The organism is Streptomyces sp. NPDC000878 (assembly GCF_053599695.1).
This window is the reverse complement of sequence record NZ_JBSFMT010000054.1, coordinates 1-56874: the sequence shown is the minus strand read 5'-3', so window position 1 is coordinate 56874 and position 56874 is coordinate 1. Positions and strand designations below refer to the sequence as shown.

Annotated in this window: 48 protein-coding genes and 1 pseudogene (1 of these 49 only partly in view); 22 read left to right on the top strand and 27 right to left on the bottom strand. The window is 71.7% G+C overall.

The window, feature by feature from the left end; all coding sequences use genetic code 11:
• Nucleotides 1-1078 carry the 3' portion of a DUF4032 domain-containing protein gene (locus ACWDR4_RS35035; protein ID WP_450414417.1) on the top strand. Its footprint begins 176 nt before the window's first position, so the window shows 1078 of its 1254 coding nt (coding positions 177-1254); its start codon lies beyond the left edge, outside the window; its stop codon occupies nucleotides 1076-1078.
• 1 nt (nucleotide 1079) lies between these two features.
• Here ACWDR4_RS35035 and ACWDR4_RS35030 read toward each other — a convergent pair whose 3' ends face one another.
• Nucleotides 1080-1952 carry a universal stress protein gene (locus tag ACWDR4_RS35030; protein ID WP_450414415.1) on the bottom strand — a complete coding sequence of 291 codons (873 nt, stop codon included), beginning with the start codon at nucleotides 1950-1952 and terminating at the stop codon, nucleotides 1080-1082.
• A 69-nt stretch (nucleotides 1953-2021) separates the two neighbouring features.
• Between ACWDR4_RS35030 and ACWDR4_RS35025 the strand changes: the two genes are divergently transcribed.
• The 5 genes from ACWDR4_RS35025 (at nucleotide 2022) to ACWDR4_RS35005 (ending at nucleotide 9062) form a co-directional block, all read left to right on the top strand.
• Nucleotides 2022-2375, top strand: coding sequence for a VOC family protein (locus tag ACWDR4_RS35025; protein WP_450414414.1), 354 nt, complete (start codon nucleotides 2022-2024; stop codon nucleotides 2373-2375).
• Between the two features lie 99 nt (nucleotides 2376-2474).
• Nucleotides 2475-4151 (top strand): FAD-dependent oxidoreductase, encoded by a 1677-nt coding sequence (locus ACWDR4_RS35020; protein ID WP_450414412.1) that lies wholly within the window; start codon nucleotides 2475-2477, stop codon nucleotides 4149-4151.
• The gene (locus ACWDR4_RS35015) at nucleotides 4148-5638 is read left to right on the top strand and encodes an ATP-binding protein (protein ID WP_450414411.1); all 1491 of its coding nucleotides are present in this window, start codon (nucleotides 4148-4150) and stop codon (nucleotides 5636-5638) included. Before ACWDR4_RS35020 ends, ACWDR4_RS35015 begins: the two co-directional genes overlap by 4 nt.
• The gene (locus ACWDR4_RS35010; protein ID WP_450414410.1) at nucleotides 5635-5985 is read left to right on the top strand and encodes a UBP-type zinc finger domain-containing protein; all 351 of its coding nucleotides are present in this window, start codon (nucleotides 5635-5637) and stop codon (nucleotides 5983-5985) included. The genes ACWDR4_RS35015 and ACWDR4_RS35010 overlap by 4 nt, the downstream gene beginning before the upstream one ends.
• A gap of 119 nt (nucleotides 5986-6104) precedes the next feature.
• The gene (locus tag ACWDR4_RS35005) at nucleotides 6105-9062 is read left to right on the top strand and encodes a helix-turn-helix transcriptional regulator (protein WP_450414408.1); all 2958 of its coding nucleotides are present in this window, start codon (nucleotides 6105-6107) and stop codon (nucleotides 9060-9062) included.
• A 7-nt stretch (nucleotides 9063-9069) separates the two neighbouring features.
• On the opposite strand, the gene ACWDR4_RS35000 is transcribed toward ACWDR4_RS35005, so the two are convergent.
• A complete protein-coding gene (locus tag ACWDR4_RS35000; RefSeq protein WP_450414406.1) occupies nucleotides 9070-10260 on the bottom strand; it encodes an ROK family protein in 1191 nt (396 codons plus the stop codon).
• Nucleotides 10261-10408: 148 nt separating this feature from the next.
• On the opposite strand from ACWDR4_RS35000, the gene ACWDR4_RS34995 reads away from it, so the two are divergent.
• Nucleotides 10409-12538, top strand: coding sequence for an alpha-galactosidase (locus ACWDR4_RS34995; protein ID WP_450414404.1), 2130 nt, complete (start codon nucleotides 10409-10411; stop codon nucleotides 12536-12538).
• 112 nt (nucleotides 12539-12650) lie between these two features.
• Nucleotides 12651-14153: a CAP domain-containing protein gene (locus tag ACWDR4_RS34990; RefSeq protein ID WP_450414402.1), complete on the top strand. Its 1503-nt coding sequence runs from the start codon at nucleotides 12651-12653 to the stop codon at nucleotides 14151-14153.
• Between the two features lie 67 nt (nucleotides 14154-14220).
• On the opposite strand, the gene ACWDR4_RS34985 is transcribed toward ACWDR4_RS34990, so the two are convergent.
• Entirely contained in the window at nucleotides 14221-15036 is an 816-nt protein-coding gene (locus ACWDR4_RS34985; RefSeq protein ID WP_450414401.1) for an SAM-dependent methyltransferase, read from the bottom strand.
• A gap of 180 nt (nucleotides 15037-15216) precedes the next feature.
• On the opposite strand from ACWDR4_RS34985, the gene ACWDR4_RS34980 reads away from it, so the two are divergent.
• The 3 genes from ACWDR4_RS34980 (at nucleotide 15217) to ACWDR4_RS34970 (ending at nucleotide 19193) form a co-directional block, all read left to right on the top strand.
• Complete coding sequence (locus ACWDR4_RS34980) at nucleotides 15217-15894, top strand: AIM24 family protein (protein ID WP_450414400.1); 678 nt, start codon at nucleotides 15217-15219, stop codon at nucleotides 15892-15894.
• Nucleotides 15895-16213: 319 nt separating this feature from the next.
• Nucleotides 16214-17881, top strand: coding sequence for a serine/threonine-protein kinase (locus tag ACWDR4_RS34975; protein WP_450414438.1), 1668 nt, complete (start codon nucleotides 16214-16216; stop codon nucleotides 17879-17881).
• Between the two features lie 169 nt (nucleotides 17882-18050).
• The gene (locus ACWDR4_RS34970; protein WP_450414399.1) at nucleotides 18051-19193 is read left to right on the top strand and encodes a hypothetical protein; all 1143 of its coding nucleotides are present in this window, start codon (nucleotides 18051-18053) and stop codon (nucleotides 19191-19193) included.
• A gap of 81 nt (nucleotides 19194-19274) precedes the next feature.
• Here ACWDR4_RS34970 and ACWDR4_RS34965 read toward each other — a convergent pair whose 3' ends face one another.
• Nucleotides 19275-19775, bottom strand: coding sequence for a DUF6328 family protein (locus ACWDR4_RS34965; RefSeq protein WP_450414397.1), 501 nt, complete (start codon nucleotides 19773-19775; stop codon nucleotides 19275-19277).
• 152 nt (nucleotides 19776-19927) lie between these two features.
• Here ACWDR4_RS34965 and ACWDR4_RS34960 point away from each other — a divergent pair, with 152 nt between their 5' ends.
• Entirely contained in the window at nucleotides 19928-20275 is a 348-nt protein-coding gene (locus tag ACWDR4_RS34960) for a hypothetical protein (RefSeq protein ID WP_450414395.1), read from the top strand.
• A 37-nt stretch (nucleotides 20276-20312) separates the two neighbouring features.
• On the opposite strand, the gene ACWDR4_RS34955 is transcribed toward ACWDR4_RS34960, so the two are convergent.
• The gene (locus tag ACWDR4_RS34955) at nucleotides 20313-21296 is read right to left on the bottom strand and encodes an aldo/keto reductase (RefSeq protein WP_450414393.1); all 984 of its coding nucleotides are present in this window, start codon (nucleotides 21294-21296) and stop codon (nucleotides 20313-20315) included.
• Between the two features lie 146 nt (nucleotides 21297-21442).
• On the opposite strand from ACWDR4_RS34955, the gene ACWDR4_RS34950 reads away from it, so the two are divergent.
• Nucleotides 21443-23164, top strand: a complete 1722-nt coding sequence (locus ACWDR4_RS34950; RefSeq protein WP_450414392.1) for a cholesterol oxidase substrate-binding domain-containing protein — start codon at nucleotides 21443-21445, stop codon at nucleotides 23162-23164.
• A gap of 6 nt (nucleotides 23165-23170) precedes the next feature.
• Here ACWDR4_RS34950 and ACWDR4_RS34945 read toward each other — a convergent pair whose 3' ends face one another.
• The 5 genes from ACWDR4_RS34945 to ACWDR4_RS34925 form a co-directional block, all read right to left on the bottom strand.
• Nucleotides 23171-23800 (bottom strand): TetR/AcrR family transcriptional regulator, encoded by a 630-nt coding sequence (locus tag ACWDR4_RS34945; protein ID WP_450414391.1) that lies wholly within the window; start codon nucleotides 23798-23800, stop codon nucleotides 23171-23173.
• Complete coding sequence (locus ACWDR4_RS34940; protein ID WP_450414389.1) at nucleotides 23797-25284, bottom strand: MFS transporter; 1488 nt, start codon at nucleotides 25282-25284, stop codon at nucleotides 23797-23799. The genes ACWDR4_RS34945 and ACWDR4_RS34940 overlap by 4 nt, the downstream gene beginning before the upstream one ends.
• A 106-nt stretch (nucleotides 25285-25390) precedes the next feature.
• Complete coding sequence (locus ACWDR4_RS34935) at nucleotides 25391-26632, bottom strand: FAD-dependent monooxygenase (RefSeq protein WP_450414388.1); 1242 nt, start codon at nucleotides 26630-26632, stop codon at nucleotides 25391-25393.
• A gap of 145 nt (nucleotides 26633-26777) precedes the next feature.
• On the bottom strand, nucleotides 26778-27470 hold the full coding sequence (locus ACWDR4_RS34930) for a ribonuclease H family protein (protein ID WP_450414387.1): 693 nt from the start codon (nucleotides 27468-27470) through the stop codon (nucleotides 26778-26780).
• Nucleotides 27471-27515: 45 nt separating this feature from the next.
• Nucleotides 27516-28316, bottom strand: coding sequence for a VOC family protein (locus ACWDR4_RS34925; RefSeq protein WP_450414386.1), 801 nt, complete (start codon nucleotides 28314-28316; stop codon nucleotides 27516-27518).
• A gap of 236 nt (nucleotides 28317-28552) precedes the next feature.
• Here ACWDR4_RS34925 and ACWDR4_RS34920 point away from each other — a divergent pair, with 236 nt between their 5' ends.
• Together ACWDR4_RS34920 and ACWDR4_RS34915 are read left to right on the top strand one after the other, a co-directional pair.
• Nucleotides 28553-28942: a hypothetical protein gene (locus ACWDR4_RS34920; protein ID WP_450414384.1), complete on the top strand. Its 390-nt coding sequence runs from the start codon at nucleotides 28553-28555 to the stop codon at nucleotides 28940-28942.
• Between the two features lie 55 nt (nucleotides 28943-28997).
• Nucleotides 28998-29633: a DUF3105 domain-containing protein gene (locus tag ACWDR4_RS34915; protein WP_450414383.1), complete on the top strand. Its 636-nt coding sequence runs from the start codon at nucleotides 28998-29000 to the stop codon at nucleotides 29631-29633.
• 60 nt (nucleotides 29634-29693) lie between these two features.
• Here ACWDR4_RS34915 and ACWDR4_RS34910 read toward each other — a convergent pair whose 3' ends face one another.
• From ACWDR4_RS34910 to ACWDR4_RS34885, 6 genes are read right to left on the bottom strand one after another with little or no spacing between them, the layout of a single operon-like run.
• Nucleotides 29694-30398: a TetR/AcrR family transcriptional regulator gene (locus tag ACWDR4_RS34910; protein WP_450414382.1), complete on the bottom strand. Its 705-nt coding sequence runs from the start codon at nucleotides 30396-30398 to the stop codon at nucleotides 29694-29696.
• Nucleotides 30365-32383, bottom strand: coding sequence for a CocE/NonD family hydrolase (locus ACWDR4_RS34905; protein ID WP_450414381.1), 2019 nt, complete (start codon nucleotides 32381-32383; stop codon nucleotides 30365-30367). Before ACWDR4_RS34905 ends, ACWDR4_RS34910 begins: the two co-directional genes overlap by 34 nt.
• Nucleotides 32380-34134 (bottom strand): dipeptide ABC transporter ATP-binding protein, encoded by a 1755-nt coding sequence (locus tag ACWDR4_RS34900; protein WP_450414380.1) that lies wholly within the window; start codon nucleotides 34132-34134, stop codon nucleotides 32380-32382. Before ACWDR4_RS34900 ends, ACWDR4_RS34905 begins: the two co-directional genes overlap by 4 nt.
• Nucleotides 34134-35000, bottom strand: coding sequence for an ABC transporter permease (locus ACWDR4_RS34895; protein WP_450414378.1), 867 nt, complete (start codon nucleotides 34998-35000; stop codon nucleotides 34134-34136). Before ACWDR4_RS34895 ends, ACWDR4_RS34900 begins: the two co-directional genes overlap by 1 nt.
• Complete coding sequence (locus tag ACWDR4_RS34890) at nucleotides 34997-35953, bottom strand: ABC transporter permease (protein WP_450414437.1); 957 nt, start codon at nucleotides 35951-35953, stop codon at nucleotides 34997-34999. The genes ACWDR4_RS34895 and ACWDR4_RS34890 overlap by 4 nt, the downstream gene beginning before the upstream one ends.
• A gap of 2 nt (nucleotides 35954-35955) precedes the next feature.
• The gene (locus ACWDR4_RS34885; protein ID WP_450414376.1) at nucleotides 35956-37542 is read right to left on the bottom strand and encodes an ABC transporter substrate-binding protein; all 1587 of its coding nucleotides are present in this window, start codon (nucleotides 37540-37542) and stop codon (nucleotides 35956-35958) included.
• Nucleotides 37543-37996: 454 nt separating this feature from the next.
• Between ACWDR4_RS34885 and ACWDR4_RS34880 the strand changes: the two genes are divergently transcribed.
• Together ACWDR4_RS34880 and ACWDR4_RS34875 are read left to right on the top strand one after the other, a co-directional pair.
• A complete protein-coding gene (locus ACWDR4_RS34880; protein WP_450414374.1) occupies nucleotides 37997-38887 on the top strand; it encodes an aminoglycoside phosphotransferase family protein in 891 nt (296 codons plus the stop codon).
• Nucleotides 38888-38988: 101 nt separating this feature from the next.
• Nucleotides 38989-40758, top strand: a complete 1770-nt coding sequence (locus ACWDR4_RS34875; RefSeq protein WP_450414372.1) for an ABC transporter ATP-binding protein — start codon at nucleotides 38989-38991, stop codon at nucleotides 40756-40758.
• A gap of 52 nt (nucleotides 40759-40810) precedes the next feature.
• On the opposite strand, the gene ACWDR4_RS34870 is transcribed toward ACWDR4_RS34875, so the two are convergent.
• From ACWDR4_RS34870 to ACWDR4_RS34835, 8 genes and pseudogenes are all read right to left on the bottom strand, one after another.
• The gene (locus ACWDR4_RS34870) at nucleotides 40811-41290 is read right to left on the bottom strand and encodes a VOC family protein (protein WP_450414371.1); all 480 of its coding nucleotides are present in this window, start codon (nucleotides 41288-41290) and stop codon (nucleotides 40811-40813) included.
• 94 nt (nucleotides 41291-41384) lie between these two features.
• A complete protein-coding gene (locus ACWDR4_RS34865) occupies nucleotides 41385-41996 on the bottom strand; it encodes a DinB family protein (RefSeq protein WP_450414370.1) in 612 nt (203 codons plus the stop codon).
• 59 nt (nucleotides 41997-42055) lie between these two features.
• A complete protein-coding gene (locus tag ACWDR4_RS34860; RefSeq protein ID WP_450414369.1) occupies nucleotides 42056-42442 on the bottom strand; it encodes a VOC family protein in 387 nt (128 codons plus the stop codon).
• A gap of 102 nt (nucleotides 42443-42544) precedes the next feature.
• Nucleotides 42545-42679: pseudogene (locus ACWDR4_RS34855) on the bottom strand (ABC transporter ATP-binding protein); the annotation flags it as partial.
• A gap of 59 nt (nucleotides 42680-42738) precedes the next feature.
• Nucleotides 42739-45216: a SpoIIE family protein phosphatase gene (locus ACWDR4_RS34850; RefSeq protein WP_450414367.1), complete on the bottom strand. Its 2478-nt coding sequence runs from the start codon at nucleotides 45214-45216 to the stop codon at nucleotides 42739-42741.
• A 387-nt stretch (nucleotides 45217-45603) separates the two neighbouring features.
• The gene (locus ACWDR4_RS34845) at nucleotides 45604-45768 is read right to left on the bottom strand and encodes a hypothetical protein (RefSeq protein WP_450414365.1); all 165 of its coding nucleotides are present in this window, start codon (nucleotides 45766-45768) and stop codon (nucleotides 45604-45606) included.
• 77 nt (nucleotides 45769-45845) lie between these two features.
• Nucleotides 45846-46622 carry an ABC transporter ATP-binding protein gene (locus tag ACWDR4_RS34840; RefSeq protein ID WP_450414364.1) on the bottom strand — a complete coding sequence of 259 codons (777 nt, stop codon included), beginning with the start codon at nucleotides 46620-46622 and terminating at the stop codon, nucleotides 45846-45848.
• Nucleotides 46619-47590, bottom strand: coding sequence for a FecCD family ABC transporter permease (locus ACWDR4_RS34835; RefSeq protein ID WP_450414362.1), 972 nt, complete (start codon nucleotides 47588-47590; stop codon nucleotides 46619-46621). The genes ACWDR4_RS34840 and ACWDR4_RS34835 overlap by 4 nt, the downstream gene beginning before the upstream one ends.
• A 124-nt stretch (nucleotides 47591-47714) precedes the next feature.
• Here ACWDR4_RS34835 and ACWDR4_RS34830 point away from each other — a divergent pair, with 124 nt between their 5' ends.
• From ACWDR4_RS34830 to meaB, 3 genes are read left to right on the top strand one after another with little or no spacing between them, the layout of a single operon-like run.
• Nucleotides 47715-49523 carry a methylmalonyl-CoA mutase family protein gene (locus ACWDR4_RS34830; RefSeq protein ID WP_450414360.1) on the top strand — a complete coding sequence of 603 codons (1809 nt, stop codon included), beginning with the start codon at nucleotides 47715-47717 and terminating at the stop codon, nucleotides 49521-49523.
• Complete coding sequence (gene scpA / locus ACWDR4_RS34825) at nucleotides 49523-51697, top strand: methylmalonyl-CoA mutase (RefSeq protein ID WP_450414359.1); 2175 nt, start codon at nucleotides 49523-49525, stop codon at nucleotides 51695-51697. The genes ACWDR4_RS34830 and scpA overlap by 1 nt, the downstream gene beginning before the upstream one ends.
• Complete coding sequence (meaB, locus tag ACWDR4_RS34820; protein WP_450414357.1) at nucleotides 51694-52677, top strand: methylmalonyl Co-A mutase-associated GTPase MeaB; 984 nt, start codon at nucleotides 51694-51696, stop codon at nucleotides 52675-52677. The genes scpA and meaB overlap by 4 nt, the downstream gene beginning before the upstream one ends.
• A 159-nt stretch (nucleotides 52678-52836) precedes the next feature.
• Here the strand turns inward: meaB and ACWDR4_RS34815 are convergent, their stop codons facing one another.
• The 3 genes from ACWDR4_RS34815 to ACWDR4_RS34805 form a co-directional block, all read right to left on the bottom strand.
• Nucleotides 52837-53769, bottom strand: a complete 933-nt coding sequence (locus tag ACWDR4_RS34815; protein ID WP_450414355.1) for a M56 family metallopeptidase — start codon at nucleotides 53767-53769, stop codon at nucleotides 52837-52839.
• A 5-nt stretch (nucleotides 53770-53774) separates the two neighbouring features.
• Nucleotides 53775-54188, bottom strand: a complete 414-nt coding sequence (locus ACWDR4_RS34810; protein WP_450414353.1) for a BlaI/MecI/CopY family transcriptional regulator — start codon at nucleotides 54186-54188, stop codon at nucleotides 53775-53777.
• Nucleotides 54189-54313: 125 nt separating this feature from the next.
• Nucleotides 54314-55129 (bottom strand): sulfotransferase family protein, encoded by an 816-nt coding sequence (locus tag ACWDR4_RS34805; protein ID WP_450414351.1) that lies wholly within the window; start codon nucleotides 55127-55129, stop codon nucleotides 54314-54316.
• 188 nt (nucleotides 55130-55317) lie between these two features.
• On the opposite strand from ACWDR4_RS34805, the gene ACWDR4_RS34800 reads away from it, so the two are divergent.
• Both ACWDR4_RS34800 and ACWDR4_RS34795 read left to right on the top strand, forming a co-directional pair.
• Nucleotides 55318-55980 carry a hypothetical protein gene (locus ACWDR4_RS34800; RefSeq protein ID WP_450414350.1) on the top strand — a complete coding sequence of 221 codons (663 nt, stop codon included), beginning with the start codon at nucleotides 55318-55320 and terminating at the stop codon, nucleotides 55978-55980.
• A gap of 78 nt (nucleotides 55981-56058) precedes the next feature.
• Nucleotides 56059-56781 carry a DUF1775 domain-containing protein gene (locus ACWDR4_RS34795; RefSeq protein WP_450414349.1) on the top strand — a complete coding sequence of 241 codons (723 nt, stop codon included), beginning with the start codon at nucleotides 56059-56061 and terminating at the stop codon, nucleotides 56779-56781.
• The last annotated feature ends 93 nt before the right edge of the window (nucleotides 56782-56874 follow it).

The following is a 56874-nucleotide window of genomic DNA, read 5'->3' as shown; positions in this document are numbered from 1 at the left end:
GCTGGCGGAGCGCCCGGCCCTGCGCGAGTACGAGCTGCTGGTGGACCTGGACCGGCTCGGCATCCCGTCCGTGGACCCCTTGGGCGTGGTCACCGGGCGCACCGACGAGGAGGGCGACGCCCTGGAGCCGGTGCTGATCACCCGGCACCTCGGCGGCTCGATGCCGTACCGCTCGATGTTCGAGACGACGATGCGCCCGGCCACCATGCACCGGCTGATGGACGCGCTGGCGGTCCTGCTGGTCCGCCTCCACCTCGCCGGGTTCGCCTGGGGCGACTGCTCCCTCTCCAACACCCTCTTCCGGCGCGACGCGGGTGCCTACGCCGCCTACCTGGTCGACGCCGAGACGGGCGATCTGCACCCGCAGCTCAGCGACGGGCAGCGCGAGTACGACCTCGACCTCGCCCGCGTCAACATCAGTGGTGAGCTGCTGGACCTGGAGGCGTCCGGGGCGCTGCACCCCTCCGTGGACCCGATCGAGTTCGGCATGGAGATCTGCGCCCGCTACCAGCGGCTGTGGCAGGAGCTGACCCGCACCTCTGTCTATCCGGCGGGCAAGTACCACTACATCGAGCGCCGCATCCGGCGCCTCAACGAACTCGGCTTCGACGTGGCCGAGATGCAGATCCAGCACTCCTCGAACGGCGACACGGTCACCTTCGTACCGAAGGTCGTCGACGCCGGCCACCACCAGCGGCAGCTGCTGCGGCTGACCGGGCTCGACACCGAGGAGAACCAGGCGCGGCGGCTCCTCAGCGACCTGGAGAGCTGGATGGCCACCCAGGACGACTACGAGCCGGGCGACCCCCTCGGCGCCAGCCCCGAGGTGCTCGCGCACCGCTGGGTGCGGGAGGTGTTCCGGCCGACGGTCCGCGAGGTACCGCGCGAGCTGCGCGGGAACGTGGACCCGGCCGAGATCTACCACCAGCTCCTGGAACACCGCTGGTACCTGTCCGAGCGGGCGCAGCACGACATCGGGCTGGACGAGGCGGTCAAGGACTACATCGCGAACATCCTGCCCAAGGCCCGCCAGGCGCTGCCCCTGCCGACGGACGAGGACGCGGCGCCGCCCGTCTGAGTCACTCGTGCGGGACGACGGCCACCGGGCAGTGCGCGTGGTGCAGTACACCGTGGGCGACCGAGCCGATCCGCGCGCCCACGGCCGAGCGGTGGGCGCGCCGTCCGACGACCAGGAGCTGCGCCCGCGAGGCCACCGACAGCAGCACCTCCCCCGCGCTGCCCATCTCCACGTGCGGGGTGACGGGCACATCGGGGAAGCGCTCGCGCCAGGGTTCCAGCGCGGCGGTGAGCGCGTTCTTCTCGTACGGTTCCATGCCGCCGGCCTCGTCGAGGAGCTTCAGCGAACCCGGGCTGTACGCGAACAGCGGCGGCAGGCTCCACGCGCGTACGGCACGGACCGAGGCGCCGCGAGCCGCCGCGGCCTCGAACGCGAACCGCAGGGCCGGTGCGCTCTCCTCCGGGTCACCGTGCTGCCCGACGACGACCTCGCGCCCGCCGGCCTCGTCGGAGGCGCGGTCCTCCGCCCGTACGAGGACCACGGGCCGCGTGGACTCGGCGATCACGTGCTGCCCGACGGAGCCGAGCAGGAACCCGACGACGGCTCCGTGTCCCCGGGAGCCGAGCGCCAGCAGCTCGGCCTCAGCGGCGGCCTCGGCAAGGGTGTGCGCCGTGCTGCCCTCGATCACGTCGACGGTCACGTCCAGCTCGGGATGCCGTTCGGCGACGGTCCGGGCGGCCTCGTCCACCCCCTCCCGCACCCACTCGTCGTGTGTCTCCCGGGAAGCGGCCCCGAACGCCTGGTCCGGCACCAGCTCCCAGGCGTGCAGCACGCGCAGTGCGAGGTTCCGGCGTACGGCCTCGCGGGCCGCCCAGGCCAGCGCCGCGTGACTCTCGGGCGTACCGTCCACCCCTGCCGTGATCGGGCGCGTCATACGGTTCCCTCCGTGTCGCAGTCAGTCGTGATCATGCGTATCGGGCCCAGTCTTCACTACCGTGTGCCCATGACTTTGGAATGGGAACAAGTGATCGTGGACGCGGCGGACCCCGGCGCGCTGGGGCGCTGGTGGGCCGAGGCGCTCGGCTGGGTGGTCGTCGACGACTCCCCCGAGGAGTACGAGATCCGGCCGACGCCGGACCGGCTGCCCGGGCTGCTCTTCGTACGGGTCCCGGAGGCGAAGTCCGTCAAGAACCGGCTGCACCTCGACTTCCGGCCCGACGACCGGCAGGCCGAGGTCGACCGGCTGCTGGCCCTCGGAGCTCGCCACGCGGACATCGGCCAGGGAGAGCAGCCCTGGACCACTCTCCAGGACCCGGAGGGCAACGAGTTCTGCGTGCTCTCCGAGCGACAGCGCTGACCGGAGCGAAGCGGGGCCATCGAACATACGATGGGGCGGAGGCGGCGCGCCGCACGGTGACGCCGCCCGCTCAATCCGATCACTCGGGGTGGGAGACGTATGGCACAGGCCGCGGATGCAGCGCGGACCGTCATCATGACCGTGGACGACGACCCCGGGGTGTCCCGGGCCGTCGCCCGTGACCTGCGGCGGCGCTACGGCGAGTCGTACCGGATCGTGCGTGCGGAGTCCGGCGAGTCCGCGCTGGACGCGCTGCGGGAGCTGAAGCTGCGCGGTGACCTGGTGGCGGTGATCCTGGCCGACTACCGGATGCCGCAGATGAACGGCATCGAGTTCCTCGAACAGGCCCTGGACGTCTATCCGGGCGCCCGGCGCGTGCTGCTCACCGCGTACGCGGACACCAACGCGGCGATCGACGCGATCAACGTCGTCGACCTCGACCACTACCTGCTCAAGCCCTGGGATCCGCCGGAGGAGAAGCTCTATCCGGTGCTCGACGATCTCCTGGAGGCGTGGCGGTGCAGTGACTTCCGGCCGGTGCCGAGCACCAAGGTGGTCGGTCACCGGTGGTCGGCGCGGTCGTCGGACGTACGGGAGTTCCTGGCCCGCAACCAGGTGCCGTACCGCTGGTACTCGACCGAGGAGCCCGAGGGGCAGCGGCTGCTGGCGGCCTGTGGCGAGGACGGGCAGCGACTGCCGGTCGTGATCACGGCCGACGGTACGGCGCTCGTGGAGCCGGAGGTGCCTGAGCTGGCCGCGCAGGTGGGCCTTGCGACGACGCCCACGGCCGACTTCTACGACCTGGTCGTCATCGGCGGCGGTCCTGCCGGTCTTGGCGCGGCCGTGTACGGGGCCTCGGAGGGGCTGCGGACGGTGCTGGTGGAACGGTCGGCGACCGGTGGGCAGGCCGGGCAGAGTTCGCGGATCGAGAACTATCTGGGGTTCCCGGACGGGGTCTCCGGCGCCCAGCTCACCGACCGGGCGCGGCGGCAGGCCACGAAGTTCGGTGCCGAGATCCTCTCCGCGCGCGAGGTGACCGGACTTGAGGTGAGCGGCGCGGCTCGGCTCGTGCGGTTCTCGGACGGGTCCGCGATCGCCGCGCACAGCGTGATCCTGGCGACCGGTGTGTCGTACCGGCAGCTGGAGGCGCCGGGCGCCACCGATCTGTCGGGCTGCGGGGTGTTCTACGGGTCGGCGCTGACCGAGGCCGCCTCCTGCCAGGGCCACGACGTGTACATCGTCGGCGGCGCCAACTCGGCGGGGCAGGCGGCGATGTACCTGTCCAGGGGCGCCAAGTCGGTGACCCTGCTGGTGCGCGGGGCGGACCTCACCGCGTCGATGTCGTACTACCTGATCCAGCAGATCGCCGAGGCGCCGAACATCTCGGTGCGGGCCGCCACGGTCGTCGAGGCCGCGCACGGCGGCGACCACCTGGAGCAGCTGACGTTGCGCGACACGGCGAGCGGGCAGACCGAACTGGTCGACGCTCAGTGGCTGTTCGTGTTCATCGGCGCGGCCCCGCTGACCGGCTGGCTGGACGGCACGGTGCTGCGCGACGAGCGCGGCTTCATCCTGGCGGGCCCCGACCTGACCGCCGACGGGCGGCCACCGGCGGACTGGGAGCTGGACCGGCCGCCGTACCACCTGGAGACCAACATCCCCGGCGTGTTCGTCGCGGGGGACGCGCGCGCGGAGTCCGCCAAACGGGTCGCGTCCGCCGTCGGAGAGGGAGCCATGGCCGTGATGCTCGTACACCGGTATCTGGAGCAGTCGTGAGCGGCCGGTTGATGCCGTGCAGCCCGGCGGAGATCGGCGCGCTGTTCCTGTTCGAGAAGCTGACCGCCGAGCAGCTCGGCAGGCTGTGCGGCGAGGGCCGGGTCGAACTGTTCGACCCCGGGCCGGTGTTCGCCGAGGGCGACCCGGCCACCTGCTTCTACGTGATGATCGAGGGCACGGTCGTCCTGTCACGCCGGGTGGGCGGCGACGACGTCGAAGTGAGCCGTACGTCCCAGTCCGGGGTGTACGCGGGGGCCGTGCAGGCGTACCTCGGGGACCGGAAGCCTCAGGTGTACCGGAACTCTGTGCGGGTGTCGGAACCGACCCGGTTCTTCGTGCTGCCCGCCGATTCGTTCGCGGACATCATGCACGAGTGGTTTCCGATGGCGGTCCATCTCCTGGAGGGGCTGTTCCTCGGTTCGCAGAGCGCGCAGCAGGCCATCGGGCAGCGTGAACGGCTGCTGGCGCTGGGCTCGTTGTCCGCGGGTCTCACCCATGAACTCAACAACCCGGCCGCCGCGGCCGTACGGGCAACCTCGTCGCTGCGGGACCGGGTCGCGCACATGCGGCACAAGCTCGGGATCATCGCCTCGGGCCCGTACAAGGGCGACTCCCTGAAGGGCCTGGTCGCCATCCAGGAGCGGACGGCCGAGCGGGTCGCCAAGGCGCAGGCGCTGAGCCCGCTCGAAGCGTCCGACCGGGAGGACGAACTCGCCGACTGGCTCGACGACCACGGTGTCCAGGGCGGCTGGCAGATCGCGCCGACCTTCGTCCAGGGCGGTCTCGACGTCGACTGGCTGGAGCAGGTCGCGGCGGCCGTGGACGAGGAGATGCTCCCGAACGCCGTCGGGTGGCTCAACTACACGGTCGAGACCGAGCTGTTGATGTCCGAGATCGAGGACTCCACGACGCGCATCTCCCACCTCGTGGACGCCGCCAAGCAGTACTCCCAGCTGGACCGTGCCCCCTACCAGGTGGCCGACGTGCACGAACTCCTCGACAGCACCCTGCTGATGCTGTCCGGCAAGTTCGGTTCGCTCGTCAAGGTCGTGAAGGAGTACGACCGTTCGGTGCCGAGGATCCCGGCCTACCCCGCCGAGCTGAACCAGGTGTGGACGAACCTGATCGACAACGCGGTCTGCGCGATCAAGGGCGAGGGCGACGGGGAAGGGACGTTGACCGTACGGACGGCGCTGGTGCACGACCGGGTGCTGGTGGAGTTCCGCGACACGGGCCCGGGAGTACCGGCGGAGATCCGCGGCCGGATCTTCGACCCGTTCTTCACCACCAAGCCGGTGGGCGAGGGCACGGGGCTGGGGCTCGACATCTCCTGGCGGATCGTCGTCAACAAGCACCACGGCGACCTGAAGGTCGAGTCCGTCCCCGGCGACACCCGCTTCCAGGTGCTGCTGCCCCTCACCGCTGTCGACCCCGACAACGACACCGACACCCCCGGGGACTCCGCCCCGGCCGAGGAGCCGTCATGACCAAGGACACCGGAATCGACCCCAGCGTCCCGCCCAGCGGGGCCGGATGCGTCGAGTGCGACGCCGTCGGCGGCTGGTGGTTCCATCTGCGGCGCTGCGCCCAGTGCGGTCAGATCGGCTGCTGCGACGACTCCCCCGCCAAGCACGCCACGGGCCACTTCCGCGAGACCGGCCATCCGGTGATCGCCAGTTACGAGCCGGGCGAGCACTGGTTCTGGAACTTCGAGACGAGCGAGCTGTACGAGTCCGGCCCGGCCCTGGCTCCCCCGGCCAGCCACCCGGCCGACCAACCCGCCCCGGGACCGGCGGGGCGCGTACCGGCGAACTGGGCGGAGACGCTCCGCTGAGGCCCCTCTTTTGGCTCGTTCGCCTGCGGGGCGCCTAAGCCGGTGTCGAGACCTCGGTGGGCCCACGCCCTCTGCCTGTGTGGGCAGGGTGTGTCAGTGGTCCGTGCCAGGATTGATCCGTGCCGCAGAACCTGTTTAATACCCCGCTCATCGGCCGGGACGACGAGCTGAGCCGTCTCTCCGGCGTCCTGGACCGTGCCCGGGTCCGTGAGGCCCGGGCCGTGCTCATCGCCGGGGATGCCGGGGTGGGGAAGACGCGGATGCTCGCGGAGGTCGCCGGACGGGCCTCGGACCGGGGGATGACCGTGCTCACGGGGCACTGTGTCGATCTCGGTGATGTCGGTCTGCCGTATCTGCCGTTCACCGAGGTTCTGGGGGTGCTGGCCGCCGACGAGCGGTTCGCGGGGGCGTTCGACGCGCATCCCGTGGTCGGGCGGCTGCTCGGTGGCGGGGCGGAGGAGGGGGTGCGGGACGCCGGTGGGCGGCTGCGGCTGTTCGAGGGCATGGCGGGGCTGCTCGCCGATGTCACCGAGGTCGCTCCGCTGCTGCTCGTCCTGGAGGATCTGCACTGGGCCGACCAGTCGTCCCGGGATCTGCTGCGGTTCCTGCTCAGCCGGGGCGTGCTCCAGGGGCCCACGGGCGGGGCAGCGGGTCATCGGCTCGCGGTGTTCGCGTCGTACCGCGCGGACGATCTCCACCGTCGGCATCCGCTGCGCCCGCTGCTTGCGGAGCTGGTGCGGCTGCCCGCCGTGGAGCGGCTGGAGCTGCGGCCGATGGGCGACGCCGAGGTGGCCCGGCTGGTGCGTGCCCTGGGCGAGGGGCCGCTGCCCGACACGACCGTGCGGCGGATCGTCGAGCGTGCCGAGGGCAACGCCTTCTACGCGGAGGAGCTGCTCGCGGCCACCGACGCGGAGTCGGGCGGCGTACCGAGCGGCCTCGCCGACGTCCTTCTCATCCGCTTCGAGCAGCTGTCCGACACCGCCCAGCAGGTGCTGCGTACGGCCGCCGTCGCCGGGCGGCGTGTCGAGCACGATCTGCTGAGCAGCGCCGTCCAACTGCCGGAGGACGAGCTGGAGATGGCGCTGCGCGAGGCGGTGGGGCGGCAGCTTCTCGTCCCCGGTGAGGGCGACACGTACTCCTTCCGGCACGCGCTCGCCCGCGAGGCGGTCTACGCGGATCTGCTGCCGGGCGAGCGGTCCCGGCTGCACGGGGCGTTCGCGCGGCTGCTGGCCGGGCGTGGCCGGCTTGCCGAGAGTGCGGCGGAGCGCGCCCATCACTACCGGGAGAGTCACGACCTGGCCGAGGCGCTCATGGCGTCGCTGGAGGCCGCCGAGCACGCCGACTGTGTGGGCGCGCCCGCGGAAGAGCTGCGGCATCTGGAGGCCGCCCTCGACATGTGGCCGGCGGTGGAGGCGAGTGCGCGCCCCACGGGTGAGGGCCTGGACACGGTGACGCTGATGCTGCGGGCGTCCGCCGCGGCTGCGCACGCCGGGGAGTCGCACCGCGCGGTGTCGCTCACCCGGGCCGCGCTCGCCGGGGTCGGCCAGGACACGGACGCCGAACTCGCGGCCCGCGTCCGCTACACGCTCGCCGACAACCTCATGAACGTCGACCATCTGGCGGCGGCGTTCACGTACAGCAGCGAGGCGCTGGCCATGATCCCGGCCGATCCTCCGTCGCGGACGTGGGTGTGGGCGGCGGCCACCCATGTCATGGCGGCACGGCAGATGGGCGACAACGACACCGCGCTGCGGGTGGCCCGGCAGGCCCTCTCGGTCGCCGAGGAGCTTCAGGTCCTGGACGCGCAGGCCGATCTCCTGATCTCCCTGGCGGCTCTCGAAGCCGGGGGCCGTCGTACGCCCCAGGGTCGTGAGCGGCTCCACCAGGCCCGTGAACTGGCCCGGCGGGCGGGCAGTTCCCCGGTGGAGATGCGCGCGCTGTTCCATCTCGCGATCGGCTGCTACGAGTCCGGGCTGCTGGAGGAGTGCCTGCCGTGGCTCTCCGAGGGCCTGGACCGGGCCCGCCGCGCCGGTCTCCTCTCCTCGCCCTATCCCCGGGAGATGCGTTACCTGCAGTCCTTGGTGCTGTACACGCTGGGCCGTTGGGACGAGTGCGTCCGCGCGGCGACGGCCGACACGGAGGTGCTTCCCGTGGCTGCCGGTTATGTGGCGGGGCCTTCGCTGTACGTGGCACTGGCACGCGGTGACCTGGGTGCCGTCGACCGTGCGCGGGCTCTCCTCGACGGCCCGTTCGACTGGATGGCCACGCTGGTCGCGGGCATCGTGCTCACGGACGCCGCGGCCCAGGCGGGGGACCCGGAGACGGCGGTGGAGCGTGTGCACAGCACGGTGAAGGCGCTCACCGACGACGCCGGGGCACGTCCGGAGGTGGCGGTCCGGCTCGCCGCCCTCGCCCTGGCCGCCGTCGCCGACACGGCCGTACGGCTGCGCGGGTCCGGCGACGAGACGGGGACGCTCCGCTGGACGGACACGGCGACCGAACTGCTGGAGCTGGCCCGTTCCCAGGCCACGAAGGGCCGGGACGGCACCCCACAGGGCCCGGAAGGGCTGGCCTGGCTGGCCCGTGCCGAGGCGGAGTGGACACGGGCGACGGCCGGTCCCGGAGTCGAGGCGTGGGAGCGGGCGGTCACCGCGTTCGGCTACGGCGAGATCTACGAACAGACGCGCTGCAGAAGGCGGTTCGCCGAGGCCCTGCTGGCGGACGGCCGCCGCGAGGAGGCTGCCGCACAGGCCCGGACGGCACGCGAGACGGCGGTACGGCTGGGTGCCGCGCCCCTGCTCCAGGACCTGGACGCCCTGATCCGGCGCAGCGGGCCCGCCGGCCCCTCCCCCGCCGGGGGTTCCCGCGTCGCCTCGACGTCTCTCACCGCCCGTGAGCAGGAGGTCCTGCGACTGCTCGCCCTCGGCCGCAGCAACCGTCGGATCGGCGAGGACCTGTTCATCAGCGGCAAGACGGCCAGCGTCCACGTCTCCAACATCCTGGCCAAGCTGGGCGTCGCGAGCCGGGGGGAGGCGGTGGCGGTCGCCTATCGGGAGGGGCTGATCCCGAAGTCCTGATCTGCTGCTACTGATCCGCCCTGATGAAGGACCGGATCGCCGTCGCCGCCGCCCCGCGTGCCCACTCCTCGAAGGGCAGCGGCCGGGTCAGCAGATCGCAGCGGGCGGCGGAGCCGAAGGCGGCGGCGGTGAACGCGTCACGGATCTGCTCGGCGAACAGGTCGTACGCGGCCAGCCCCTCGCCGGAGATGATCACCCGCTCGGGGCCGAGCAGATTGGCCACGGTGGCGATGCCCCGCCCGATCGCCTCACCCGCCCGCGCGTACACCTCCCGCACCCCGGGGTGGCCGGCGTGGGCCAGGGCGACCGCCTCGGCGCTGTCGGTGATCGAGGTGCCCGTGACCTCCCGGACCCGGGCGACGATCTCCGCGTCCCCCGCGAACGCCTGAAGGCAGCCACGGTTGCCGCAGTGGCAGGGCGGGCCCGCCGGATCGATGGTCAGGTGGCCGATCTCGCCGGCCACCGCGTGCGCCCCCGCGACCACCCGCCCATGGACCACGAGCCCGCAGCCGATGCCCGCGCCGACGGTCACCACGGCGAAGTCGGACAGCCCCACACCGGCGCCGAACCACTGCTCTGCGACGGTGAGCGCACGCACGTCGTTGTCGACCGTGACGGGCAACCCCGTGGTCATGGCGGCGAGTTCGGCCAGCGGCACGTCACGCCACTCCAGGAACGGCGAGTAGCGTACGGCCCCTTCCGCGCGGTCTACCTCTCCGGCGACGGCGATGCCACAGCCCAGCACCGGCACCCCGAAGCCGTCCGCCTCGGTGAGCAGCTCCCGTACCAGCTCGGCGACCGAGGCCAGCACCGCCTTGGGCGCACGGGCGGGCAGCGGGAGGTTCCGGGCGACGCGGATCCGGCAGCACAGGTCGGTGAGCACGCCGAAGATCTCGTCGCCGGTGATCTTGATGCCGATGAACAGCGCCCGCCCGCCGTCGACACGCACGAGACTCGCGGGCCGCCCCACGGCAGGCCGCACCTCGTCGTCCACGTCCTCGACCAGATAGCCGGCCTCGATCAGCGGGCGGACCGCCTTCGTGACGGCGGCGGCGGACAGTCCCGCGCGCCGGCCAGCGTCGGCGCGGGTGAGCGGGCCGTGGGACAGGACCGTGGTGAAGATCTGCGAGGCGGCCGGCGTATGGGCCGGGAACACCTCGGCACCGAAGTTCGAGCGTGTCGAGGACGTCGAGGGCATGGCCGGAACCTAGGTCGCTTATTTTCCGCTGTCAATGAAAGAAGCATGGATGGAATGAAGTACCTCTGTGACCGCCCCTAGACTTACGAAAGACCGAAACCAGCACCCCATTGACACATGATCGATGGTCACGCGAACGTGAGGCACCATGCCGCTGATCTCCCACGACCCGGACACCGGGGTCTGGCTGCTGACCACCCCGCGCACGTCGTACGCGCTGCGGATCGACGAGACCGGCGCGCCCTGTCATCTCGCGTGGGGGCCGCGGCTGACCTTGTCGGAGGCCGGGACGCTCGCCACCCCGGGCGTGGAGACGGTGAGCAGTTTCGAGGGGCGGCCCCCGGTGGGCGAGGAACTCCCCGTCGACAGCGGCACCCGCTACGGCCCGCCCTCGCTCCAGGTCCGGTACGCGGACTCCTCCCGTGGCTTCGAGTGGGTGCCGACCGGCCACCAGCTCCTTGAACCGGCGTCCGGGGCGAGCGAGTTGGTGCTGGAGTTCCGGGACCGCCTCTACCCCCTGCACGTCGCACTGCACTACGCGGTCCGCGCCGACACCGACGTCATCGAGCGCCGGACCTTGATCCGCAACGCCGGTGACGAACACATCGACCTGCTGCGTGCCGACTCCGCCGCCTGGACGCTGCCGCCACTCCCCGACTACCGGCTCAGCCATGTCACCGGCCAGTGGTCGGCCGAGAGCCAACTGCGGCGCGACGCCCTGCCGTTCGGCGAGACGGTGCTGACCAGCCGACGCGGTATCACCAGCCATCACGCCAATCCGTGGGTGATGCTCGACTCGGGCGCGGCGACCGAGGAGCACGGCCGGGTGTGGAGCGCGGCCCTTGCCTGGAGCGGGAGTTGGCGTATCACGGCCCAGCGGACCCCCGACGGGCTGGCCGGGTTCACCGGAGGCGTCGGCCACGAGGGGACTTCAGTACCCCTCGCGCCGGGCGAGGAGTTCGCCACGCCGGTGTTCGCGGGACTGTGCACGGACGGCGGGTTCGGGGCGGCGAGCCGTGCCTGGCACTCGTACACGACGACCCATGTGCTGCCCCGGGCGCGGGAGTTGGCGCCTGTGCTCTACAACTCGTGGGAGGCCACCGGCTTCGACGTCGACGAGGCGAGCCAGAAGGCGCTGGCCGAGCGGGCCGCCGTACTCGGGGTGGAGCTGTATGTCGTAGACGACGGCTGGTTCGGGGCGCGGCGCAGTGACCGGGCGGGCCTCGGCGACTGGACGCCGACTCCGGAGCGCTTCCCCGAGGGGCTCGGTCCGCTGGCCGACGCCGTGCACGGGCTCGGGATGCGGTTCGGGATCTGGGTGGAGCCGGAGATGGTCAATCCGGACAGCGCGCTGTACCGCGAGCACCCCGACTGGGTGCTGCATGTGCCAGGACGGGCCCGTACCGAGATGCGCAACCAGCTCGTCCTGAACTTCGCGCGGGACGATGTCGCCGAGTGGGCGTACGGCTGGCTGACCCGGCTGGTCGGGGACCACGGGGTCGACTTCCTCAAGTGGGACATGAACCGGGCGTTCGGCGAGTCGGGCTGGCCGGAGCAGCGGGACGGCAACGACCGGCTGTGGACGCGGTACGTGGCGAATCTGTACGGCGTCATCGACCGGTTGCGCGCCGACCATCCCGGGCTGCGCGTGGAGACGTGCAGTGGCGGTGGCGGCCGGATCGACCTCGGCATCCTCTCCCGTACGGATCAGGCGTGGACGTCCGACAACACGGACGCGGTGGACCGGCTGGTGATCCAGCACGGGTTCGGGCAGGTGTATCCGGCGCGTGCCATGTCGGCGTGGGTGACCGACGTGCCCAATCAGCTCACGGCGCGTTCGGTGCCGCTGCGGTTCCGTTTCCACGCGGCGATGTGCGGGCTGCTCGGCATCGGCGGTGATCTGACGCGCTGGTCCGAGGAGGAGCTGGCGGAGGGCGCGGCGCTGGTGGCCGAGTACAAGAAGGTGCGGCATGTGGTGCAGCACGGGGAGCTGTACCGGCTGTCGGGGCCGCTCGGGGAGGAGCCGACGGTGGTCCAGTACGTCGGTGAGGACGGGGCGGAGGCTCTGGTGCTGGGCTTCCGGTACGGGCCTCGGCACGGTCTTCCCCGGATTCCGGTGCGGTTGCGGGGCCTCACGCCCGGCGCCCGGTACCGGGACGCGCGCACGGGTGCCGTGCACCCTGCGAACGTGCTGAGCGAGTACGGGATGCGGCTCGACCTCGCGCCCGGCGACTGGTCCAGTACGGCTGTGCATCTGGTGCGCGTCGAGGAGTCGTAACCGGTCCCTTCCCCGGTCGGCCGGTGCCTGTCGGGGAACTGCGGCGCCCTGGCCGGGCGTTATAGGGGCAACGCCCCCATGGGGCACGAACGACGACCCCAAGGCAGGCGCGATGAGCGAGTTGGTCCCCGGGGGCAACACGCCCCTGCCGGGCGGCACCCTCACGCTCCGGGTGCCGGGCCCGTTCGATGTGAGCGCGCTGGTGACGGACGACGGGGGCAAGGTCGGCGGCGACGCCGACTTCGTGTTCTACAACCAGCCGACGGCACCGGGAGCCAGGCTGCACGGCGACACCCTCACCGTCGACCCGGCGGGCCTGCGCCCCGGCGCGACGCGAGTGACGGTGGTCGTCAGCGCCGCCGACCCCGGTACGGCGCTGGGCGGGCTGCCCGCGCCCACGCTCCAGGTCACCGGCCCCGGTGGCCGCCCGCTGGCCCGGTTCACGCCGGCGCGCCCGCAGCGGGAGACGGTACTGCTGCTCGCGGAGCTGTACCGGCGGGGCACGGGCTGGAAGCTGCGCGCGCTGGGCCAGGGGTACGCGGACGGGCTGGCGGGCCTGGCCCGGGACTTCGGGGTGGACGTCGCGGACGACGGCCCCTCGACTGGGCCCGCCTCACCGTTCCCGGCGGCTGGTGTGCCCCCGCGTACACCGTCCCGCTGGTCGGACGCGGCCTCCCGGCTGTCGGGCGCCGCCTCGCGCCTGTCGGAGGCGGCGGCTTCGCGCCGGTCCCGGTCGACGGGCACGCCGTCCCCGGTCGCAGTGCCTGCCGCCGGTGCGGGGTCGGGGTCGGGGTCGGGGTCCCCGGTCGGCCCGCCCCGAACACCGGGCTCGCTCTCCCCCGCCGACGGCTTCCTCGCCCTCGTCAACTCCGCCCGTGCCGCCGCCGGTTCCCCGCCCGTCTCCCTCGACACGCGGCTCGCCGCCGCCGCTCAGGCGCACGCGGCCGACATGGCCTCGGCCGGCCGTCTCGGCACCGAGAGCCGGGACGGCACGTCCGTCCACCAGCGGGTCAGCGCCGCCGGGTACACGTATCTGACCGTCGGCGAGCACCTGGTCTCCGGGCCGCGTACGCCCGAGGAGTTCGTCGACTACTGCCTGCGCACGGACCGGGCCCGCCGGACCCTGCACGACCCGGCGTTCACCCAGGTCGGCCTGGCGTACGTCACCGGATCCCGTACGGGTGACACGTACTGGACCGCTCTCTGGGCCCGGCCCCTCATGCCCGGAGACCTGGTCCGGACGGCCACCGAGGTCACCGACCTCACCAACCGGGAACGGGCCCGGGCGGGGCTGCCGCCGCTGGCCACCGACGCTCTGCTCACCCGCGCCGCGCAGGCGCACAGCACGGACATGGTGGTCCGCGCGTTCTACTCGCACACCGGGCCCGACGGCAGCCAGCCATGGGACCGGGCCGCCACTGCGGGGTCCACGCGGCGCACGATCGGCGAGAACATCGCGTGCGGGCAGCGCTCCCCCGCCGAGGTCGTGGAGGGGTGGATGAACAGCCCCGGACACCGTGCCAACATCCTGAAGCGGGAGTTCACGCACATAGGCATCGGTTTCGCGGGTGGCGGCAAGGCGGGCACGTACTGGACCCAGCTCTTCGGCGCCTGAAGGCCTGGCCCGCCGCAAAGCCTGTCCGAAGGCCCTCCTGAAGGCCTTCTCGGTGGTCCCCGCCTGCCTACGGCTTGCGCGCGACGCCGCCCACGGCGATCACGTCCCCCACCCCGGGTGCCGTGCCGGGATCGGGGCGCCAGTCGGTGATGGGGACGACACCGGGGGCCAGCAGCTCCAGGCCGTCGAAGAAGCCTGCGAGTTGCTGCGGGCTCCTCAGGTAGTAGGGCACGGCCCCGCTCTCGTTGTAGAGCCGGGTGGCCTCGACGTTGGCCTTGTTGGTGTCCACGCTGTCGTTGAAGGCGAAGTAGCTGCCCGGCGGCAGAGCGTCCATCAGCGCACGGACGATGGCCCGACCCTCGTCGTAGTCGGCGATGTGCCCACTGACCTGCATCAGTGTGAGCGCCACCGGCCGGCTGAGGTCCAGGATGCGTGCCGCTTCCCGGAGTACGGCCTCGGGGTCGTGCAGATCGGCGTCGATGTAGCCGGTCACGCCCTCGGGCGCGCTGGTGAGGAGGGCCGCGGCGTGGGTCAGGACGAGGGGGTCGTTGTCCACGTAGACGATGCGGGCGTCGGGGGCGACCCGCTGGGCGATCTCGTGGGTGTTGTCCGCCGTGGGCAGGCCCGTGCCGATGTCGAGGAACTGCCGGATGCCGGCCTCGCCGGCCAGATGGCGCACGGCGCGGCCGAGGAAGGCGCGGGAGTCACTGGCGAGGTCGGTGATGCCGGGGAAGATCTCGCGGAAGGCGTCGCCCGCCTCGTGGTCGACCGGGTAGTTGTCCTTGCCGCCGAGCCAGTAGTTCCAGATCCGGGCGGAGTGCGGCACCGTCGTGTCGATCTTCTCCGGCGTCTGTGTGCCGAGGGCGGACGAGTCCTGCGTCACCGGGCAACCTCCTTGTGGGGAAACGTAGTTGGCCCTGCCCTACAACGTAGCGTCACCGCCCTGCCGACAAGGGGTCGTCCGATGCGCAAGGGGGCGCTTCCGGCCGCGCCACTCCCTCGGTTTCTCCCCGTTCCGCGCGTTCTCCTGGCGGAACGGCCCCCTGCGGGACACGATGCCCGCATGAAGGGTGACCTCTTTTCCAGTCAGTACATGGTGCAGCCGGCCACAGCGCCCGGTATGACCGTCGAGAACGCCAAGTCCATCAAGTACGCGGTGAACGGGGAGATGTTGGCCCGCCAGGGCGCGATGATCGCCTTCCGCGGCAACCTCCAGTTCGAGCGCAAGGGGCAGGGCGTCGGCGGCATGCTGAAGCGTGCGGTCACGGGTGAGGGGCTGCCCCTGATGGCGGTGCGCGGGCAGGGCGAGGCGTGGTTCGCGCACGAGGCGCAGAGCTGTTTCATCGTCGAGATCGACCCGGGTGACGTCTTCACGGTCAACGGCCGCAACGTGCTGTGTTTCGACGCGTCGCTGACGTACGAGATCAAGACCGTGAAGGGGGCGGGGATCAGCGGCGGCGGTCTGTTCAACAGTGTCTTCACCGGGCAGGGGAAGCTCGGGCTGGTCTGCGAGGGCAGTCCGCTGGTGATTCCGGTCTCGCCGCAGTATCCGGTGTACGTCGACACGGACGCCGTCGTCGGCTGGTCGGCCAACCTCCAGACGTCGCTGCACCGTTCGCAGTCCTTCGGCTCGATGATCCGCGGCGGTTCCGGCGAGGCCGCCCAACTGATGCTCCAGGGCGAGGGGTTCGTCGTCGTACGGCCCAGCGAGGCGACCCCACAGAAGCCCCAGCAGCATTGACGTCACCGCACCCCGGCCACTCGTCGGCCGGACTGGCCGAAACCGGCCGTCTCCAGGGCGACTGCGAGGCGGTCGGCCGGTCGAACGCGGCCCGGGCGACATGGCGTTGGCGGAAGCTGTGGGATGGATCACGTGTACAGATCGTGTACAGGCCGTCACCTCAGGTCCAGTGAATTCACCCAATTCTTCGCACACGTGCTCGGCGCAGATGAATAAAAGGGGAATCGGGCCCAGGAGTTGCCGAATATTTGAACACACCCCGTCGCACCCGTCGTACCTCTGGGAAAGGTGAGAGCCAGGGGTTCAGCGAGGGATGGCCATGGTCAAGGCGCACGTCTCCACACACGAGTTGGTGGCCGGCAGGTACCGACTCCTCGATGTCGTCCACCGCGAAACGAACCGGGTCTCCTGGAACGGCGAGGACACCGCATCCGAGCGCCCGGTCGTCCTGACCCAGATCCAACTCCCGCCCGATCCCCGGGAGCAGACCGCGCGCCGGACCATCGCCCGGGTGATGCGCGCGTCCGAGATCCTCGGGCTGGTCCTGCCCGGACGGGTGGGCGTCGTGATCGACGTCGTCGAGGAGTTCGGCACGCTGTGGACGGTCGCCGAGTGGATCGACGGCACACCGCTCAGTGAACTCCTTGAGCGGCAGGGCACGTTCAACTACGTACGGGCGGCCCGCATCACGCTCGAAGTGCTCGACGTGCTGGACGCCGCGCACCGCGAGGGCATCGTGCACGGCGAACTCAGCCCCGGCCAGGTGTTCGTGCGGGACCAGGGCCCGGTCGTCGTGACCGGCTTCGGCCTGGCCGGCGCCACCTCCGCGTCCCGGGTCGGCGCACCCTCGTACGCCTCGCCCGAGCAGGCCCACGGAGCGCGCGCCGAGCCGTCGGCCGACCTGTGGGCGCTCGGCGCGATCCTCTACGCGATGGCCGAGGGACGGCCGCCGTTCCGTGACCGGGGGCGGCCCGACGCCACGCTCAAGGCGGTCGACCGGCTGCCGCTGCGCAGCCCGGTGCGCGCCGGTCCCCTCACCCAGGCCATCACGGGACTGCTGCGCAAGAACGCCCGGGAACGGCTCACCGCTCCGGTCGTACGGGACGCCCTGGTCCGGGTCATCAGGGAGGACCCGGACACCTCGGACGAGCCGGTGCCCTCCGCCCGGCTGCGCGACGCCGCACGGCGCGCGGGCCGGACCTGGAACAGACGCGGCACGGGCAAGCTGGCCCTCGCCGGTACGGCCCTGGCCGCCGTCACGGTCACCGTCGCCGTCCTCGCCACGACGGACAGCCTCCCCGGCCTCGACGCCTCCGCGTCCGGCACGGACACCAGCCCCTCGGTCGCCGCCCCGGCCCCGTCGGCCTCCTCCGCCGGCGGAAACACCGCCCTCCCCGAGCAGCCCCCCGAGCCGAGCGCCACCGCCTCCGGGCCGGTCTCACCGTCACCGTCGGCACCGGCCACGTCCCCCGAGCCCACCCCGACGCCCACGGCCTCGGGCCCCGCCACCGACTCCAACGCGCTGCCCGCCGGGTTCCGGGTGTACAACGCCCCGGAAGGGTTCTCCGTCGCCCTCCCCCAGGGGTGGAAGCGGCTGAGCGAGGACATCTCCCCCGGCAACATCGCCTATCGCATCGTGTTCGGCGCCGACGACGACCCGCGCACGCTGACCGTCACCTACAGCGAGGCGCTCCGCGCGGACCCGGTCGCCGTGTGGCGCGACGACGTCCAGCCCGGTCTGATCGAGGCGGACATCGGCTTCCAGCGGATCGGCGAGATCCGGGCGACGAACTATCGGGGCCGGAGCGCCGCCGACATGGAGTGGACGTCCGACTTCGAGGGCATCCGGATCCGTACGTTCGGCCGGGGCTTCCTCACCGGGCAGAACACGGGCTACTCGCTGCGCTGGACGACACCCGCCGCCGACTGGAACGACACCGCCAACCGGCGGGCGCTGGAGACCTTCCTGCGGACCTTCAGAGAGTGAGCGGCGTACAGCCACGGGTGGGGACACGTGTCGACCACCAGGCGTACGGGCCCGGTGACAGGCCGGGATCCGGATCGGGCCCGGTCTGTCAAAGCAGCGTCAATGAGCGCATATAGGCTGCCTGTCTGCACCTTCGCAGTCCGTCCAGCCACGCCCGGGAGAGTCACCTGTGACCGTAGCGATCGCCCCGTCCGAAGCATCGGAGATGCCCGAGCCGACCGAGACACCGGAGGTGTCCCCCGTGTCCGAGGAGTTCGACGGGTCCGAGTGGTCGGAGCCGTCCGCCGAGCCCGACGACGTCTCCTCCGAGGTATCCCACGGCCTCGACGTGTCTCCGCTCGTGGCGCGTGACGCGCAGGAGTTCGGGGCCTACGCGCGCACCGGGGGCTGGGCCTTCGGGCTGAAGGTGGCGCGGAGCGTGCGGCCCGGCGGTGAGTCCGCCGGTGAGACGCCGAAGGTCTCCGCCAAGGAGTTCGCCGGGCTCGCCGACTGCTCGCCGGAGCGGGTCATGCGCTACTACAAGGCGTGGGACAAGGCCGCCGACGACGGTGTCGTCCCGCACTTCGAGGCGCTGGCCCCGGGCGAGGAGGTCGAACTCCCGGGCGCCGACCTGTGGCTCACGTACTACAGCTCCCGTTCCAGCGCCGGTTCGGAGCGCGGCGTCGCCATCACGGAGGCCGCCGAGGCCGAGGGCATCCGGCCGACCAAGGCGCTGGAGGTGGCGGAGAACCCGACCGCGCTGCGGGCCGCGATCATGGCGGACCCCTCGACGGCCCGCGCCGCCCGGCACGCCCTGCTCGACCGGATCAAGGAGGACCCGGACCTCCAGGCCGAGCTGGCTCGCGACATCGTCCGTACCGACGACCTGAAGAAGGCCGTCGCGACCGAGTCCCGGTCGGCCGACCGGGTCGGATACGTCCGCCAGATCGCCGAGTCCGGCCAGGTCAAGACGCCCGCCGGGCAGACCATCGACGCGCCCGTCGACCTGCGCCAGGAGGCCGAGCGGCATCTGTCCCTCCTCGACGAGCTGGACGAGGACGAGGACACCGGCGAGTGGGCGAGCGAGGCCTACGACACCCTCAAGAACCTCGTCGTCGAGGCCGTCGAGGCCGACCCCGAACTGCGCGTCCAGGAACGGCGGACGAAGTTCTACAGCAGCCTGTCGAAGGCGACGAAGGCGTTCGAGGAGCTGACCTTCGACGACGTCGAGGAGTTCGCCGAGGACGACATGGTCCAGCAGCTGGAGGAACTCCAGGAGGCCATCGCCTCGTGCATCTCGGCGCTGCGCACGTCGCGCACCGCACCCGCATAACACCCGGGCACCCGGCGGCCACGACGCCCCGCGACGGCACCTTCCGGTGCTGCTCGCGGGGCGTCGGCGGTCGCAGGACCCTCAGTCCTCGGTGTAGCGGTGGCGCGTCCACATCGGCACCACGAACCAGCAGGCCACGTACCAGGCGGCGATCCCCGCGACCAGCCAGGGCACGTATCCGTCGTGGGTGGCCACCCGGAGGACCAGCAGCAGCGCGGAGATCATGGTGGCGAACAGCAGCACCAGACCGGCGAAGGTCAGGTGTGAGGCCCAGCGCACCGCCTCGGGTTTCACCTGGCGGCCGGAGACGATCCGGTGCAGGGCGACCGGTCCGATCAGGGCGCCGGTGGCGGCGGCGCCCAGGACGACGGTGGTGATGTAGATCGTGTGCTCCGTGTCGCCCAGCTGCTCGTACCTCGGCGTGAACACCACGGTCAGCAGGAAGCCGAACAGGATCTGTACGCCCGTCTGGGCCACCCGGACCTCCTGGATGAGCTCGCCCCACCTGCGGTCGGCCCGCTCCTCCTCGGTCTCCTCCCGCCCCCGGCCGCGCGTGCCGACCTCACCGTCGGTGTCCGACATGGTTCCTCCCGGCATCCGCGTCCTGACATACCTCTCGGCTCCGAGTGCCCCGTCGGACGCGGTTCGATCTGATCCCGGCCGGGCGGTTTGGATGATCGGCGGGGCGGTTACCCGAGGTGCACCACGGTGGCCACAGTGGAGGAGGTCCGGCCATGTCCGGTACACAGCTCACCCTCACGGTCAGCGGCGGCAACGCCGCCGACGCGCAGACGGTCGTACGGGCCCTGGAGTCCGCCTTCGGACCGGCGGACGAGTTCCCCGGGGACGACGACGGGCACTCCACGGTGCACACGGCCGCGTTCACGGTCGGTACGGAGACGCACGCGCCGGGTCATCCGGAGCGGGAGCGGCTGTCGGCGCCCGTCACGGTCACCGTGCAGGGCACGCCCGAGGCCGTCCGCTGCGCGGACGCCACCCTCACCGGTACGTTCACCGCCCACGACCGGGGCAGCGTCTCCGGCGACCAGGAGCAGCAACGGCAGCTGCTCCTGGAGCCGTGACACGCGTACGTACGGATACGTAGATGTGGTCCGTCCGCTACCAGCGGCTCTCCACCTGGGCCTTGATCCGGCGGTCGTAGAGGTCCTGGATCGCGGTGAGCGTCTCCTGCGACAGCGGCGGCAGGGCGGCGGTCGCCGCGTTGGCGAGGGCCTGCTCGGCCGAGCGGGCGCCCGGGATCACCGAGGTCACACCCGGCTGCTGGAGGATCCAGCGCAGTGCCAGCTGGGCGGGGGTGTATCCCTCCGGGGCGAGGGCGGAGAACTCGGCCGCCGCCTCGACGCCGGTCGCGTAGTCGACGCCGGAGAAGGTCTCGCCCTGGTCGAAGGACTCGCCGTGCCGGTTGTAGGTGCGGTGGTCGTTCTCGGGGAACACCGTGTCCTTGGTGTACTTGCCCGACAGCAGGCCCGAGGCGAGCGGGACCCGGGCGATGATGCCGACGCCCGCCTTCTCGGCGGCCGGGAGCACCTCGGCGAGGGGCTTCATGCGGAACGCGTTGAGGATGATCTGCACACTGGTCACGCCCGGGCGGGCGATCGCGGTGAGCGCCTCCGCGCAGGTCTCGACGCTGACGCCGTAGCGCGCGATACGCCCCTCCTCGACCAGGGTGTCGAGGGCGTCGAAGACCTCGTCGGAGGAGTAGACCGGGGTCGGCGGGCAGTGCAGCTGGACCAGGTCGATCCGGTCGACGCCGAGGTTGCGCCGCGAACGGTCGTTCCAGGCGCGGAAGTTGTCGAGTACGTAGTTCTCGGGGACCTGGTCGACCCGGCGGCCCATCTTGGTCGCGACCAGCACGTCCAGCTCGGGCCTGCCGCGCAGGAAGGTGGCGATGGTCTGTTCGCTGCGCCCGTCGCCGTACACGTCGGCGGTGTCGAAGAAGGTCACTCCCGACTCGACCGCCGCGTCCAGCACCGCGAGGGCGTCCTTGTCCTCCACGTCGCCCCAGTCGGCGCCCAACTGCCACGTTCCGAGGCCGATGACCGACACCCGCTGACCCGACCTACCGATTACACGCTCGTCCATGGCGTCAGTGTGTCATCCGTCAGCAGTAGCGCCCCAAAGGGGCGCGGGGCTGTATCGAATTGCGGCCCCGCCGCGTGGGCGCGACCAGCCACGACGGACCCGCAGGCGATCTACCGCCCTTCCCGCAGAGCGCCTAGCGTGACCGGGTGACTGATCAACTGGCGCGAACCAACGGCTCCCCATGGACCCGCCGGAGCTTCCTCCTCGGCACGGCGTCCCTCGCCCTCGTGGCGATCGCGGCCGATCCGGCGGTCGCAGCAGCCGAGCTGCCCGACTTCCCGACGGACGTCACCCCCTACCGCTCCGGCTACCGCAACTGGGTCGGCGAAATCACCGCCGACGGACTCTGGGCCTGCGCGCCGGCCGACCCCGGCCAGGTGGTCGAGGTCGTCAACTGGGCCTGGCGGCACGGCTGGACGGTCCGCGCCCGGGGCTCCGCGCACGGCTGGTCGCCCCTGACGATCACCGACGGTACCGAGTCCGACGCGCCCGTGCTCCTGATCGACACCGCTCCCCATCTCACCGGGCTCGCCCTGGAGTCCACCGGCCCCGCCGCCGTGCGCGCCGGCACCGGGGTCACCCTGGAGGCCCTGCTCACCCACCTTGAGCAGCACGGACTCGGGGTCACGGCAGCGCCCGCGCCCGGCGACCTCACCCTGGGCGGCGCGCTCGCTGTCGACGCGCACGGCACCGCCGTACCGGCCGACGGAGAGACCAGGCAGCCCGGACACACGTACGGCTCGCTCAGCAACCTCGTGCTGTCGCTGACGGCGGTCGTGTGGGACGAGGACGCCGGCGCCTATGTCCTGCGGACGTTCGACCGCGACGAGGCGGACTGCGCGGCGCTGCTCACCCACCTCGGCCGGTCCCTGGTCGTCGAGGTCGTGCTGCGGGTGGGGAGGAACGCGAACCTGCGCTGCGTCAGCCGTACGGACATCCCGGCGTCCGAGCTGTTCGCGGCGCCCGGTACCGGCTCCGGCGGGCGTACCTTCGCGAGCTTCCTCGACGAGGCCGGGCGGGTGGAGACGATCTGGTTCGCCTTCACCGAGTTCCCGTGGCTGAAGGTGTGGAGCGTCACGCCGACCAGACCGCTCACCTCACGGCGCGTGTGGTCGCCGTACAACTACCCCTTCTCCGACAACGTCCCGACCCTGGTGGCGGACCTCGTCGGGCGGATCCTGGCCGACGGTGCCTGGTATCTGGCGCCGGTGCTCGGCAACGCGCAGCTGGACGTGGCCGCGCTCGGGCTGGTGGCAACGCTGTCGGCGGACATCTGGGGGCCGTCGAAGAACACGCTGCTGTACGTCAAGCCGACGACTCTCCGGGTGACCGCGAACGGCTACGCGGTGCTGACCAGCCGGGACCAAGTGCAGCGCGTGATCGCCGAGTTCACCGCGTTCTACCGGGAGCGCCTCGCCGCGTACGCCGCCCTGGGGCGCTTCCCGGTCAACGGCACCGTCGAGATCCGCGCCACCGGCCTCGACCACCCGGGCGACGCCGACTCGGCCGGTGCCCGGGCCCCGCTGCTGTCCGCGCTGCGGCCCGTCGACGGGCATCCCGAGTGGGACACCGCCGTCTGGCTGGACGTCCTGACGCTGCCCGGGACGCCGTACGCGGAGGCGTTCTTCCGCGAGCTCGAACAGTTCCTGCTCGGGACGTACGACGGCGGGCACGCGCTGACCAGGGTCGAGTGGTCCAAGGGGTGGGGGTACACGGACTCGGCCGGGTGGAGCGACGAGGAGGTCGTCGGTACGGCCGTACCGGCTTCGTTCGGGGACGGCGTGTGGCAGCAGGCCGTCGGGACGCTGGACCGGCTCGACCCGCACCGCGTGTTCGGGAACGCGTTCCTCGACCGGCTGCTGCGCTGAGGCCCGTCAGGGAGTGAGCAGGGCCTGCACGGTGGGGGCGTACCGGTCCACGATGTCGTCGATCGTCGCCTCCCGCAGATGCGTTCCCCGGGCGATGCCGTACATGACGCCCAGGCCGAGCAGCGTGCCGACGGCCAGTTCGGCGCGCAGGCCCGGGTCGGGGCCGGTGAGGCGGCCGGCGAGGCGTTCGCTCACCTGGGTGCGGAAGTTGGCGCGCATGATGTCGCCGCGGTCGCCCTGAAGGGGGGCGAAGACGATCCGCAGGACGGGGTCGGCGCCGCGCTCGGTCTGGCCGGTGAGGAGGAGGCGGACCATGTGGCGGCCGAGGTCGTCGAGGGGGGCGTCCAGCAGGGCTTCGGCGTCCTGTTCGAAGGACATCACGCGGGTGAAGAGGGCGTCCTTGTTGCCGAAGTACTTGAGGATCAACGGCGGGCTGACACCGGCGCGTTCGGCGACCGCCTTGAGGGTGATGTCCGCTTGCGAGTGGCGGGCGAGCAGGTGACGGGCGGCGCGCAGGATGGCGGCCTTGGTCTGCTCCGCGTCCCGGCGCGGGGGCGCCGCCGGGGTCGGTCCGGTGTCGGTGCCGTCGGTGCCGGGATCGGTGTCGGTCGTCGGTGGGGTGTGCACGGCACTCATGCTCCCTCCATCGCCCCGTCCCGGACGCCCTTGGTGCGGCCACGGGCGCGCCGGGTGCCGCCGGTGACCGGGTCGCCGGGGATGGTGAGGGCCGCCGTGCAGGCCAGCAGGGCGACGACGCCGGCCATCCCGAACGCCAGCAGATAGCCGTGCAGGGTGGGCACCGGCGTACCGGCGACCGGGCTGGTGTGGCGTACCAGCACGGCGACGACGGCGGCACTGCACATGGCCTGGCCGATCGTGCGCATCAGGACGTTGACGCCGTTGGCGGAGGCGGTCTGGCCGGGCGGTACGGCCCGCAGGATCAGCGTGGGCAGGGCCGAGTACGCGAAGGTGGTGCCCAGACCGACGACCGAGGCGCCCACGATGATCATCCACAGGTCGCGGCTGTCCGCGATGCGCACGACGTAGCCGAGCGCGATGACGGCCGTGCCGATGACCAGGGTGACGCGCGGCCCGTACTTCGCCGAGAGCCGGGCCGAGACGGGCGAGAACACCAGCATGACGATGCCGCCGGGGAGCAGGACGAGGCCCGTCGCGACGATGGACAGGCCGAGCCCGTACCCGGTGGCCTCGGGCGCCTGCACCAGCTGGGCCGTCACCAGGGAGTTGGAGTAGAAGGCGAACCCGGTCAGCAGGGCGGCGACATGGGACAGTCCGACCCGGGGCCGGGCCACCAGCCGCAGGTCCACCAGAGGCTCCCGGGTGCGCAGTTGCTGCCACCACCACAGCCCGAGCACACCAACAGCTCCGAAGAACAGTCCCAGGACACGCGCGCTGCCCCAGCCCCACTCGCCGCCCTCGACGATCCCGAGGAGCAGACACACCAGCCCGACGGCCAGCCCCAGCGCGCCCACGACGTCGAAGCGCCCCGGCTCCCGGACGGGTGACTCGCGCACCGCCCACCACACGGCGGCCACGCCCGACGCACCGAGGCCGGCGGTCGCCCAGAACATGACGTGCCAGTCCGCGTACTGGACGATCAGCGCGGCGAGCGGCAGCCCCAGGGCTGCGCCGATCCCGACGGTGGCGCTCATCAGCGCGACCGCGCTCCCCGTACGTTCCGGCGGCAGTTCGTCGCGCAGGATGCTGATCGAGAGCGGTACGACGGCGGACGCGGCGCCTTGCAGGGCACGGGCCGTGATGAGCACGCGAATGTCGGACGACAGGGCGCACATCACCGAGCCGACGACCATCAGCCCGAGGCCCGCGATGAGCACCCGCCGCTTGCCGTACATGTCGCCGGCCCGTCCCAGTACCGGGGTGAGGACGGCGCCGGACAGCAGAGTCGCGGTCACCATCCAGGAGACCGCGCCGGGCGAGGAACCGGTCAGCCGGGGCAGGTCGGGCAGGAGCGGGATGACGACGGTCTGCATGACCGCATAGAGCATCCCGCCGAACGCCAGCGCCGGAACGGTCATCCGCTCCCGCAGGCTCCGCGGAGGCGGGGCCGATGGGTCGGATATCGGGACAGGCTGGTCCATCGGTACTCCAGCGGCCGGCCGCTCTGCGCGACAGAAAAATTGGGTGAATGGCGATTCACCATAGCGGTGAATCGCCATTCACCCAATGCCGACTGTCGTGACCAGGCTATTTGCCGGAGACCTCGGCCTCTTCGCGGGTACGGGAGGCCAGCACCCGGGTCTGCGCGGTGCGGGCGAGCTTCGGCCCGAGCCAGCGCTTGAACCGGCGCAGCGCTTCGAGGCGCCCCGCCGCCCGGTCGATGCCGTAGTACAGCTGGGGCGGCACATAGGGCAGCAGCGGCGAGTGGCGCTGGCCGAGCAGGGCGAACATGCGGGCCGGGGGCAGCCGGATGTAGCGCGGCAGGTTCTCGTACCACTGGGCGCTGTAGCGGGCCGCGCTCTGGATGGAGAGCAGTTCCGACTTGCGCTGCTCCTCGTAGGCGGTGAGGGCCGCGGGGAGTTCGGGGTGCGTGCGGAGGGCGTCGGCCAGGGCGATGGCGTCCTCCAGGGCGAGGGTGGTGCCGGCGCCGATGGAGTAGTGCGTGGTGTGGGCGGCGTCGCCGAGCAGGACGAGGTTGCCGTGGTGCCAGGTGCGGTTGGTGAGGGTGCGGAAGTTGAGCCACTGGGCGGCGCCGTCGGCGGCGGAACGGCCGATCAGGGGGTGCCCGTCCAGCACGTCGGCGAAGAGCTTCTCCAGCTGGGCCAGGCCGTCGGCCTCGTTCGCCCGGTCAAGGCCGAGGCCGCTCCAGGTCTCGGGGGAGCACTCGACGACGCAGGTGCTGTGGTCCTGGCCGTAGCCGTAGCCGTAGCACCAGATCCAGCCGTGCTCCGTCTCCTTGAAGGCGAAGGTGAAGGCGTCGAAGACCTTGGTGGTGCCTAGCCAGATGTACCGGTTGCGCCCAGCCCGCAGGCCAGCGCCGAAGTGTTCGGTGTGCTGTTCGCGCAGCGCGCTGTTGACGCCGTCTGCGGCCACGACGAGGTCGGCGTCGGCCAGTTCGGCGGCGTCGGTGATCCCGTGCTCGAACTCCAGCCGGACGCCCAGCTGTCGGGCCCGGTCGGCGAGGATGTCGAGGAGCTTGTGGCGGCCGATGCCGAAGCCCTCGTCGCCCGGGTGCCGGGTCGCGCTGTCGCCCACGTGGGCGACCCCGTGGTCCCAGGTCACCGAGGCGTCGGCGATGGCCCGCGCGGACTCGGGGTCGTGCTCGTGGAGCTTGTCGAGCAGTCCGCGCCAGTAGGTGACGCCCCAGCCGTAGGTCGAGCCCGCCGGGTCGCGCTCGTACACGGTGATGTCGTGGGACGGGTCCTGCTGCTTCAGCAGGATCGAGAGATACAGGCCGGCGGGCCCGGCTCCGACACAGGCGACCTTCACGCACACCCCTAGCGATTACAGAAGGTGGTCAGTTCGCGTCGGAGAGTAGCAGTAGGTGGGCGCGTGGATGGATTTCTGCTGCGGGTCCATGGGGGCTGGTCGCGCAGTTCCCCGCGCCCCTGGGAGGCTGCCCCTGCGGGGCACCTCAGAGCGCTTCGGCCGTGCGGCACTCCGGGTGGCCCCAGCCCTGGGGGTTCTTGGCGATCGTCTCGCCTGCCGCGTAGGCCCGTCCGCAGGCGCAGCGGCCGGGGAACTTCGCCTTGAGGGTGCGGTTGGTGGAGGAGTTGGCGCTGCGCGGCCGGGACGTCTTCTTGGGCGTCGAGCGTGGGGTGTCGGGCGAGGCCGGGGGTTCCGGGGAACCGAGGTCGCTGCCCGCCGACTGCTGCACGATCGCGGCCTGGCTGGCGGCGCGGTCGGCGAAGTCGTTGAGCTTGTCGCCGTCGACCTGGTGGGCCGGCACGTAGCGGAACTCGACCGAGCGGCCGTCGAGCAGCTCGTCGATACGGACGACGAGTTCCTGGTTGGCGACGGGCTTGCCGGCGGCCGTCTTCCAGCCCTTGCGCTTCCAGCCGGGCAGCCAGGTGGTGACGGCCTTCATCGCGTACTGGGAGTCCATGCGGATCTCCAGCGGTACGTCCGGGGCGACGGCCGACAGCAGCCGTTCCAGCGCGGTGAGTTCGGCGACGTTGTTGGTGGCTCTGCCGAGCGGCCCGGCCTCCCAGCGAGTGGGGCTCTCCGAGCCGTCGGCCACCACCCAGGCCCAGCCCGCAGGTCCCGGATTTCCCTTCGAGGCCCCGTCGCAGGCGGCCACCACTCGTTCACGCATGCGCTCGATCATGCCATGCGTGAACCGGGCCCCCGCCCGCCCTTACCGGTGTCTCCCTCAGCCCACGTCCGCCGACTTGGGCATCTCACCGGCCGTCGTCGTCACGTCGATGATCGAGAAGTTGGCACCCTGCGGATCGCTCAGCGCGGCGAACCGGCCGAACGGGCTGTCCAAGGGCCCGAAGCGCAGCACGCCGCCGAGCTTGGTGGCCGTGGCGACGGCGTCGTCGCAGTTGCCGACGCTGAAGTAGACGTTGATGTACGGCGGCATCTCGGGCGGGAAGTCGTCCGTCATCTTCATCCGGCCGAGGACGGTGTTCTCGCCCAGGTCGTACATCCGGAAGTCCATGGCGTCGTCCTGCATCTGCTTCGCCGAGTAGCCGAAGACGGCCGGGAAGAAGGTGTCCGACTTCTCGGTCTCGCGCGTGAAGACCTCGGCCCAGCAGTAGGCGCCGGCCTGTTCCGGTCCCGCTTCGAAGCCTTCGTGGGTCCCGGCCTGCCAGACGCCGAAGACGACGCCGCCGGGGTCGCGGGCCAGGCACATGGTGCCGAACTCGCCCACCTGCATCGGCTCCATCAGCAGCTCGCCGCCGTTTTCACGGATCTTGGAGGCGGTGGCGGCGGCGTCCGGCGTGGCGAGATACAGACACCACGCGGACTGCCCTTCCTGCCCGGGCATGGGCGGGACGACGGCGGCGACCGCCTTGCCGTCGGCGTAGGCCTGCGTGTAGTTGCCGTGCTCCGACGACGACTCGCCGAAGGTCCAGCCCAGCACCTCGCCGTAGAAGCTCTTGGCTCCCTCGACATCGCTGAACATCGCATCGGCCCAACAGGGCGTTCCCTCAGGTTGCACGGCCATGGCTCCGGCCTCTCCGGTCTAGTCGATCGAGTCGGGTGGGTCCGATTCCTCACGCTAGTCAGGCTTCGTCCAGGACGCGCGTCGAGAGGCCTGACCTGTTACAGACGGAGGGAGAAGCGCCCCAAAGGGGCGCGGGGAACTGCGCGACAAGCCCCCACCAACCCGCAGCCAAAACACACACCCGCAGTCTGATAATTTCATCGGCGCTTGCCTCCTCTCCTACCCCAGGTGTCCAGATGTCCGCAGCACGGGTGCGCCGCCCCGCACTGCGGCATGCCCGCGGCAGCGCCCCGCCCCTGCTGAGCATCCTGCTCCTGGTCCTCGCGACATTCGCCTTCTCCTGCGCCGGCTCCCTGTCCGCGCCGGACACCGGAGGGCCGACGTCGACGTCCGCACACGCCGCGCACGTCACCGACCGAGACCCCTGCCAGGAGAGCCCCCACCACGGCTGTCACACCCCCGGTCACCTCGGCGTCCTCAACCACGCCCCTTTCATCGGCGCGGACCGGGCCGCCACCCGCGACCAGCTGAGCACCACCCCCGCCCGCCTCCCGCTGAGCCCGTCGCGGACCCCGGGCGGAGCCCGTCCCCCCGATCTCCACGAGCTGCAACTGCTCCGGGTCTAGACCGTGCCCGATCCGTTCGGCCACGACCACGACCATCACCGGAGAAGGACATCCCATGGGTACATCCAATGCCAAGGCGAAGACCGCGGCCCGCCGCGCCCACATGGAAGAGCTGCGCAAGGCCGAGCAGGCCCGTGAGCGCCGTATGCGTCTGATCACGCTCGGTGCGACCGCCGTCATCCTCGTCGGCCTGGCCGGCGGCGGCTGGTATCTCGTCGACTCCGCCCAGGAGAAGGAAGAAGCGAAGGCCGCGCCGATATCGGGCGTGAAGAGCTGGTCCAAGCTCACCCAGAACCACGTCGACACGGCCGTCACCTACAAGATGAGCCCGCCCGTCGGCGGCGACCACAACCAGGTGTGGGTGAACTGCGACCGGCAGGTCTACACGAAGGCGGTCCCCGACGAGAACGCCGTGCACGCCCTCGAACACGGCGCCGTCTGGATCACGTACACCGACAAGGCGGCCAAGGCGGACGTCGAGACCCTCTCCGAGAAGGTGACCAACACGTCGTACACCTTCATGAGTCCGTACGAGGACCAGTCGTCGCCGATCGTGCTGAGCGCCTGGGAGCACCAGCTCAAGGTGGACAAGGCCTCGGACCCGAGGGTCACGAAGTTCCTCGACAAGTACGTCCAGGGTGAGCAGACCCCCGAGCCCGGTGCCGCGTGCACCAACGGCATGACGCCGTGAACTGAGCGCCGGACGCGGGGCGTTCACATCGGACGTCCCCGCGTCGGCGCCCCGGTCCGCTCAGGCGGACGGTCGAAGCTCCGTCCCGATCAGCCGGTTGAGGTGCCTGCGGGCGTCCTGGGTGCTCAACGGGGGTGCCTGGCGCAGCCGTTGCAGGGCCAGGCCGTCGGCGAGGGCGGCGAAGCGGACGGTGAAGCCGTCGAGGTCGTCGCAGGTGAACTCCCCGTCGGCGACGGCTCGTTCGGCCAGTGCGCGGATCTGGCTGTGCCAGGCGTCGTAGCGCTGGGCCTGGCCGCGCGCGAAGGCCTCGTCGGTGACGCCCCGTTCGACCAGGGAGCCCGCGTTCCAGTAGTCGAACCACATTCGCCAGTGCCGGTCGGTGTCCTCGGTGAACAGCGCGTCGACGAGCAGCCGCAGCGCCTCGGCCCCGCTGCTCGCCCGCTCGGCGGCCTCGTTGAGCGCCCCGTAGTAGCGCTCGATGTGCAGCACCATCGCCTCGGAGAGGATCTCCTGGACGCTGCCGAAGTGGTAGGTGACGGTGCCGACCGACACCCCGGCCGCGGCGGCGACGTCGCGCACGCCCACCGCCGCGTAGCCGCGCTCCGCTATCAGCGGCACGGCCGCCTCGACGATGAGCCGTCGGCGCACCTCGGTGGGCTGCCGGGTGCGGTCGGCGGCGGCCACGGCACGTCGGGGGGCCTTCGCGGCGGTCCGGGAGGGCTCGGCGGCCGTCATCCCGAGGTCCTCGGGGTGGTGCGGTGCCATGCGCGCTTGGCCACTGTCTCTCCGTTCGCCCGTGCTTCGACGCGACTGTCCATGACGAACTCCGCGGCCGTGGCCCGCAGCTCCGTCCGCGCCATGATCTCAGCGTCCCACTCGTCGCCGCCCGCCCCGCGCCGCAGCCGGATGCGCCACTCGGAGACGGCCCGCGCGGACAGCGGGTCGTCGGAGCGGATGCGGTAGGTCTCTCGCGCGCTCTCCTCGTACCGCAGGCCGTCCGGATAGGTGCGCGAGCCCCCGTAGTTGGGGTCGACCTCCAGGGTCCACTCCCCCTTGGCCACATCGTGCGTGACAAGCCGTTCGGGTGCCGGGTCGGCGGGCCGGTCGTACGTCACGGGCAGCGGCGGGGCCTGCTCGGGCTCCTCGAACACGATCGCCTGCGCCTCGCCCGATGTCTCCCGCACCGGCAGGAGTACGGCACTGTCGCCCGGTACGACGCGCAGCTCGCCGCGTTCGCCGTGCGGCCACACCCACGGCCAGTAGGCGTCGGAGACGGCCACCCGGACGCGATGGCCGGGCGGGAAGGCGTAGCCGATGCCGTTCAGCTCGAACTCGACGTCCTCGTGCGTCCCCGGGTTCCACTCCACGGCCTTGTCCCGACCGTGCCTGCTCAGCAGGTTGAGCACCCCGCGCGTGACGAGCGTCGACGACCCGTCGGGGGCGACGTCGCACAGCCGGGCGATCACATGGGCGCGCGGGGTCGCGCTGTCGAGGCGCAGCCGGACACGCGGGCGCCCGAGGATCTCGACCCGTTCCTCCAGCACCGGCGAGTCGAAGCACACCGAACGCCCGTCCTCCTCCCGCTGATCGGGCGGCAGATCGCTCGCGTTGCCGAAGGGGAAGAAGCGCCCGGCGTCGAGTCCGGTGTGCTGCGGCGATCGTACGAGGACGGGGGCGCCGCCGGAACCGAGCGGGCGCGTGTCCCACGTGACGTTCGGCAAGGGCCAGTTGCTCTCCCCCACCCACCTGCCCGGCATCTCCTCGTACGAGGTCGCGGGCGGCACCGGGTCGTTGACCCAGGCCCGGAGCAACGGCTCCCGCATGACGCCGGTGTCGATGCCCTTGAGGTGCTGGTCCCACCAGCGCAGGGTCTCCTGGAGGAAGCCGATCGCGGGGCCGGGCGGGAGTCCCCGGTCCGGGTACTGGTGCGACCAGGGACCGATCAGGCCTCGCACCCGGTCTGCGGGCAGGTGTTCCACCAGGCGCAGTACGGCGTCCCGGTACGGGTCGTGCCAGCCGCCGACCGCGAGGACGGCCGCGCCGATGGAGTCGTAGTCCTCGCAGACGCTGCCGTGCTTCCAGTAGTCGTCGCGCTGCTGATGGTCCAGCCAGGTGTGCAGGAAGGGTTCGAGGGCGTCGAGGCGCTCGCACCACATGGGCAGCCAGCGGTCCGTGCCGACGACCGTCGGGTCCGGCGGGCGGGCCGCGAAGGCGAGCATCGTGCCGGCCCAGGCGAGCATGTCGATGCCGAGGACGGCGCCGCCCGTGTAGTGGACGTCGTTGTCGTAGCGGTCGTCGGTCGAGCAGACGGTGACGATCGCCTTCAGCGGTTCCGGGGCGAGGGCGGCTATCTGGAGGGAGTTGAAGCCGCCCCAGGAGATGCCGAACATGCCGACCTTGCCCGTGCACCAGGGCTGTGCGGCAAGCCAGTTGACGACGTCGACGCCGTCCGCGAGTTCCTGCGCGTCGTACTCGTCGCCGGGCATGCCCTCGCTGTCCCCGTGTCCCCGGATGTCGACGCGGACGGAGGCGTAGCCGTGTCCGGCGTACCAGGGGTGGCGCTGGGCGTCGCGCGGGGCCGTCCAGTCGCTCTTGCGGTACGGGAGGTATTCGAGCAGCGCGGGCACCGGGTCCGTGACGGCGTCCACCGGGCGCCAGATGCGGGCGTGCAGGCGGGTCCGGCCGTCCCGGGTGGGGATCCAGACGTCCTCGCGGACGACCTGACGCTCGAACTCCTCGCGGTACTTCACGAAACTCCTTCGGTGACAAGGGCGTCGGCCGTGCGCCAGCGGCGGACCCGGTGTCCGTCGCCGTGCTCGGTCCACTGGTCGTCGGGTTCGGCCGCGTCCTCCCAGTCGAGGTCGCCCGTCCCGCCCTCGACGAACGGGTGGGCGTCGGGGTCGGGTTCGAGGGCGGCGGCCATCAGCTGGCGGGTGTAGGGGTGCCCGGGCGAGGCGAACACCGCGTCCGTCGGGCCCTCTTCGACCACGACCCCGTTCCGCAGCACCACCACCCGGTCCGCGATGCCCCGGACGACTGCCAGGTCGTGGCTGATGAACAGGCAGGCCAACTGGCGTTCCCGGCGCAGGTCGTCGAGGAGGCGCAGGACGTCGGCCTGGACAGAGACGTCGAGGGCGGTGGTGATCTCGTCGGCGATGAGGACGTCGGGCTCGCCCGCCAACGCCCGTGCGATGCCTATGCGTTGGCGCTGGCCGCCGGAGAGCTGGGCGGGCAGCCGGTCGGCCAGGTCGGGGTCGAGCCGGACGTCGGCGATGAGCCCCCGGGCCCGTTCGGCGGCCTGCGGGCGGCTGTCCGCCGTACCGAAGAACCGGAGCGGGCGGCGGATCGCGTCGCCCACCGAGCGGCGGGGGTTGAGGGAGGTGTCCGCGTTCTGGAAGACGAGCTGCACGCGTCGCCGCAGGGACAGCGGACGCCGCCCGGCGGGCCGGGCCAGGTCGCCCGGGTCGGTGTGCCCCGGCTGGTGGGTCATCGTGCCGCCGGACGGGGTGCGCAGCCCCGCGAGGGTCCAGGCGAGCGTCGACTTGCCGCTGCCCGACTCGCCGACGAGGGCGAGGACTTCGCCGCGCCGCACATCGAAGGAGACGCCGTGCACGGCCCGGGCGGAGCCGTAGTCGACGGTGACGTCGACGGCCGAGACGGCGACGGGTGAGTCGTCGGGTACGGGCACCTTCGCGCGCACCTCCCGCTCGCCCGTCTCGCCCACGACCGCGAGCCCGGCGTCGTCGAGGCGCGGCACGCTCGCCAACAGGCGTCTGGTGTACGGGTCTTGGGGCGCCGTGAAGAGCGTGCGCGTGGGCGCCGCCTCCACGACCCGCCCCGAGCGCAGGACGGTGACCTCGTCGGCCATGTGGGCGACGACGCCGAGGTCATGGCTCACCAGGACGGCGGCCAGGCCGAGTTCGTCGCGCAGGGCGGCGATCAGGTCGAGGACACCGCGCTGTGTCACCACGTCGAGGCCGGTCGTCGGCTCGTCGAGGACGAGGACCTTGGGGCGGGCCGCGACGGCCATGGCGATGGCGACGCGCTGCTGCTGGCCGCCGGACAGCTCGTGCGGGTAGCGCCGGGCCAGTTCGGCGGGGCGCGGCAGCCGGACCTGTTCCAGCAGGTCGACGACGGGGACACTGCCGCCCGCCTCCGCGATCTGCCGGCCGATTCGCATGGACGGGGTGAGCGCGTGGCCTGCGTTCTGGCCGACCAGGGCGACGGTGCTGCCCCGCAGCTGCCTCAACTCCCGTGCGGGCAGGGCGAACACGTCCTGGCCGTCCACGACGACCGAACCGCCGGTGATCCGCGACCCGTGTCGCAGATGCCCCAACAGGGTGGCCGCGACAGTGGACTTGCCGCTGCCGGACTCGCCGACGAGGGCCAGCGTCCGCCCCTGGGCGACCTCCAGCGACACCTCGTGCACGACGGGCACGTCACGGCCGCCCGAACGGTAGGCCACGGAGAGGGAGTTCACGGAAACGATCGAGCCGGGCATCAGTTGCCCTCCCTGATCCTGTCGACGCCCCACGCCTTGGACAGGCCGTCGGCCGCGAGGTTGAGCCCGACCACGAGGGTGGCCAGGGCGATGATCGGTGCGAGGCTCGCCATCGGGACGACAGTGATCGCCGTGCGGTTCTCGGCGACCATCAGCCCCCAGTCGGGGGTCGGCGGGTCGGCGCCGAAGCCGAGGAAGGACAGCGAGGAGATCAGCAGGACCACCCAGGAGGCCCGCATCGCGAACTCCACGCACACCACGTCGGTGATGTTCGGCAGGATCTCCCGCCGCAGGATCGCCCAGGTGCCCTCGCCGCGCGCCCGGGCGGCGGTGACGTAGTCGGCGGGTACGACCGCGAGAGCGGCACCGCGCACGACGCGGACGACCTGCGGGACGTACACGACGGCGATGGCCAGGACGATGACCGACGGGCCGGTGCCGAGGGCGGTCACGATGACGAGCAGCGCCAGGACGGACGGCACGGACAGGATCGCGTCCAGCACGCGGCCCAGCACGTCGTCGAACCAGCCGCCGCGCAGTGCCGCCGCACATCCGATGACCGTACCGATGGCGACGGTCAGCAGAGTCGCGGTGACCGAGACACCGAGGGCATAGCGACCGCCGTACAGCACGCGGGCGAGGACGTCCCGGCCGTACTGGTCGGTGCCCGCCCAGTGGCTCCAGCTCGGGCCCAGCAACGCCTCCGAGGAGTCGTTGGCGATGGGGTCGTAGGAGGTGAGGACGGGGGCGAGCAGGGCGATCAGGACGTGTACGGCGACGATCGCGAGGCCGATGACGGCGGTGCGTGAGGTGCGCAGGGTGCGCCAGGCACGGCCGGCCACGGGGGCGAGGGTGAGGGCGGTCATCGGGTCCTCCCGCGCGTACGGAGCTTGGGGTTCAGGGCCATCGCCGCGAGGTCGGCGGCGAGGTTGCAGCACACGTACACGACCGCGCTGACCAGGGCGATGGCCTGGATGACGGGCAGGTCCCGGTTCTGCACGGAGGAGAGCATCAGCTTTCCGATGCCGGGGTAGTTGAAGACGTTCTCGACGACCGCGACCCCGCCCGCGAGCCAGGCGACGTTGAGGGCGATGACGTGCAGGGTGGGCAGCAGTGCGCTCGGCAGGGCGTGCCGGGTGACCACCCGCCAGGTCGACAGACCCTTCAGGCGAGCGGTCGTCACGTACTCGCTCGCCATCACGTCGATCACCGAGGTGCGGGCCATCCGCACGATGTACGCGGCCATGACGATGGCCAGCGCGAGGGCCGGAAGCCATACGGCGGGCAGGAGTTGGCCGACGGTCGCCTCGGGTCCGTACAGCACGACCGCCGGGAACCAGGGCAGTGCGACGGAGAAGCAGAGCACCAGGACGGTCGCGACGACGAACTCGGGGACGCTCATGCCGACCAGGCTGACCGTGGAGATGAGGTGGTCGGGCCAGCGGTCGCGGTACAGGCCGGCGACGATGCCGAGGACGATCGAGCCGGTGACCGCGAACAGGACGGTGATCAGGGCGATCAGCGCCGAGTTGCCGAGGTACAGGGACACTTCGCCGCCGACGGCCTTGCCGGAGACGAGCGAGGTGCCGAAGTCGCCGTGCAGCGCACCGCGTACCCAGTCGAAGTAGCGCTCCCAGGCGGGCTGGTCGAGGCCCAGCTGGGTGCGCAGGGCGGCGACGGCGTCCGGGGTGGCGTCCTTGCCGAGGACCTGGGTGGCGACGTCGCCGGGGAGGGCCTGGACGGCGAGGAAGACCAGGACGGAGGAGAGGAGGAGGGTGCCGAAGGCGGCGACGATCCGGCGGGCGACGAAGGACAGCATGCTCACGCCCCGTCCTTCAGGCCGATGCCGCGGTAGTCGAACTCGAAGCCGTGCTCGTCGTATCCGCGCACCTTGCGGGAGATCCCGACGAGCCGGTCGGCGAACATCGGGGTCATCGCCCCGCCCTTCTCGATCACCAACGTCTGTGCCTCGCCGTACAGTTCGCGGCGTTTCGTGTCGTCGGTCTCGCGGCGCGCCCGGTCCAGGACGGCGTCGAAGGCCTTGTCGGACCAGGCGGTCTCGTTGTAGGAGGAGCCGCTGCGGAAGATCTGGGTGAAGAGCTGGTCGACGGGTCTGCCGGTGAACCAGTAGGTGGCCATGAGCGGCTTCTTCATCCAGATCTGGGTGTAGTAGGAGTCCGCGGCGGCCGTCTTGACCCTGATCCGGATGCCGGCCCGCTTGGCGGAGTCCTGGTAGGCGAGGGCCATCGGCGTGAAGATCGGGTCGTACGAGGAGGTGTAGAGGTCGACGGCCAGCCCCTCCTGCCCTGCCTGCTTGAGCAGGTAACGGGCCTTCTCCGGGTCGTGCGCCGGGTGTGCGGAGAGGTGGTTGGGGTCGCTGGGCGGTACGGGGTTGTCCCAGCCTGCGGCGCCAGCGCCCTGCAGCGCGACCTTCACCACGTGCTCGGGGTCGTAGGCGAGCTTCATGGCCTGCCGGACGCGTACGTCCGTGAAGGGCTTCTCCGTGGTGAGCATCGGCAGGACGTACCACTGGGCGTTCTTGACGCGGGCGACGGTCGCGCGGTCGGATGCGGCGACCACGCGGGCGGTGGCGAAGTCGAGGTTGGTCTGCGAGAGCAGGTCAACCTGCCCTGCCAGCAGGGCATTCGATCGCGCCGACATGTCGGCGACCGAGTAGAAGGCGATCGCGTCGAGGACGGGACGGCCCGCCCAGTGGTCCGGGTACGCGGTGACCCGGCCGGGTCCGGCGGGGGCGAACGACTCCAGCTTGAAGGGGCCGGTGCCGATGCCCGTGCGGCCGATCGAGCGGGCGCTGCCGTCCGGGACGACATAGCAGTTGTAGTGGGTGAGGAGGCTCGGGAACTCGGCGTTCGGGGTCTTCAGCGGGACGACGAGGGTGTGCTCGTCGGGGGTGCGCAGCACGGCCGGGTCGACCAGCGGAGCGAGAACGGCCGCCTGCGGAGAGGCGGTGGCCTTGTCGAGGATGTGCCGGAGTGTGTAGGCCGCGTCGGCGGAGGTGAAGGCGCGTCCGTCGTGGAAGGCGACGCCCTTGCGGAGCCGGAAGGTCCAGGTGCTCGCCTTGGCGTCCGGTTCCCAGGACTCGGCGAGGTCGGGGGCGAGGGTGCCGTCGGCGGCGACACGGACGAGGCGGTTGTAGAGGGCGCCCAGGTATTCGTACGCGGACAGGGCGCTCGCCGGATCGAGGGTCTCGGCGTCGGAGGCGGGCGGCCGGGCGATGCGCAGGGTGCCGCCGCGGTCGGGGGTGCCTTCCTGCGCGGCGGCGGGCAGCACCGGCGCGGACGCGGCGCCCGTGCAGCCGGTCAGCAGCCAGGACGCGCCGAGCGAGGCCGCCGAGGCCACACCCGCGGCGAGCACCGACCGCCGTGCCGGGTGGTGGATGTCGGACATGGACCGACCGCCCTTCCCGCTATTCGTTCAGCGGAACGATTGAGTGAAGTGCGTGAACGATAACGAGGGAGCGGTTTCCCGCCAACCCTTCGGCGGCGGAAATTAACCGGGGAAACGCAGTGGTTACGCGGGGACGGCGACGGTCCGGTCGGCTTGGCGACGGGCGGGGCCGCAGTCCTGGCCGGGCCGACGCGCGGCCCCTCGACGGGCTGGCCCACGGTCCCGGACGGGCCGACCCGCAGTCCCGGACAGGCCGACACGCGGCACCTCGACGGGCCGACCCGCAGTCCCGGACAGGCCGACACGCGGCACCTCGACGGGTCAACTCGCGGTCCGGTGACGGGCCGACCCACGGTCCGGCAACGGGCGGGCCCGTGGTCTCGACCGCCGCCCGGGCATCCCGTACCGCCAAATTCGGTGGACTGCGGGCCCGTCGGCCGCTGGGATGGTCGGCATGTGTGCCCTGAAGATGCATGCCGACGAGGTGGAGATCGATGCCTCGCTGGTCCAGCGCCTGATCGCCCGGCAGTTTCCCGAGTGGGCGGGCCTGCCCGTGGAGCGGCTGGAGTCCGCCGGGACCGAGAACGCCATGTTCCGGCTCGGCGGTGAGCTGGTCGTCCGGCTGCCGAGGCATCCCGGAGCGGTGGGCGCCATCGAGCACGAGCAGCGCTGGCTGTCCCTGCTGGGGCCACGGCTGCCGGTCGCCGTGCCCGAGCCGCTCGGACGGGGCGGGGCCGGCGAGGGGTTCCCGTGGCCGTGGTCCGTGTACGGCTGGCTGGACGGGCGGAATCCGGTCGCAGGCGCCCTCGACTCCCCCGAGACGCTGGCCAAGGAACTCGCCGAATTCGTCCGCGCCCTGCGCCGTGTCGACGCCGGGGACGGGCCGGCCCACTACCGGGCGGTCCCGCTGTCGGCGCGGGACGCGGACACGCGCGCGGCCCTCGCCCAGCTGGCGGGGGCGGTGGACACGGCGGCGGTGACGGCCCTGTGGGAGGAGGCCCTGCGGGCTCCCGAGCACACGGGACCGGCGGTCTGGGCGCACGCGGACCTGTCACCGGGCAACATGCTGGTCACCGAGGGACGGCTGAGCGCCGTGATCGACTTCGGCTGCACCGGGATCGGCGATCCGGCCGTCGACCTGATCGTGGCCTGGAACCTGCTGCCCGCCGACGTCCGCGACACCTTCCGCGAGGCCGTGGGCGCCGACGACGCCGAGTGGGCGCGCGGGCGTGGCTGGGCGCTGTCGATCTCGCTGATCCAGCTGCCGTACTACTGGGACACGAATCCGGTGCTCGCGGAGAACTCCCGGCATGTGATCAGGGAGATCCTGGCCGAGTCGGTGTAGGTCGGCGCACAGAGGGCAGAAAGCGCTTGCCAAATGCCCCAGTGCCCGATTGTCGACCACCCACGCACCAACTGCCCGGTTCTCAAGGAGGACCCCCGTCCATGGCGTCGTCCGAGCAGCCACTCGACCACCGTTACCGGGGCGAGCACCCGATACGCACCCTCGCCTATCTGTTCCGTGCAGACCGGTGGCGGCTCGGCGTCGCGCTGGTCGTCTTCACCGTCAAGCACAGCCCGATCTGGCTGCTGCCGCTGATCACCGCGGACATCGTCGACACCGTCGTCGAGCACCGCCCGCTCGGCAGGCTCTGGCTCAGCGCCGGGGTCATCATGCTGATCCTGGTGGTGAATCCGCCGCTGCATCTGCTGTACGTCCGACTGCTGTACGGCAGCGTGCGCCGTATGGGGACCGATCTGCGGTCCGCGCTGTGCACGCGGATGCAGCAGCTGTCCATCGGCTACCACTCACGGGTCAGCGCGGGCGTGCTCCAGGCGAAGGTCGTCCGTGATGTGGAGACCGTCGAGCAGATGATGCAGCAGAGTTCCGACTCGGGGCTCGGCGCGCTCACCGTGCTCATGGGCGGGCTGGTCGTCATCGGGATCCGTACGCCCGAGTTCCTGCCGGTGTTCCTGCTGGTGGTGCCGGTCGCGGCTCTGCTGATCGTCCGGCTACGGACGCGGCTGCGCGCCCAGAACGAGAGTTTCCGGCACGAGGTCGAGCAACTGTCGTCACGGGTGAGCGAGATGACCCGGCTGATCTCCGTCACGCGGGCGCACGGGCTGGAGGGCAAGGCGCTGGGCCGGATGGACCGGACCCTGCGCCAGGTGCTCACCTCCGGGCTCCGCCTCGACCTGCTCAACGGGCGGTTCGCCTCGCTGGCCTGGGTGTTCCTGAACGCGGTCGGCGTGCTGTTCCTGACGGGCGCGGCGCTCGTCTCGTACTACGGCGTCTGGGGTGTCACCCCGGGTGATGTGGTCATGTTGAGCGCGTTCCTGACCACCCTCACCAACTCCATGACGACGCTCGCGGGGCTCGCGCCTGTCATCACCAAGGGGCTGGAGTCGGTGCGCTCGGTCGGCGAGGTGCTGGAGGCGCCCGAACTGGAGGACAACGCGGGGAAGATCGCCGTGACCGGGCTGCGGGGCGAGGTGGCCTTCGAGGGCGTGGGGTACGCGTACGACGAGGGCGGGCGGCCCGCCGTACGGGACTTCGGGCTCACCGTGTCGCCCGGTGAGACGATCGCGCTGGTCGGCGCCTCGGGGGCCGGGAAGTCGACCGTGCTGAACCTCGTGATCGGGTTCATCCGGCCGACCTCGGGGCGGCTGCTGCTCGACGGGACCGACATGAACACGCTGGACCTGCGGACGTACCGGCGGTTCGTGTCGGTGGTGCCGCAGGAGTCGATCCTGTTCGACGGGACGGTCCGGGAGAACGTGGCGTACGGCATGGACGACGCCGACGACGCGGCGGTGCGGGCCGCCTTGCGGGACGCCAACGCGCTGGAGTTCGTCGACCGGCTGCCGCACGGCGTGGACACCCTGGTAGGTGAGCACGGCGCGCGGCTGTCCGGGGGCCAGCGGCAGCGGCTCGCCATCGCGCGGGCGCTGATCCGCGACCCCCGGGTGCTGATCCTCGACGAGGCGACCTCGGCGCTGGACACCCGGTCGGAGGCGCTCGTGCAGGAGGCGTTGGCGCGGCTGCTGCACGGGCGTACGACGTTCGTCGTCGCGCACCGGCTGTCGACGATCCGGGGCGCCGACCGCATCGTGGTGATGGAGGACGGCGCCGTACGGGAGATCGGCTCGCACGAGGAGCTGTTGCGGCGCGGCGGTGTCTACGCGGCGCTGCACAGCAGCGGTCAGCCGGCCTGAGCCACCGGAGTGCGGGGGTGGCTCGGGCCGACGACGACCGGCCGGGTCGCCCCTACTCCCCCGCGTACGCCTTCTTCAGGGCGGCGATGTCCAGCTTGCCCATCGCGTACATGGCCTTGGTGGTGCGGACGGCCTTCTCCTGGTCCGGGTCGCCGATCATCTCGATCAGGCCGTCCGGGATGACCTGCCAGGACACGCCGTACTTGTCCTTGAGCCAACCGCAGGGGCCGCCCTCGCCGCCCTCGGTGAGCTTGGCCCAGTAGTGGTCGACCTCTGCCTGGTCGGCGCAGTAGATCTGGAAGGAGATCGCCTCGCTGAACTTGAACATCGGGCCGCCGTTCAGGGCGACGAACTTCTGTCCGTTGGCCACGAAGTCGACGGCCATCACGCCGCCGGCGGGGGCGGGTCCGGCCTCGTTGTAGTAGCCGATCTTCCCGAGGGACGAGTTCTTGAAGATCGAGACGTAGAAGTGCGCGGCTTCCTCGGCCGTGCCGTCGAACCAGAGACACGTGGTGAATCCGTCGGTCGTCATGGAGAACCTCCTGGAGCGGGAGAGCTGTCACCCCTTTCGACCGATCCTCGTGCGGAAACTCATCGGTGGCGCGGTGAGTTTTCCGAACGGCGGCCTACTGGCCCACGCGGCCGTCGATCCGCTCGCGCAGGAGATCGGCGTGGCCGCAGTGCCGCGCGTACTCGTTGACGTGCGCCGCCAGGACATCACGGACCTGGAGGTGTCCGCCGTGTTCGGCGCCGAAGTCGGAGAAGCCGGCGTTCGTGGTGCCGAGATCGGCGACGCTCGCGATGAAGGCGTCGGTGCGTTCCGTCTCCAGCCGCCACTGCCGCCAGGCGTCCTCGACGACCGCCGGATCGGCGACCGCGCCGTTCCAGTCGCCGTCGCGGTCGTCCTCGGTGCGGTACAGCTTGGGCGCGTCCTCGCCGGCCATGACCCGGCGGAAGTGGCGTTCGTCCTCGGTGAGATGCCGGATCAGCCCGAGCAGGGACATCGTGGACGGCGGTACGGAGCGCCGGGCCATCTGTTCGGCGTCCAGGCCCGCGCACTTCATCTCCACGGTGAGGCGGAAGTGGCGCAAGCCCTCCAGCAGCACGCCGCGTTCGTCGACGATCTCGGTCTCGGTCTCGCGCGGATCGTCGTCCGGGTCGACCCACATGTCGTCATAGACGGTCGCGACCGTCCACCGAGTCGCCGTCGTTTCGGTGTCGTGCTCACGCGAGTCCATGGGGGCATCGTGGCGCGCGTCGTCCCGGTCCGCCACCGATTATCGGAGCGGCGCGGAGACTACGCCTGGTGCACGATCTGGATCAGGTTGCCGCACGTGTCGTCCAGCACCGCGGTGGTGACCGGGCCCATCTCCATCGGCTCCTGGGTGAAGCGCACACCGAGCCCGCGCAGCCGGTCGAACTCCGCGTGCACGTCGTCCACAGCGAAGGCGGTGGCCGGGATGCCGTCCTTGACCAGCGCGTCCTTGTACGGCTTCACCGCGGGGTGGCCCGAGGGCTCAAGCAGCAGTTCGGTCCCGTCGGGATCCTCGGGCGAGACCACGGTCAGCCAGCGGTCCGCGCCCACCGGGACCTCGGTCTTCTTCACGAAGCCCAGCACGTCCGTGTAGAAGCGCAGAGCCTTGTCCTGGTCGTCGACGAAGACGCTGGTCAGGTGGATCCTCATGGTGCCCTCTCTCGTTTCGGGTCATGGAGTGTGCGGTGCGCACGGGGTGCAGTGTGCGTGGGGTGTGCGGTGCTCAGGGGTGCGCGGTGCCCTCCCGCATCATCACGCAACCAGCGGTCGTACGCCGCCGGGGTCCCAGCCCTCGTGGGGCACCGAGGCCAGCAGGAGCCGGGTGTACGGGTCCTGCGGGTCGCCGAGTACACGCGCCGTCGGTCCCTGCTCGACCACCAGTCGGCGGTCGAGCGCTCGCATCAGCTCAACGCCCTGCGTGCAGGGGAACCGCCGCGGCTGACGGGCTACAGGGCGGCGCTGTCCCATACGGCGGTGAGCCCGGTGGGTGACGCCGGATCACCGTCTATCGGCTGCTCCGCCCAGATGGTCTTGCCGCTGTGGTGGTACCTGCTGCCCCAGCGCCTGGTGAGCTGGGCCACGAGAAACAGCCCTCGCCCGCCTTCGTCGCCCGCCAGGGCCCGGCGGAGGCGTGGCTGGGTGTTGCTGGAGTCACGGACCTCGCACACCAGGGTGGTGTCGTCGTGGAAGAGGCGCAGACCGACGGTGCCTCCCGCGTACCGCATCGCGTTGGTGACCAGTTCGCTGACGGTCAGTTCCGTGGTGAAGGTGAGGTCGTCGAGCCCCCACTCGGCGAGTCTGCGCGCGACGGCGTTCCGGGCTTCGGCGACCGCCGCCGGATCGTCGGGGAACTGCCAGTCGGCGATGTCCGCCGCCGGCAGCAGCCGGGGGCGGGCCAGGAGAAGGGCCATGTCGTCGCGGGGTGGCGCCTCGGCGGCGCCCGCCATGACGGCACGGCCGATCTCCTCCAGCGTCCCGTCGCCCCTGCAGAGCGACGCGAGGGTGTCGAGGAGCTCCCGGGTGCCCTGGTCGGCGTCGCGGGACCACCGTTCCACGAGGCCGTCGGTGTAGAGCGCCAGGGTGCTGCCGGGCTCCAGGGCGACGGTGGTCACCTCGAAGGGCATGCCGCCGACTCCGAGCGGCGGTCCCGGGGACACCTCGACCGGACGGGCGGTGCCGTCGGGCCCGATGACCGCGGGCGGCGGATGTCCGGCGCTGGCGAGGGCGCAACTGCCGGTGAGCGGGTCGTAGACCGCGTACAGACAGGTGGCGCCGATGGTGTCCTTGTCCTGGGGGTCGGCCTCGTCGGCGAGCTGCTGGACGAGGTCGTCCAGATGGATGAGGAGTTCCCCCGGCTCCAGTTCGAGGTCGGCCAGCGTACGGATCGCGGTCCGCAGGCGTCCCATGGTCGCCGCGGCGTGCAGTCCGTGGCCGAAGACGTCGCCGACGACGAAGGCCACCCGCAGCGAGGGCAGCGGGATCGCGTCGAACCAGTCGCCGCTGATGTCCGCCCCACCGCCGGCCGGCACATAGCAGCCGGCCGACTCGGCCGCCGCGGTGCTGGTGGTGGCCCTCGGGAGCAGGCGCTGCTGCAGCGCGACCGCCGCCCGGTGTTCGTGGGTGTAGCGCCGGGCGTTGTCCACGCTGAGCGCGGCCCGCGAGGAGATGTCGAACACGAGGTCCGCGTCGTCCTGCTCGAACGGCTCCGGCTGCTCGGTACGCCAGACGGTCGCGAAGCCCAGCAGCAGGCCGCGCGCGTACAGCGGGGACACCACGGCGGAGTGTCCCCGTTCGGGCATCACCGCCCGGATCAGCTCCGGATCGCCGAGGAGGTCGAGCATCTCCTGCCGGGTCGTGTTGTAGACGGTGTCCCCCTGGATGGCGGCGCGCCGCACCTGTGGCACATCGGGAAACCGCGGGATCAGACCGCCGACGGGAACGAGTTCGGCGGGCCAGGGCCCGGTGGCCGAGGCGACCGCGACCCGGCGAAGCCGCAGCCAGTCGCCGGGCAGGATCACCTTCGGCGGCTCCTCGCCCTCCAGCACCGCCTCGGCGATCTCCACTGTCGCCATGTCCCCCAGGGCCGGTACCAGCACGTCGGCGATGTCCTGGGCGGTGCGGGACACGTCCAGGGAGGCGCCGATACGCGCCGACGCCTCGTGGCCCACCTCGGTGCGTCGCCGCGCCCGCCGCTGCCGCGTGCTGTCGGTGAAGAACGCCGCGATCCCCGTCGGACGGTCGTGACCGTCCGCCAGCCGGAAGGCGGACACGGACACGTACCGCTCCCGCCCTGACCCGTCCGGCGCGGACATCCGCTGTTCCCGTGCGAGAAGCGGCATCCCCGTGTCGAGCACCTGCCGCAGCTGGTCCCCGACCTCCTTCGCGTCCGCCGGGGAGATGACGTCTTCGAGCCGATGCCCCGGCCGCAGAAGCGGCCAGCCGTGCACCTCGTCGATGATGTTCGTGCGTACGACCCTCAGCTCGGTGTCGCAGAGGACGACCCCGAGAAGGGACTGCGCCAACAGGGCGGTCAGCAGCGACGACCCCTGCTCCTGCTCGCCCTCGTCACGCCTCGGCGCCACCAGCAGGACGCGCTGGGAGGAACCGTCCAGGCGCACCTCGTCGACGGTGGCCTCGACCGTCCGGCCGGAGGCGTGCCGGAACGCGACCTGCCCCGCCGGTACGACCGGGGATGCGGTCGGGGATACGGCTGGGGAGTCGCCCCGCGTGTCCCCGCCGCTCCCCCGCTCCGCCTCGGCGAACAGCCGCGCCAGCGGCCGCCCGCAGACCTGCTCGGCCGGCCACCCCAGCAATTCCGCCGCCGCCTGTGACCACCCCTGGACGATCCCCGCGCTGTCGAGCAGGACGACCGCGACCTCGTCGGCCGGTATGTCCACGCCGCCATGCTCGCTCAGGCCTGCCATGCGCACCTCACCTGCGGCGCTGTCCTACGCCGCGCTCCCCCTCATTATGGTGCGCCGCCCGGCACCACGCCCGGCGCCCGCAGCCGGAACCGACCGGGTTCGGCAGGGCGGCCGGGACAACGTGACGCAGGGGCACTTGGACGCCGTACGGGAGTCTCGCGACGACCTCCGGCGGCAGCAGGGAACCCCGGGGACCGCGGGGGTGCGGGGTGGCGTCCGCGAACGGACGGTGTCAGGCAAATGACGGCACCCCGCACCCGGTCCGGGTCGGTACCGCGAAGGGTCCGGGCACCACTCTCGACCAACGATCCCCCTTTTCGCAAGCTCTATGCTATTGCGAACTATATGCAATAAGGCCCTCCAGAGGCCCCCCAGCCCGCTGCCCGGCTACGGCAAGGACGGCAACTCCAGCAGCGCACACTCCCGCTCAGGCGGGTCATCTCCCCTTGCGCCCCACCGCTCCTCGGCCGTCTGCCAGTCGATCTCCTCGCCCGCGCCGGGAGGCGGCGGCAGGAGCTGTCGCAGCCCCTCGATCCCCGTGAGGTCTTCCATGGTGGTCCCCCGCCCTTCGATCAGGTCTTTCGAAAGTCCAGGGAGCACCACTGACAACGCCTGGGTCCCGGTGTTCCTCACGCCGGCCGGAGCGTGCCGAGGAACCGTACGTGCGGGCGGTCTCCGGGCTCGTCGCGGGTGACGGCGGCCTTCACGCCGTACACGTCGGCGATGAGTTCCCCGGTCAGGACGTCGCCCGGGCCGCCCGTCGCCACCACCCGGCCCTCCTTGAGGACGACGAGTGCGTCGCAGTACATCGCCGCCAGGTTCAGGTCGTGCAGGGCGACGGCGGTCGTGACCGGCAGCTCGGTGACCAGGGTCAGCAGGTCCAACTGGTGCTGGATGTCGAGGTGGTTGGTGGGTTCGTCGAGGAGGAGTTCGCGGGGTTCCTGGGCGAGGGCGCGGGCTATCTGGACGCGTTGGCGTTCGCCGCCGGAGAGGGTGTGCCAGAGGCGAGCCGTCCGGTCGATGAGGCCGGTGCGTTCCAGCGCGGTGTGTACGGCCTTGTCGTCGGCCGGGGTGGCGGGGGTCCAGGCGCGGCGGTGCGGGACGCGGCCGAGGCGTACGACGTCGAGGACCGTCAACTCGGTCTGGGTGTCCGCCTGTTGTTCCACGACCGCGAGGCGACGGGCGACGGTACGGCGGCCCAGTTCGCGCAACGGCCGGCCGTCGAGGGTGACGACGCCGGAGGAAGGGGCGAGGACACCTGCCAGCAGGCGCAACAGGGTCGACTTCCCGGAGCCGTTGGGGCCGAGCAGGCCGGTGACCGAGCCGGGGGCCGGGGTGAGGCTCACGCCGTCGAGGATGAGTTGTCCGGCGGCGGTGCGGGAGACGCGGTCGGCGCTGAGGGTCACAGCGGCGCCCTCCGGGTGCGGTACAGGACGAGGACGAAGGCGGGGACGCCGATCAGGGAGGTGACCACCCCCACCGGCACCTCCTGGGGGTCGAGGGTGGTGCGGGCCAGGGTGTCCACCCAGACGAGGAACACCGCCCCGGCGACCGCGGTGACCGGCAGCAGCCGTACATGCCCGGCGCCGGTCAGGGCGCGGGCGGCGTGCGGCAGAACGAGCCCGACGAAGCCGATCGCGCCCGCCGAGCTGACCAGGGCGGCCGTGAGCAGAGCGGTGACGCACAGCAGCACCAGCCGGGTCCGGGCCACGGAGACGCCGAGCGTGGCCGCCGCGTCCTGCCCGAAGGCGAAGGCGTCCAGCGTCCTCGCGTACCCGAGGCAGACGACGAGCGCGACCACCAGGACCGCGAGGCACAGCCACACGTCGTTCCAGCCCGCACCGCTGAGCGAGCCGAGCAGCCGGAACAGCACGCCCTTCGTGGTCTCGGCGTCGGCGGCCGTCAGGACGACGAAGGAGGTCAGCGCGGAGAAGAGCTGCATGACCGCCACCCCGGCGAGGACGACCCGGTCCGTCGTGGCGCCGAGGGTGTGGCTGAGCAGCAGCACCAGGGCGAAGGAAGCGACGGCCCCGACGAAGGCGCCGCCCGACACGGACAGCGCACCGCCGCCCACGCCGAGGACGACGACCACGACGGCGCCGGTGGAGGCCCCGGAGGAGACACCGAGGACGAAGGGGTCGGCGAGGGGGTTACGCAGCAGGGACTGCATGACCGCCCCGCACACCGCGAGTCCGGCCCCGCAGATCGCGGCGAGCAGGGTGCAGGGCAGCCGCAGGTTCCAGACGATGCCGTCCCGGATCGGGCTCAACTCCGAGGGGCGTCCGCCTAGATGGGCAGCCACCGCCGACCAGACGTCACCGACGCCGATGTCCGCGGGGCCGATGGTGATCGCCACGGCATCATGCTGTCGCATGACCTCCCCTGGGGCCGTCTCCGCACCCGGGACCGCCGTGAGGCCGAGGTCACATTTCCGCCGAGGTCAAGGTCACAGCCTGGCGCTCTGCTGCGGCCGGACCTCTCTGCCCTAGCATCCGGGCATGACAGTCCTGCCCAACGACGGGCTCTCGCTGGCCGCCGAGTTCCCTTCCACGACCCACGAGCAGTGGCAGCGCCTGGTGGAGGGCGTACTGCGCAAGGCGGGCAAGGAGGTCTCGGGCGCGGCAGCCGAGGCCGCGCTGTCCACCACGCTGGAGGACGGGATCACCACCCCGCCCCTCTACACGGCGCGTGACGAGTCCCCTGAGCCCGGCTTCCCCGGCTTCGCCCCCTTCGTACGCGGCGGGCGGCCCGAGGGGAACACCGTCGGCGGCTGGGACGTACGGCAGCGGCACGCGACCCTCGTCGGCGACGCGGTCCTCGCGGACCTGGAGAACGGCGTCACCTCGCTCTGGCTGACCGTCGGCCCGGACGCGATCCCGGTGGCCTCCCTCGCCCGGGCCCTCGACGGCGTCTATCTCGACCTGGCCCCCGTCGTCCTCGACGCCGGACAGGAAGTCGAGCCCGCGGCACGGGAGTTGCTGCGGCTGTACGAGGAGCGGGGCGTCGCCAAGGAGGCGGCGCGCGGCAATCTCGGCGCCGACCCACTGGGCCACGAGGCCCGTACGGGTGAGGAGTTGGCCTTCGCGCCGGTCGTCGAGCTGGCGCGGCTGTGCGCCGAGCAGTACCCGGGGCTGCGCGCGCTGACCGTGGACGCGCTGCCGTACCACGAGGCCGGCGGCTCGGCCGCGCAGGAACTGGGCGCGTCCCTGGCGACCGGGGTCGCCTACCTCCGCGAGCTGACCGAGGCCGGGCTGACCGTCGAACAGGCCTGCGCACAGCTGGAGTTCCGGTACGCGGCCACCGCCGACCAGTTCCTGACGATCGCCAAACTGCGCGCGGCCCGGCGACTGTGGGCACGGGTCGCCGAAGTGTCCGGGGCGCCTAGCGCGGGCGCCCAGGTGCAGCACGCCGTGACCTCGCCGGTGATGATGTCGCGCCGCGACCCATGGGTGAACATGCTGCGTACGACGGTCGCCACGCTGGCCGCCGGGGTCGGCGGCGCCGACTCCGTCACGGTCCTCCCCTTCGACCACGCGCTGGGCCTGCCGGACGCGTTCGCGCGCCGGATCGCCCGCAACACCTCGACGATCCTGGTCGAGGAGTCGCATCTGGCGCGGGTGATCGACCCGGCGGGCGGCTCCTGGTACGTGGAGCGGCTCACCGACGAACTCGCCCACGCGGGCTGGGAGTTCTTCCAGTGGACCGAGGGCCTGGGCGGCCAGGCCACCGCCCTTCGCTCCGGCCGGACCGGTGAGGCACTGGCCACCACCTGGGCGGCCCGCTGCGCCAAGCTGGCAAAGCGGCGCGAACCGATCACCGGCGTCAGCGAGTTCCCGAACCTCGCCGAGCGCCTCCCGGACCGCGAGCCCGCGCCCGAGCCACCGTCCGGCGGACTCCCCCGCGTCCGACGCGACGAGGCGTACGAGACACTGCGCGCCCGCTCCGACGCCCACCTCGCGGCCACCGGAACCCGGCCGCGCGTCTACCTCGCGACCATCGGTCCGGCCGCCGCGCACACCGCACGCACGACCTTCGTGTCGAACCTCTTCCAGGCCGGCGGCATCGAGCCCGTCACGGAGAGCACCTTCGAGGAGAGCGGCGCCACCGAGGTCTGCCTCTGCTCCAGCGACACCCTGTACGAGGAGCAGGCGGCGACCGTGGCGGCGGAACTGAAGGCCGCCGGCGCCTCGCACGTGTTCCTCGCCGGCCGTCCCGGGCAGTACTCGGACGTCGACGCGTACGTCTTCGCGGGCTGCGACGCCGTAGCCGTGCTCTCCGCCACCCTCGACCGCATGGGAGCGTCCTGATGGGAATCCCCGACTTCTCCGGAATCGAACTGGGGACCCCGACCACCAGTACCGCCACCGCCGACTGGCGTACGGCCGTCAAGCGGGCCACCGGCGCGGACGAGACCTTCTGGGAGACCCCGGAGGGCATCGCGGTCAAGCCGCTCTACACGGGCCGTGACCTGGAGGGCCTGGACTTCCTGGAGACGTACCCGGGCGCGGCGCCCTATCTGCGCGGCCCGTACCCGACGATGTACGTCAACCAGCCCTGGACGATCCGCCAGTACGCGGGCTTCTCCACCGCCGAGGAGTCCAACGCCTTCTACCGCCGCAACCTCGCGGCCGGCCAGAAAGGCCTGTCGGTCGCCTTCGACCTGCCCACGCACCGGGGTTACGACAGCGACCACCCGCGCGTGACCGGTGATGTCGGCATGGCGGGCGTGGCGATCGACTCGATCTACGACATGCGGCAGCTCTTCGACGGCATCCCGCTGGACAAGATGACCGTGTCGATGACGATGAACGGCGCCGTGCTGCCCGTACTGGCGCTGTACATCGTGGCGGCGGAGGAACAGGGCGTACCGCCCGAGAAGTTGGCCGGGACCATCCAGAACGACATCCTCAAGGAGTTCATGGTCCGCAACACCTACATCTATCCGCCGAAGCCGTCGATGCGGATCATCTCCGACATCTTCGCCTACACCTCGCAGCGGATGCCCCGCTACAACTCCATCTCCATCTCCGGCTACCACATCCAAGAGGCGGGCGCGACGGCCGACTTGGAGCTGGCGTACACCCTCGCGGACGGGGTGGAGTACATCCGGGCGGGACGCGAGGCGGGGATGGACGTGGACGCGTTCGCGCCCCGGCTGTCCTTCTTCTGGGCGATCGGCATGAACTTCTTCATGGAGATCGCGAAGATGCGGGCGGCCCGGCTGCTCTGGGCCAAGCTGGTCAAGCAGTTCGACCCGCAGAACGCCAAGTCGCTGTCCCTGCGCACCCATTCGCAGACCTCGGGCTGGTCACTGACCGCGCAGGACGTGTTCAACAACGTGACGCGTACGGCCGTGGAGGCGATGGCCGCGACCCAGGGCCACACCCAGTCGCTGCACACCAACGCCCTCGACGAGGCATTGGCCCTGCCCACCGACTTCTCGGCGCGCATCGCCCGCAACACGCAGCTGCTGATCCAGCAGGAGTCGGGCACGACCCGGGTCATCGACCCGTGGGGCGGCAGCGCGTACGTCGAGAAGCTGACGTACGACCTCGCGCGCCGCGCCTGGCAGCACATCGAGGAGGTCGAGGCGGCGGGCGGTATGGCGCAGGCCATCGACGCGGGCATCCCGAAGCTCCGGGTCGAGGAGGCGGCGGCGCGCACCCAGGCCCGGATCGACTCGGGGCGCCAGCCGGTGATCGGCGTCAACAAGTACCGCGTGGAGACCGACGAGCAGATCGACGTCCTCAAGGTCGACAACTCCTCCGTACGCACCCAGCAGATCGAGAAGCTGCGGCGGCTGCGCGCGGAGCGCGACGAGCGGGCCTGCCAGGACGCGCTGGACGCCCTCACGCGGGCAGCCGGGGGCGAGGGCAACCTGCTGGAGCTGGCGGTGAACGCCGCCCGCGCGAAGGCGACGGTCGGGGAGATCTCCGACGCGCTGGAGAAGGTGTACGGGCGGCACGCGGGCCAGATCCGTACGATCGCCGGGGTGTACCGCAACGAAGCAGGCGAGTCCCCCTCCGTGGACCGCACCCGCACCCTGGTCGACGCCTTCGAGGAGGCCGAGGGGCGCCGGCCGCGCATCCTGGTCGCCAAGATGGGCCAGGACGGCCACGATCGGGGCCAGAAGGTGATCGCCACCGCCTTCGCCGACCTCGGCTTCGACGTCGACGTCGGCCCGCTGTTCCAGACCCCCGGCGAGGTCGCCCGGCAGGCGGTGGAGGCGGACGTCCACATCGTCGGGGTGTCCTCGCTGGCCGCCGGGCACCTCACCCTCGTACCGGCGCTGCGCGAGGAGCTGGCGGTGGAGGGCCGGGAGGACATCATGATCGTCGTCGGCGGGGTGATCCCGCCGCAGGACGTGCCGACCCTGCTGGAGATGGGCGCGGCGGCCGTGTTCCCGCCCGGGACGGTGATCCCGGACGCGGCGTACGACCTCGTCCAGCGGCTCTCGGCCGACCTCGGGCACGACCTGTGATCGATCTCGACGCGTACGTCAAGGGCGTGCTCGACGGGAAGCGGGCGATCGTGGCGCGTGCCATCACGCTCGTCGAGTCGACGCGCCCCCAACACCGGGCGCAGGCCCAGGAGTTGCTGACCGCGCTGCTCCCGCACAGCGGCCGGGCACGGCGGATCGGGGTCAGCGGGGTGCCGGGGGTCGGGAAGTCGACGTTCATCGACGCGTTCGGCACGATGCTGACCGGGCTCGGGCGCCGGGTGGCGGTGCTCGCGGTGGACCCGTCGTCCAGCCGTACGGGCGGCTCGATCCTGGGCGACAAGACCCGCATGGAACGCCTGGCGGTGGACCCTGCGGCGTTCATCCGCCCCTCCCCCACGGCGGGCACGCTGGGCGGAGTCGCCAAGGCGACCCGCGAGTCGATCGTCGTCATGGAGGCGGCGGGCTACGACGTCGTCCTGGTGGAGACGGTAGGCGTCGGCCAGTCAGAGACCGCCGTCGCGAACATGGTCGACTCCTTCCTGCTGCTGACGCTGGCCCGCACGGGCGACCAGTTGCAGGGCATCAAGAAGGGCGTCCTGGAACTGGCGGACGTCCTCGCCGTCAACAAGGCCGACGGCCCGCACGAACGCGACGCCCAGTCCGCCGCACGGGAGTTGGCGAGCGCCCTGCGACTGATGCACGGCAGGGACGCGGCCTGGACACCGCCCGTCCTGACGTGCAGCGCCCGTGAGTCGACCGGCCTGGACACCGTCTGGGACCGCCTCGAACAGCACCGCACCCTCCTCGACTCGACCGGCCGCCTCGCCGCCAAACGCCGTGACCAGCAGGTCGACTGGACCTGGACGATGGTCCGCGAGGAACTGCTGGGCCGCCTGCACGCCGACGAGAGCGTACGAGCCGTCACGCCCGACCTCGAACGGCAGGTCAGGGAGGGCGAGTTGACGGCAACGCTCGCGGCTGAGCGCATCCTGAAGGCGTTCGGCGCGGGGGACCGCTGAGGGCGAGCGGCAACTTCGGGCCGTCCCAGATGAACAGCTGTGGGCCAACCCAGAGCGCGAGCTCCGAGGACCCTCAGCCAGAGGAACCATGGCCCGGAACGCGTCCCGGAGCCGACCTCAACCCACCTCGGAGCAAAGGCCGTTGGGAGCGGGCCTGGCTCAGAGAGGCGTGGCCGCGTGCAGGATGAGGACCATCGTGACCGTCGCGTTCGCGGACGACATCGCCGACACGGCCGTACCCGCCGCCGCAGCCCACATCGCCAGGCCCACCGCGGTGAACACCGAGGGGCGGCCTCGCGTCGCGGGTGCGGGGCCGAGGAGGGCCGCCACCCGGCGTGGTACCGGACCGGGCGCGGCGAAGCCGGCCAGCGTGGGCATGGGCGTGCCCCGGGACACGAGGGCCGCCCTGCCGATGGCGCGGGCCACGGTCCGGCGGCTGCCGACGTGCTGTGCCGCGTCCTCGTCCGCCCACCGCTCCGCCGTGTACGCCACGGCCGAACTCAGCGGCCACAGGAACGGGTTGGCGCGCGCGGCCAGTTGTACGGCGAGCAGGTGGCGGTGGTGCCGGGCCGCGAGGTGGGCGCGCTCATGGGCGAACAGGGCGCGCCGCTCGGCCGGTTCGAGGCAGTCGAGCAGGGCGGTGCTCACCACGATCCGGCCCCGACGGCCGCCAGGCAGCGCGTACGCGTACGGCTCGCCGTCGGGCAGCACCGCCACCTCCCTGCCCGGCAGTCCGGCCAGCGCCCGATGGGCACGGCGGCGGACCCGGCCGTGCCGCCACAGGGTCCGGCCACAGACCGCCAGCACGGTGAGCAGCGCCGGGATGGCGAGCCGGCCGGCCACCTCGTCGTACGGCACGGCCTCGCGCACCTCGGGGTCCGACCAGCCGTCGGGCAGCGGGTTGCCGGGGAGTTGGGCCGTGCCGACGACCATCAGCAGGCCCAGGCACACCGTGCTGCAGGCCGCCATGACGCCCGCGACCGAGGCCAGCAGCCGGGTCGCGGTGCGCGGATGCAGATGCTGTTCGGCCAGGCGGGCGATCGGCCAGGCCGTCAACGGCAGGACCAGCGGCAGAAAGACGAACACCCCCATGAGGTTCAGTCTTCCCCTTCGGCTTTCGGTTCCGCTGCCGCTTCCGGCCTCGGCTGCCCCAGCAGTTCGCGCAGCAGCCGCTCGTCGTCCGGGCCGAGCCCGGTGACGAAGCTGGCCAGCACCGCCTCCCGGTCGCTCTCGGCGTCCAGCACCCTGCGCATCCGGTGCGCGGCGAGACCCGCCTCGTCGGACATGGACGTCCAGGAGAAGGACCGGCCCGCGCGTTCCCGGGTGACCGCGCCCTTGGCCAGCAGCCGGGTGAGGATCGTGATGACGGTCGTATAGGCCAGGTCGCCGCCGAGCCGCTCCTGCACCCAGCCGGCCGTCGCCGGTCCCTCCGCCTGGCGCAGCGCCGACAGGACCAGCGCCTCCAGCTCGCCCTGACCCCGCCGCCGGGGACGCTGCCGGTGATCCGTCACGCCCTGACTCCCCGCCCCCGCCGCCGTCCGTTTCCCGAGCGGACATCGTATAGACGCCGGGAGCCCGGGGCGGCGCCACGCGGGCGGGGCAGTCACCTCTGACTCAGCTTTGACTCACCTCTGACTCAACAGGAGTACCCCCAGGCGCGGGCGAGGTCGCGCAGCGCCTCCGGGACCTCCTCCGCGTCCGGCAGCGGGCGGGCCTTCTGGATCTTCCCGGACTTGATGTTCTCGCTCCAGTCGCCGATGAACGGCACGAAGGGCCCGTGGTCGCCCTTCCGGTAGTCGAGCATGTTCGGCGTCCAGGGCACACCGAGATACGTACACAGCTCCCGGGTGACCGCCTCGGGCCGCTCCGTCAGGTCCTCGTAGCGGACCGTGAGGCCGTCCAGCCCGTTGCGGGCCGCCTCGACCGCCTTCACGTACATGCGCACCTCGCGGACGGTCGCGTCGAGGTCGCGGTCGGGACGGTTGTTGATCAGGGAACTCACCATCGACGCGGGGTGGCGCAGCAGGAAGATGTACCGGGCCTGCGGCCAGCCCTCCGCGAGCCGTTCCCAGAATCCGGCGTTGCCCGGTGTCTTGTCGACGATGATCTGCTTGCCGCTGCGCACGAGTTCCCGGTGCATGACCCGGTCCCACAGCAGATGCTCCAACTCGCGCTGGTCGAGGTCGAGTTGGGCCATGGCCTTGCTGGTGTACGGCTTGGTGAGGTCGACCGACAGGGTCCGCAGGTGCATCTCGTGGGGCGCCCGGATCTGGGGGTGGCTGTTGAGCAGGACCCGCAGGAGCGTGGAGCCGGAGCGCACGGAGGAGATCACGAACACCGGGTCCGGGACTAGCCGGTGGGCCGACTGCGGCACAGGGGGCTCCGCGAGTTGCCGTACCCGCCGCCTCAACCCGCGGGCCACTCGGCGTACTTCCGGACCGACCAGGACCATGACTGTGCCTCCTAGATCCCCCGGTGGACAGAACCCTCAGAACCCCAACCCCCCCTTGGGTGAACCCCACTCCCCTTGGGTGCTTGACCATTCTGTGACCATCGCCTGGGCCTGCCATGGGAAAGGAATGAGAAATTCCTGAGAGCCGGCCCCTCCCCGGCCGTCGCATGGTCGATGATGGGCGGATCATGACCATGCCCCGCACCCCGACGACGACGCACTCCGCGCCACTGCCCGTGTTCCGGGCAGCGGTGTTCGCCGTCGTCGGTACGGTGCTCGGGGTCAGCGCGCATCATCTCGTCGCCGAGGGTCCGGCTCCGTGGCGGTCGAGCGTGACAGCGGCGGCGCTGCTGTTCGCCGTGGGGCTGGCCGGTACGCGCCGCCCGCGTTCACTCGCCGCGGTGGTGGTGACGAGCGCGGCGGCGCAGTCCGGACTGCATGTGTGGCTGTCGGCCACGCACGCACGCGACGCGGCAGTCACGGCCACCGACATGCCCACGCACGCGCATCATGCGATGCCCGCTCACGGGGCCTGGCCGGAGTGGCTGCACGACTCGGGAGCGATGACGGTCCTGCATGCCGTGGCCGCGGTGCTCGTCGCCGTGCTGCTGCACCGGGCGGACGCGGCCTGCTGGTCGCTGGCGCGTGGTCTGACCGGGGTGGTCGACGCGGTACGGACGCGGATCGCGACCGTACGGGCGCTGCTCGCGGGTCGGCCGGTGCCGGCCGGGCGCGGATCGCGGGTGCGTCGCCCGCGACTGACGGAGGCGCCGCTGTTCAGGGCGGCGCTGCTCTCGGACGTGGTGGTACGGCGGGGTCCCCCGGCGGCGCGGCTCGCTCTCGCCAACTGACCCTGACCCTGCCGGAACGGCCCGTCGCGAGTCGGTCGTTCCGTGCCACCGCACGCCCGGAAAGACCCGGAGAACACCATGTTCACTGCCACCACCCAGCACTTCACCGCACGGCGCCTGGCCCTCACGGCCGCCGCTGCCACCACCCTCGTCCTCCTCGCCGCCGGACCGGCCACCGCCCACATGGAGGTCGAGTCCGACAAGGCGCAGGCTCTCGCCGAGAACGTCGAGCTCTCCTTCCACGCGGAGGCGGAGTCCGACACCGCCGGGATCGCCGAGGTCCGCGTGATCCTGCCCGAGGGCATCGCGCCCGGCGACGTGACGTACGGCGAGGGCCCCAAGGGCTGGAAGTTCGCCACCGCCGACGACGGCTACACGGTCAAGGGCCCGGCCCTCAAGACCGGCGTGAGCGCCGAGTACTCCGTCGTCGTGCGCCAGCTTCCCGACGCGAAGCAGCTCGCCTTCAAGTCGCTGCAGACGTACAGCGACGGCAGCATCGATCGCTGGATCGAGCTGGACGAGGGCGGGGAGCAGCCGGCGCCGGTCCTGAAGCTGAAGGCGGCGGCGCCGGGCGCGAAGCCGATCAGCAGCCCGACCCCGAGCGAGACACCGTCTCCGTCCGCGACGCCGACGCCGACACCCACGACGGAGGCGTCGGCCTCCCCGGCCACGGAGGCGACGAGCAGCGAGGACGACGGCGGGATGTCCACGGGCGCCTGGATAGGCATCGGGGCGGCTGTGGTCGTCGTGGCGGGCGCGGCTGCCTATCTCGTACGCCGACGGGGAGCCACCCAGCAGTAGCCGCTGCTTTTCCTCGCCCCCGCCGCCCCTACCCATTCCCATCCCCTGGGGGGGGGGGGGGGGGGCGCGCCCCCCCCACGCCGCAACCGAAAC

Coding starts and splice junctions, on each gene's coding strand:
- ACWDR4_RS35030 (WP_450414415.1), bottom strand. CDS start 1,952: ATGACGCGCCCGATCACGGCAGGGGTGGACGGTACGCCCGAGAGTCAC.
- ACWDR4_RS35025 (WP_450414414.1), top strand. CDS start 2,022: ATGACTTTGGAATGGGAACAAGTGATCGTGGACGCGGCGGACCCCGGC.
- ACWDR4_RS35020 (WP_450414412.1), top strand. CDS start 2,475: ATGGCACAGGCCGCGGATGCAGCGCGGACCGTCATCATGACCGTGGAC.
- ACWDR4_RS35010 (WP_450414410.1), top strand. CDS start 5,635: ATGACCAAGGACACCGGAATCGACCCCAGCGTCCCGCCCAGCGGGGCC.
- ACWDR4_RS35000 (WP_450414406.1), bottom strand. CDS start 10,260: ATGCCCTCGACGTCCTCGACACGCTCGAACTTCGGTGCCGAGGTGTTC.
- ACWDR4_RS34995 (WP_450414404.1), top strand. CDS start 10,409: ATGCCGCTGATCTCCCACGACCCGGACACCGGGGTCTGGCTGCTGACC.
- ACWDR4_RS34990 (WP_450414402.1), top strand. CDS start 12,651: ATGAGCGAGTTGGTCCCCGGGGGCAACACGCCCCTGCCGGGCGGCACC.
- ACWDR4_RS34980 (WP_450414400.1), top strand. CDS start 15,217: ATGAAGGGTGACCTCTTTTCCAGTCAGTACATGGTGCAGCCGGCCACA.
- ACWDR4_RS34975 (WP_450414438.1), top strand. CDS start 16,214: ATGGTCAAGGCGCACGTCTCCACACACGAGTTGGTGGCCGGCAGGTAC.
- ACWDR4_RS34965 (WP_450414397.1), bottom strand. CDS start 19,775: ATGTCGGACACCGACGGTGAGGTCGGCACGCGCGGCCGGGGGCGGGAG.
- ACWDR4_RS34960 (WP_450414395.1), top strand. CDS start 19,928: ATGTCCGGTACACAGCTCACCCTCACGGTCAGCGGCGGCAACGCCGCC.
- ACWDR4_RS34955 (WP_450414393.1), bottom strand. CDS start 21,296: ATGGACGAGCGTGTAATCGGTAGGTCGGGTCAGCGGGTGTCGGTCATC.
- ACWDR4_RS34945 (WP_450414391.1), bottom strand. CDS start 23,800: ATGAGTGCCGTGCACACCCCACCGACGACCGACACCGATCCCGGCACC.
- ACWDR4_RS34940 (WP_450414389.1), bottom strand. CDS start 25,284: ATGGACCAGCCTGTCCCGATATCCGACCCATCGGCCCCGCCTCCGCGG.
- ACWDR4_RS34930 (WP_450414387.1), bottom strand. CDS start 27,470: ATGATCGAGCGCATGCGTGAACGAGTGGTGGCCGCCTGCGACGGGGCC.
- ACWDR4_RS34925 (WP_450414386.1), bottom strand. CDS start 28,316: ATGGCCGTGCAACCTGAGGGAACGCCCTGTTGGGCCGATGCGATGTTC.
- ACWDR4_RS34920 (WP_450414384.1), top strand. CDS start 28,553: ATGTCCGCAGCACGGGTGCGCCGCCCCGCACTGCGGCATGCCCGCGGC.
- ACWDR4_RS34915 (WP_450414383.1), top strand. CDS start 28,998: ATGGGTACATCCAATGCCAAGGCGAAGACCGCGGCCCGCCGCGCCCAC.
- ACWDR4_RS34910 (WP_450414382.1), bottom strand. CDS start 30,398: ATGGCACCGCACCACCCCGAGGACCTCGGGATGACGGCCGCCGAGCCC.
- ACWDR4_RS34900 (WP_450414380.1), bottom strand. CDS start 34,134: ATGCCCGGCTCGATCGTTTCCGTGAACTCCCTCTCCGTGGCCTACCGT.
- ACWDR4_RS34895 (WP_450414378.1), bottom strand. CDS start 35,000: ATGACCGCCCTCACCCTCGCCCCCGTGGCCGGCCGTGCCTGGCGCACC.
- ACWDR4_RS34890 (WP_450414437.1), bottom strand. CDS start 35,953: ATGCTGTCCTTCGTCGCCCGCCGGATCGTCGCCGCCTTCGGCACCCTC.
- ACWDR4_RS34885 (WP_450414376.1), bottom strand. CDS start 37,542: ATGTCCGACATCCACCACCCGGCACGGCGGTCGGTGCTCGCCGCGGGT.
- ACWDR4_RS34880 (WP_450414374.1), top strand. CDS start 37,997: ATGTGTGCCCTGAAGATGCATGCCGACGAGGTGGAGATCGATGCCTCG.
- ACWDR4_RS34875 (WP_450414372.1), top strand. CDS start 38,989: ATGGCGTCGTCCGAGCAGCCACTCGACCACCGTTACCGGGGCGAGCAC.
- ACWDR4_RS34870 (WP_450414371.1), bottom strand. CDS start 41,290: ATGACGACCGACGGATTCACCACGTGTCTCTGGTTCGACGGCACGGCC.
- ACWDR4_RS34865 (WP_450414370.1), bottom strand. CDS start 41,996: ATGGACTCGCGTGAGCACGACACCGAAACGACGGCGACTCGGTGGACG.
- ACWDR4_RS34860 (WP_450414369.1), bottom strand. CDS start 42,442: ATGAGGATCCACCTGACCAGCGTCTTCGTCGACGACCAGGACAAGGCT.
- ACWDR4_RS34850 (WP_450414367.1), bottom strand. CDS start 45,216: ATGGCAGGCCTGAGCGAGCATGGCGGCGTGGACATACCGGCCGACGAG.
- ACWDR4_RS34845 (WP_450414365.1), bottom strand. CDS start 45,768: ATGGAAGACCTCACGGGGATCGAGGGGCTGCGACAGCTCCTGCCGCCG.
- ACWDR4_RS34835 (WP_450414362.1), bottom strand. CDS start 47,590: ATGCGACAGCATGATGCCGTGGCGATCACCATCGGCCCCGCGGACATC.
- ACWDR4_RS34830 (WP_450414360.1), top strand. CDS start 47,715: ATGACAGTCCTGCCCAACGACGGGCTCTCGCTGGCCGCCGAGTTCCCT.
- scpA (WP_450414359.1), top strand. CDS start 49,523: ATGGGAATCCCCGACTTCTCCGGAATCGAACTGGGGACCCCGACCACC.
- ACWDR4_RS34815 (WP_450414355.1), bottom strand. CDS start 53,769: ATGGGGGTGTTCGTCTTTCTGCCGCTGGTCCTGCCGTTGACGGCCTGG.
- ACWDR4_RS34805 (WP_450414351.1), bottom strand. CDS start 55,129: ATGGTCCTGGTCGGTCCGGAAGTACGCCGAGTGGCCCGCGGGTTGAGG.
- ACWDR4_RS34800 (WP_450414350.1), top strand. CDS start 55,318: ATGACCATGCCCCGCACCCCGACGACGACGCACTCCGCGCCACTGCCC.
- ACWDR4_RS34795 (WP_450414349.1), top strand. CDS start 56,059: ATGTTCACTGCCACCACCCAGCACTTCACCGCACGGCGCCTGGCCCTC.